Annotated in this window: 40 protein-coding genes and 1 riboswitch; of the genes, 25 read left to right on the top strand and 15 right to left on the bottom strand. The window is 66.6% G+C overall.

Annotation, left to right across the window (positions count from 1 at the left end; genetic code table 11):
- Window positions 1-39: 39 nt before the first annotated feature.
- The 8 genes from UUA_RS13145 to ntrC all read left to right on the top strand — a co-directional run bounded on the left by UUA_RS13145 (window position 40) and on the right by ntrC (window position 7,496).
- On the top strand, window positions 40-351 hold the full coding sequence (locus UUA_RS13145; protein WP_008437657.1) for a hypothetical protein: 312 nt from the start codon (window positions 40-42) through the stop codon (window positions 349-351).
- A 303-nt stretch (window positions 352-654) separates the two neighbouring features.
- Complete coding sequence (locus tag UUA_RS18945) at window positions 655-1,341, top strand: DsbA family protein (RefSeq protein ID WP_008437658.1); 687 nt, start codon at window positions 655-657, stop codon at window positions 1,339-1,341.
- A gap of 101 nt (window positions 1,342-1,442) precedes the next feature.
- Entirely contained in the window at window positions 1,443-1,586 is a 144-nt protein-coding gene (locus UUA_RS19400; protein ID WP_155943274.1) for a hypothetical protein, read from the top strand.
- 85 nt (window positions 1,587-1,671) lie between these two features.
- The gene (locus tag UUA_RS18950; RefSeq protein WP_039954046.1) at window positions 1,672-2,970 is read left to right on the top strand and encodes an ABC transporter permease; all 1,299 of its coding nucleotides are present in this window, start codon (window positions 1,672-1,674) and stop codon (window positions 2,968-2,970) included.
- A 9-nt stretch (window positions 2,971-2,979) separates the two neighbouring features.
- Window positions 2,980-4,194: an ABC transporter permease gene (locus UUA_RS13160; RefSeq protein WP_153022816.1), complete on the top strand. Its 1,215-nt coding sequence runs from the start codon at window positions 2,980-2,982 to the stop codon at window positions 4,192-4,194.
- 333 nt (window positions 4,195-4,527) lie between these two features.
- Complete coding sequence (locus UUA_RS20070; RefSeq protein WP_238533025.1) at window positions 4,528-4,812, top strand: hypothetical protein; 285 nt, start codon at window positions 4,528-4,530, stop codon at window positions 4,810-4,812.
- 116 nt (window positions 4,813-4,928) lie between these two features.
- On the top strand, window positions 4,929-5,939 hold the full coding sequence (locus tag UUA_RS13165) for a two-component system sensor histidine kinase NtrB (protein WP_008437666.1): 1,011 nt from the start codon (window positions 4,929-4,931) through the stop codon (window positions 5,937-5,939).
- Window positions 5,940-6,116: 177 nt separating this feature from the next.
- A complete protein-coding gene (ntrC, locus tag UUA_RS13170) occupies window positions 6,117-7,496 on the top strand; it encodes a nitrogen regulation protein NR(I) (protein ID WP_008437668.1) in 1,380 nt (459 codons plus the stop codon).
- Between the two features lie 102 nt (window positions 7,497-7,598).
- Here the strand turns inward: ntrC and UUA_RS13175 are convergent, their stop codons facing one another.
- Complete coding sequence (locus UUA_RS13175) at window positions 7,599-11,462, bottom strand: GH36-type glycosyl hydrolase domain-containing protein (RefSeq protein WP_008437670.1); 3,864 nt, start codon at window positions 11,460-11,462, stop codon at window positions 7,599-7,601.
- Window positions 11,463-11,650: 188 nt separating this feature from the next.
- Here UUA_RS13175 and UUA_RS13180 point away from each other — a divergent pair, with 188 nt between their 5' ends.
- From UUA_RS13180 to UUA_RS13190, 3 genes are all read left to right on the top strand, one after another.
- The gene (locus tag UUA_RS13180) at window positions 11,651-12,985 is read left to right on the top strand and encodes a glucoamylase family protein (protein WP_008437675.1); all 1,335 of its coding nucleotides are present in this window, start codon (window positions 11,651-11,653) and stop codon (window positions 12,983-12,985) included.
- Window positions 12,986-13,019: 34 nt separating this feature from the next.
- A complete protein-coding gene (gene gnd / locus UUA_RS13185) occupies window positions 13,020-13,925 on the top strand; it encodes a phosphogluconate dehydrogenase (NAD(+)-dependent, decarboxylating) (protein ID WP_008437677.1) in 906 nt (301 codons plus the stop codon).
- Window positions 13,926-14,202: 277 nt separating this feature from the next.
- Window positions 14,203-14,670, top strand: coding sequence for a hypothetical protein (locus UUA_RS13190; RefSeq protein ID WP_008437678.1), 468 nt, complete (start codon window positions 14,203-14,205; stop codon window positions 14,668-14,670).
- A gap of 9 nt (window positions 14,671-14,679) precedes the next feature.
- Here UUA_RS13190 and UUA_RS13195 read toward each other — a convergent pair whose 3' ends face one another.
- The 7 genes from UUA_RS13195 to UUA_RS13220 all read right to left on the bottom strand — a co-directional run bounded on the left by UUA_RS13195 (window position 14,680) and on the right by UUA_RS13220 (window position 20,252).
- Window positions 14,680-15,225, bottom strand: a complete 546-nt coding sequence (locus UUA_RS13195) for a DUF488 domain-containing protein (protein ID WP_008437679.1) — start codon at window positions 15,223-15,225, stop codon at window positions 14,680-14,682.
- Between the two features lies 1 nt (window position 15,226).
- Window positions 15,227-15,439 (bottom strand): hypervirulence associated TUDOR domain-containing protein, encoded by a 213-nt coding sequence (locus tag UUA_RS13200; RefSeq protein ID WP_008437680.1) that lies wholly within the window; start codon window positions 15,437-15,439, stop codon window positions 15,227-15,229.
- A 461-nt stretch (window positions 15,440-15,900) separates the two neighbouring features.
- Window positions 15,901-17,091 carry a GYF domain-containing protein gene (locus UUA_RS18955; protein ID WP_008437682.1) on the bottom strand — a complete coding sequence of 397 codons (1,191 nt, stop codon included), beginning with the start codon at window positions 17,089-17,091 and terminating at the stop codon, window positions 15,901-15,903.
- 18 nt (window positions 17,092-17,109) lie between these two features.
- Window positions 17,110-17,481, bottom strand: coding sequence for a hypothetical protein (locus UUA_RS13205; RefSeq protein WP_008437684.1), 372 nt, complete (start codon window positions 17,479-17,481; stop codon window positions 17,110-17,112).
- A 321-nt stretch (window positions 17,482-17,802) separates the two neighbouring features.
- On the bottom strand, window positions 17,803-18,507 hold the full coding sequence (locus tag UUA_RS13210) for a LytR/AlgR family response regulator transcription factor (RefSeq protein ID WP_008437687.1): 705 nt from the start codon (window positions 18,505-18,507) through the stop codon (window positions 17,803-17,805).
- Window positions 18,507-19,559, bottom strand: a complete 1,053-nt coding sequence (locus UUA_RS13215) for a sensor histidine kinase (protein WP_008437688.1) — start codon at window positions 19,557-19,559, stop codon at window positions 18,507-18,509. The genes UUA_RS13210 and UUA_RS13215 overlap by 1 nt, the downstream gene beginning before the upstream one ends.
- Before the next feature lie 30 nt (window positions 19,560-19,589).
- Complete coding sequence (locus UUA_RS13220; RefSeq protein WP_008437690.1) at window positions 19,590-20,252, bottom strand: alpha/beta hydrolase; 663 nt, start codon at window positions 20,250-20,252, stop codon at window positions 19,590-19,592.
- Between the two features lie 167 nt (window positions 20,253-20,419).
- On the opposite strand from UUA_RS13220, the gene UUA_RS13225 reads away from it, so the two are divergent.
- Window positions 20,420-20,956: an REP-associated tyrosine transposase gene (locus UUA_RS13225; protein ID WP_337999131.1), complete on the top strand. Its 537-nt coding sequence runs from the start codon at window positions 20,420-20,422 to the stop codon at window positions 20,954-20,956.
- A gap of 86 nt (window positions 20,957-21,042) precedes the next feature.
- Here UUA_RS13225 and UUA_RS13230 read toward each other — a convergent pair whose 3' ends face one another.
- Entirely contained in the window at window positions 21,043-23,202 is a 2,160-nt protein-coding gene (locus UUA_RS13230) for a prolyl oligopeptidase family serine peptidase (RefSeq protein ID WP_008437693.1), read from the bottom strand.
- A 148-nt stretch (window positions 23,203-23,350) separates the two neighbouring features.
- Between UUA_RS13230 and UUA_RS13235 the strand changes: the two genes are divergently transcribed.
- Both UUA_RS13235 and UUA_RS13240 read left to right on the top strand, forming a co-directional pair.
- Window positions 23,351-25,795: a S9 family peptidase gene (locus tag UUA_RS13235; protein ID WP_039954049.1), complete on the top strand. Its 2,445-nt coding sequence runs from the start codon at window positions 23,351-23,353 to the stop codon at window positions 25,793-25,795.
- A 92-nt stretch (window positions 25,796-25,887) separates the two neighbouring features.
- On the top strand, window positions 25,888-26,697 hold the full coding sequence (locus UUA_RS13240) for an SPFH domain-containing protein (RefSeq protein WP_008437704.1): 810 nt from the start codon (window positions 25,888-25,890) through the stop codon (window positions 26,695-26,697).
- 116 nt (window positions 26,698-26,813) lie between these two features.
- Here the strand turns inward: UUA_RS13240 and UUA_RS13245 are convergent, their stop codons facing one another.
- Entirely contained in the window at window positions 26,814-27,449 is a 636-nt protein-coding gene (locus tag UUA_RS13245; protein ID WP_008437705.1) for a hypothetical protein, read from the bottom strand.
- Between the two features lie 173 nt (window positions 27,450-27,622).
- On the opposite strand from UUA_RS13245, the gene folE reads away from it, so the two are divergent.
- Complete coding sequence (gene folE, locus UUA_RS13250) at window positions 27,623-28,246, top strand: GTP cyclohydrolase I FolE (protein ID WP_008437706.1); 624 nt, start codon at window positions 27,623-27,625, stop codon at window positions 28,244-28,246.
- A 207-nt stretch (window positions 28,247-28,453) separates the two neighbouring features.
- Complete coding sequence (locus tag UUA_RS13255) at window positions 28,454-29,158, top strand: RNA polymerase sigma factor (protein ID WP_008437707.1); 705 nt, start codon at window positions 28,454-28,456, stop codon at window positions 29,156-29,158.
- Between the two features lie 110 nt (window positions 29,159-29,268).
- On the opposite strand, the gene UUA_RS13260 is transcribed toward UUA_RS13255, so the two are convergent.
- The 5 genes from UUA_RS13260 to zwf form a co-directional block, all read right to left on the bottom strand.
- Window positions 29,269-30,090 (bottom strand): TlpA disulfide reductase family protein, encoded by an 822-nt coding sequence (locus UUA_RS13260; RefSeq protein WP_008437708.1) that lies wholly within the window; start codon window positions 30,088-30,090, stop codon window positions 29,269-29,271.
- A gap of 101 nt (window positions 30,091-30,191) precedes the next feature.
- Complete coding sequence (eda, locus tag UUA_RS13265) at window positions 30,192-30,848, bottom strand: bifunctional 4-hydroxy-2-oxoglutarate aldolase/2-dehydro-3-deoxy-phosphogluconate aldolase (protein ID WP_008437709.1); 657 nt, start codon at window positions 30,846-30,848, stop codon at window positions 30,192-30,194.
- Between the two features lie 137 nt (window positions 30,849-30,985).
- Window positions 30,986-32,803, bottom strand: a complete 1,818-nt coding sequence (edd, locus tag UUA_RS13270; RefSeq protein WP_008437711.1) for a phosphogluconate dehydratase — start codon at window positions 32,801-32,803, stop codon at window positions 30,986-30,988.
- 208 nt (window positions 32,804-33,011) lie between these two features.
- The gene (gene pgl / locus UUA_RS13275; protein ID WP_039954052.1) at window positions 33,012-33,725 is read right to left on the bottom strand and encodes a 6-phosphogluconolactonase; all 714 of its coding nucleotides are present in this window, start codon (window positions 33,723-33,725) and stop codon (window positions 33,012-33,014) included.
- A 109-nt stretch (window positions 33,726-33,834) separates the two neighbouring features.
- Window positions 33,835-35,298, bottom strand: a complete 1,464-nt coding sequence (gene zwf, locus UUA_RS13280) for a glucose-6-phosphate dehydrogenase (protein ID WP_008437715.1) — start codon at window positions 35,296-35,298, stop codon at window positions 33,835-33,837.
- 347 nt (window positions 35,299-35,645) lie between these two features.
- Here zwf and UUA_RS13285 point away from each other — a divergent pair, with 347 nt between their 5' ends.
- The 9 genes from UUA_RS13285 (at window position 35,646) to UUA_RS13320 (ending at window position 55,166) form a co-directional block, all read left to right on the top strand.
- Window positions 35,646-36,398: a GntR family transcriptional regulator gene (locus tag UUA_RS13285; RefSeq protein WP_008437717.1), complete on the top strand. Its 753-nt coding sequence runs from the start codon at window positions 35,646-35,648 to the stop codon at window positions 36,396-36,398.
- A gap of 9 nt (window positions 36,399-36,407) precedes the next feature.
- Window positions 36,408-37,439: an SIS domain-containing protein gene (locus UUA_RS13290; RefSeq protein ID WP_008437719.1), complete on the top strand. Its 1,032-nt coding sequence runs from the start codon at window positions 36,408-36,410 to the stop codon at window positions 37,437-37,439.
- A 128-nt stretch (window positions 37,440-37,567) separates the two neighbouring features.
- Window positions 37,568-38,704, top strand: a complete 1,137-nt coding sequence (gene nagA / locus UUA_RS13295) for an N-acetylglucosamine-6-phosphate deacetylase (RefSeq protein WP_008437720.1) — start codon at window positions 37,568-37,570, stop codon at window positions 38,702-38,704.
- A gap of 93 nt (window positions 38,705-38,797) precedes the next feature.
- Window positions 38,798-39,028, top strand: a riboswitch (cobalamin riboswitch).
- A gap of 134 nt (window positions 39,029-39,162) precedes the next feature.
- A complete protein-coding gene (btuB, locus tag UUA_RS13300; protein WP_008437722.1) occupies window positions 39,163-41,013 on the top strand; it encodes a TonB-dependent vitamin B12 receptor in 1,851 nt (616 codons plus the stop codon).
- Window positions 41,014-41,186: 173 nt separating this feature from the next.
- Entirely contained in the window at window positions 41,187-44,363 is a 3,177-nt protein-coding gene (locus tag UUA_RS13305; RefSeq protein ID WP_008437724.1) for an efflux RND transporter permease subunit, read from the top strand.
- 248 nt (window positions 44,364-44,611) lie between these two features.
- The gene (locus UUA_RS13310; protein WP_008437730.1) at window positions 44,612-47,779 is read left to right on the top strand and encodes an efflux RND transporter permease subunit; all 3,168 of its coding nucleotides are present in this window, start codon (window positions 44,612-44,614) and stop codon (window positions 47,777-47,779) included.
- Window positions 47,780-47,978: 199 nt separating this feature from the next.
- Complete coding sequence (locus tag UUA_RS13315) at window positions 47,979-53,825, top strand: hypothetical protein (protein WP_081491573.1); 5,847 nt, start codon at window positions 47,979-47,981, stop codon at window positions 53,823-53,825.
- A 15-nt stretch (window positions 53,826-53,840) separates the two neighbouring features.
- Window positions 53,841-54,833, top strand: coding sequence for an RHS repeat-associated core domain-containing protein (locus UUA_RS18960; protein WP_081491574.1), 993 nt, complete (start codon window positions 53,841-53,843; stop codon window positions 54,831-54,833).
- Window positions 54,834-54,884: 51 nt separating this feature from the next.
- Window positions 54,885-55,166, top strand: coding sequence for a hypothetical protein (locus UUA_RS13320; protein WP_039954058.1), 282 nt, complete (start codon window positions 54,885-54,887; stop codon window positions 55,164-55,166).
- The last annotated feature ends 189 nt before the right edge of the window (window positions 55,167-55,355 follow it).

A 55,355-nucleotide genomic window follows, 5' to 3' on the forward strand; every position in this document is an offset into this window, starting at 1 on the left:
CTTCGGAGTTGAATCCGCCTGCTTCGGCTGAAGCACGCAGTGGATCTGACTGACCGGGAGATTCGCCTGATGAAGTTCACCAGTTCCCTGCGCTTCGACGGTAACGATGTGCAACTGGCTGCAAGTCGCAGCCTGGCGCTTTTCGGGCGTGTTGTCATAGTCTTTCTGGGCCTGCAGTTGGCGTATGCATGGGATCTCGCCAGGCATTCACCAATACCCGCACCGATGCTGGCGTTGAAGCTCTTCGGCGTGGTGGGGATGCTGCTGGTTATGGGCTGGTGCGCTCATCAGGTCTACATTCGCCCATGGGTTATCCAGCAGCGCACGCAGCTATCTCGTGCAGCCAAGTGACCACGGCCAAGGTTCAGCGCAAGAGCGTTACCGCAAAGCTTATGGGTTGACAATGAAATCGTCTCGCCGCATATGAGCTTTCGCCGATGAACGCGCTCGTTGTGATAGGTGCATATCCCGGCCTTGTCCGATCCGTAGCGGGTCGCTAGGAGCCGGCTCGACGCTCATGCCTACTATGTGCCACAAGTCGCAAATGCATACCGACCTACTTGACAACGCCGCCTGATGGCGGCTAGGTTCGATTTAGCCACATGCGGAAACGTTGCTTGTGCCGGGGAAGTAGGGACAGACTTGGGGAAGGTCATGGATGCTCGCAGGGTGACGTCGGCATTGATTGCTGTCGCGATGGCTGTAACGCTAGTAACGGCCTGCTCGCACAAGGCGCCTAGTAAATACGACGTGGAGGGGCAGTACGAACTTTTCAACAATGTTCGTGCCCACTCGCTGGATACCGTCCGCCTTGATGTTTACGAGGACTTTACCTGTCCCGCCTGTCAACAGTTCGCAAATGACTTCATGCCGTCGCTGCAGTCCGCGTACGGTGAGCGCGTGACTCTTCACATGCACTACCTCGTTGGCAGCAAGTCGCCCGTGTCCGCCCAAGTACTTTATCAAGTGGCCGAACGCCATGGGCTGGGCGACGTCGCCGCGCAGCATCTGTTTGCAGCACGACTCGATCATCACAGTGAAGATAAAAACGCACCGGTCGTTGCAAAAATTGCGTCGGATCTAAATTTGTCGTCTGAGTACGATGCGGCACTGCGTGATCCCTTAACTACACGAATGATACGCGCCGCATGGAACGAAGAAGGGGCGAAAATTACCTTCTTTCCGAGCATCGTTGTTGAACGTGTCTTATTGACGAACTCCAACCCTGAGAACCTCAATACCATCATCAACAGTCTGTTGAAGAAACCGATGGTGCAGGTATCAACCAAGGCACTTCCGGATGGGAAAGTGCGCGTCAGTACCGACCAAGCCGCTGATTAGGACCTGTAGCCGTCAGTCATTTCTCTGGCGCTGCGCTGACGCGCACGGGACATCGTTGAAGAATTCGACGCAATGGTGCGTCGAGTGGCAAGGAGAGCAACATGAAGACGAAAGCGATGAAGATCATCTTCGGCCTCGCCCTGACCATGGCCGCGGGTTCGGCGCTCGCGTACAAAGTGGTTTGTACCGGTTGCGTGCCGGATGGCAATGGCGGTCACACCTGCGCCGAGTGCCACGTAGAGTAACAGCTCCTATGGACCCTTTCTTGTGCACGAGGAAGGGTTCCTTTGTAGCTGGATTCCAAAAAACGAGGCCGATGCAAGAGGGCATGTGAACTACTACTTGAAACTTGCAATCAATGGGTTCAGGCGGCAGTGGACGTTTTCGGTTGTGATCGTTGTCATCATCTCGATTGGCATTGCGGCGAGCACATCAATGATGATGGTTCTCCACACGCTGAATGCTGATCCTCTTCCAAGCGCCAGCGACCGAGTGTTTCATCCGCAGTTGGAGCCGAGTGTCGCAGGCAGATCAGCATCCGGGGATGAACTCCCCGATGCCTTGATGTGGGATGACGCGATGAATCTCCTGCGTGCACAGGCAGGTAAGCGCAAGGCCACCCTCCTTGAAGGGCAAGTCACAGTGGTGCCGCGGGCGGGAGCTTCTTATTCGTATTTCGCCAAGGCCCTGTTCACTCAGGCGGCGTTTTTCCAAATGTTTCGTGTTCCATTTGCGTCCGGTGGAAGCTGGACGAGGAGTGATGATACCGACGGAGCCCACGTTGTCGTGGTTTCAAATGATCTTGCGCAGCGTACTTTCGGATCCGTCGATGCCGTAGGGCATACCCTGCGCCTAGGCGATGTGGATTTTCGGATTGTTGGTGTTATTGGCAATTGGAACCCCCGTCCGCGTTTTTACGATCTTGCGAACGGCCCCTTCGCACCGGGAGAGCAAATTTTCATGCCGCTGAATACATCGCGAGCGCTTTCCATCGCGCCGAGATCTTCACCCGCCTGTTGGGGCGATGGAATGCCAGACATGGCCCACCTCGACCGCGCGCCCTGTACATGGGTGGCTTTCTGGGTGGAGCTGGAGACAGCAAAGGATCGCGATAGTTACCTAAAATTTCTTGCAAATTACTCGAATCAACAGAAAGCTGCCGGCCGCTTCTATGGCGCACCCAACGTGCGGCTTTCCAATGTCTCCGAATGGCTCACCGCCAACCGGGTCGTACCTAGCGCGGCACGTCTTCAATCGTTCATCGCCTACAGTTTCCTTCTCATCTGCATTTTCAACGCAGCGGGCCTGCTGATGGTCATGTTCTTGAGGCGGCGACGCGAGCTTGGTTTGCGCCGGGCGCTCGGCGCGACCAAGCGGCAAGTGTTTTTGCATCTGCTTGCGGAGACTTCCGGTCTAGCGCTGGCGTCTGCTGTCGGCGGAAGCTTGTTGACTTGGGCAGCACTTGCAATTCTCCGGACCCGGCCGGAAGCGTACTACGCCGATATTCAAGTAAATGCATGGATGATCTTAATGGGTCTTCTCATGGCCATCATTGCCACATTGGCTGCGACGTTTTTGCCCGCTTGGCAGGTCATACGTGGCAATCCCTATCTCATGCTCAAGTCTTAGGAGCACGCAGTGCATCCCCTGATTCGAGCCTTGGTCAAGCATAGACTTCCGGTGTTCCTAATCATTATGGAAGTCGCTTTGGCCAGTAGCGTCGTCATTAATACGTTGCACCTACTTAGCGAGTATATTGACCACGTCAGTATCCAGACGGGGATTGAGACGAATGAAGTAGCGTGGTTGCAAAGCAGTGGTATAGCTTCTGGCACAACACCCGCCGCCGCCGCCGATGCTGACCTAGCTGCTTTGCGGAGGGCTCCAAGTGTAATTCACGCGGCTATGGTCAGCGCACTGCCGCTGACGAACACTTCTGCCTACAGCTTCAAGGTGGCGCCGGCAGGACAAGATCTCGCGTCGGGGGCCACGTCTTCAGGCATGTATTTTTGGGGGCGAGGTGCCATGTCGGCGCTAGGCGTCCGACTGGTATCCGGGCGGGACTTTGTCGATCAAGAGTACGTCGAGTACTCCTTCTTCGGGACAACGCCCCCACCAGCGTCGGTGCTGATTACCAGAGCCCTGGCCACCAGGCTCTTTGGGGCAGACAACGCCGTCGGAAAACGCATCCGCTTGCAACTAAATGGTGATCCGACAGCGATCGTCGTGGGAGTGATTGATCGGCTCGTGTCCCCCTCTTTGCACTATCAAGCTAAAGATGGATTCAACGTCGTCTTTCCGGTGCAGCATGTGCCCGGCGGAATATTTATCGTTCGAGCGAGAGTCGATCAAGGAGATGCAGCCTTGTCTTCTGCTAAGGCTGCGCTTTACGCGATTAACCCGTCTCGCATCCTGACCCATGCAGAACAGTTTAAGGTAACCGAGAGCGACTATTTCCGGGGCGACCGCAGCATGGTTTGGACCTTGTCGCTCCTTACCGGATGTCTGGCACTTCTAACGGCAGTGGGCATCGTTTCGATCTCCAACTACTGGGTGGTCCAGCGACGTAGATCCATCGGCATACGGCGGGCACTCGGCGCACGACGGAGTGAAATCGTTCAATATTTCCTGGTCGAAAATCTGGTCATCGTTCTTGCAGGCACGCTACTCGGTCTCATGGGTGCAGCCGGCCTCAATGTTGCGATGATGCATTGGTTCGAAGTGAGCCGGCTTCCGGTTTCGTGGCTTCCGATAGGGCTGATCCTGCTTCTAGCCATCGGTCAGATCGCCGTACTCATGCCCGCACTGCAGGCGAGCAAGATCTGTCCGTCGGTGATATCTGGCGGCGAGTAACCTTACATTAGCCAAGTCCATCCGCATCATGGTTGGGTGACTGCTCGGCGTGCATTGCACCGCCATCACAATGGGCATTTTGCTCAGAATTCCGCGAACCGAGGATGTCGCGGAGAGCTAAGCCCTGTAATAGAATCCACGGAGCAAATGGTTCCACGGCAACTAGTTGACCACAGCCGGCACTGGACTGCTCGCTGGTCAGATAGCTGGCGATGCAGGTCAATTCATCTGCCGAAACTGGTCAGCGATGATGGCAATGGATGGTCAGCTCGATGGCAATACGCGCATGCATCGCAAACAGTCGCTCAGGCCGAAGCCCTGATCACCGCCCAAATGTCGCGTCTGAAAATGGGCAACAAGAAAGTGGCCGGTTTCGAAACCCGTAAAGGTCGTCACCTCGCCATCCAACGGGATGTCCAAGGCATCAATGTCTGGACGGAAGATTTGGAGCCACCGCGCAGCATTGCACCGTTCGAGCGCTACCCGGTGAATCGACGACGCCACTCCAATCTGGACGCGCAAGCACCGCGCGTGGGTAATGAACGCGATGCTCGCTTGTGGAGGATTGCCAGCACTGAAGACTTGGTAGCCTTGCTCTACTGGTATAACCAAGCTTGAGGACGCCAAGCTGTTGCCCCAGACCGTTCGGTCCGGGTGCGACCTCTCGGGCCAAAACTTTCCGGCCGACTGAAGCCCGATTTGCACCAAGACGAGACATTGCCCATGATGGTGCAATGAACGATCTAGCGTGGCGAACGTGGGCGGAGCAGACGGCGACCGGGCTGGCCCTGGTCGACGCGAACCTGCGCCTGCGCTGGCTCAACCCCGCGTTGGTCGAAGGCCTGGGACTGGGTTTCCGCCATGCGCCGGGGCAGCCGCTCGGCTTGCTGCTGGACGATGCCGACGAGGGCATGGCGCGGGCGGCGAAGGTGCTGGCGCAGCAGCGGCCGGTGCAGTGGCGCAGCGTAGCGCTGGCCGGTGCCGACGACCGCGAGCTCAGCGCGGACATCGCGCTGCAGCCGTTCGGCGACGGCCTGCTGCTGGAAGTGCACGTGCTGGCCGAACCCTCGCCGGCAACCTCGCCGCTGTCGGCCACCCTGCGCGGCTTCGCGCACGAGGTGAAGAATCCGCTGGCCGGCCTGCGCGGCGCGGCGCAGCTGCTGCAGCGGCGGGTTGAGGGCGAGGACCTGCAGGCGCTGGCCGGCATGATCATCGGCGAGGCCGACCGCCTCGGCGCGCTGGCCAACCGCCTGCTGCATCACGACGGCGCGGCGCAGCTCGGCCCGGTCAACATCCATCGCCTGCTGGAACGGCTCGCCGACCTGCTGCTGGCCGAACCCGTGCCGCCGCAACTGCGCCACGACTACGACCCCAGCGTGCCCGACCTGCACGGCGACGCCGACCGCCTGCAGCAGATCCTGCTCAACCTTGCGCGCAACGCGCTGGAAGCCGGCGCACGCACGCTCACCCTGCGCACGCGGATCGAGCACGGCGTGCGCGTGGGCGAGCGGATGCTGCGCATGGCGCTGCGGGTGGACGTGATCGACGACGGCCCCGGCGTGCCCGTCGCGTTGCGCGACACCTTGTTCCAGCCGCTGGTCTCCGGCCGCGCCGACGGCACCGGCCTGGGCCTCGCGTTGTCGCGCGAGATCGCCCACGAACACGACGGCGAACTGCGCTACGCCAGCCGCCCCGGCCACACGGTGTTCTCTTTGTACCTGCCCATGGAGCGCCCGCATGACTGACACTCGCCCGCACGCCGTACTCCCTCCCCGGAAGTCCCTTTGGGACGTAGCAGGGGAGGGCTGGGGTGGGGTGCGCTCTTGATCTTCCCCGCCATCCAGCGCTACCCCCTCACCTGAAGGACTCCCTACGGTCGCCAACCTTCTGCAGGCAGGGGGAGAAGCGAAGCGAGGCAAGCGATGACTGACGAAATCTGGATACTCGACGACGACCGCGGCGTGCGCTTCGTGCTGGCCGAGGCGCTGCGCGACGCCGGGCTCGCGGTGCGCGAGTTCGACGCGGTGGGCGCCGTGCGCGCGGCGCTGCGCGAGGCGCGCCCCGCGCTGCTGCTCACCGACGTGCGCATGCCGGGCGAGGACGGCCTGGGCCTGCTCGGCGAACTGCAGGCGCAGGGCATCGGCCCGGTGATCGTGATGAGCGCGTACACCGACGTGGCCACCACGGCGGCGGCGTATCGTGCCGGCGCGGTGGATTACCTGGCCAAGCCGTTCGACCTCGACCAGGCGGTGGCGGCGGTGCAGCGCGCACTGGCCAGCGTGGCCACGCCGACAGTGCCCGCCGGCCCGGCGCTCGCACCGAACCATGCGCTGCTCGGCGAAAGTGCGCCAATGCGCGAGGTGTTCCGCCTGATCGGCCGCGTCGCCGCCAGTGACCTCAACGTGCTGGTCACCGGTGAGACCGGCACCGGCAAGGAACTGGTGGCGCGCGCGCTGCACGAGGAAAGCGCGCGCCGCGACAAGCCTTTCGTGGCGCTGAACACCGCGGCGATTCCCAGCGAGCTGCTGGAGAGCGAACTGTTCGGCCACGAGGCTGGCGCATTCACCGGCGCCACCCGCCGCGTGGCCGGGCGCTTCGAGCAGGCCGAGGGCGGCACGCTGTTCCTCGACGAGATCGGCGACATGCCGCTGATCCTGCAGACGCGGCTGCTGCGCGTGCTGGCCGGCGGCGAGTTCTATCGCGTGGGCGGGCGTGAGCTGATCCGCTGCAACGTGCGCATCGTCGCCGCCACCCACCAGGACCTCGCCGCGCGCGTCGTCGCCGGAGCGTTCCGCGCCGACCTGATGCATCGCCTCGATGTGGTGCGCATCCATCTCCCCGCGCTGCGCGAGCGCCGCAGCGACATCCCGCTGCTGGCCCGCCACTTCCTCGCCGCCACCGCGCAGGAGCTGAAGCTGCCGCCGAAGCGCTACTCGAAGGCCGCGCTGAAACTGGTCGCCCAGCGCGACTACCCCGGCAACGTGCGTGAACTGGAAAACCTGTGCCGGCGGCTGGCGGTGATCGCGCCGGGTAGCGAGATCCTGCCGGCCGACCTCGGCAGCAACACCGACGCGGCGCGCGGCGGCGAGTGGACCGACGCACTGCGCGAATGGGCCGCGCAGGCGCTGGCCGACGGCGAGGCGGACATCCATGCGCGCGCCCGCGCGGCGCTCGACCAGACCTTGCTGCAGGCCGCGCTGCAGGTGCACCAGGGACACCGACAGAATGCGGCGCTGGCGCTGGGCGTGGGCCGCAATACGCTGACCCGCAAGCTCGGCGCCTCGCGCACCCGGCGCGGGTGACGCTCGCGACGCCTTCTCCTTGTGTCGTCCTCCCGCGTAGGGCGAGCACTGCCCGCCGCTTCCGCGCGGGGGTTGCATGGCGAATGGCGGGCGGTGCCCGTCCTACGGTCCAAGGGTGATGTGCAGGCGGTGTGTGCCGCCGTCATCGGCCAGCGGCACCTCCGCGCTGGCAACTAGCGTTTGGCCGTCCAGTTCAATCTGCGCCACACCACGGCAAACCCGCTGCGGGTTCTCCACCTCGATCTCGTAGCAGGTGACATGCCGTTCGCCGTGGCGGCGGTAGCTGAGCCGGAAGCCTGGCCAGTCCTTCGGCATGCACGGCTCGATGCGCAGCCGGTTGCCATGCAAATGGAAGCCGAGCAACGCCTCCAGCCCGGCGCGGTACAGCCAGCCGGCGGAGCCGGTGTACCAGGTCCAGCCGCCGCGGCCGACGTGCGGCGCCACCGAATAGACATCCGCGCAGGCGACATACGGTTCCACCTTGTAGCGCTCGATCGCGGCCGGACTGTCGCCGTGGCGGATCGGGTTGAGCAGGTCGAACAGGGCGCCGGCGCGATCGCCGTCGCCGAGGCCGGCCCAGGCAAAGATCGACCAGATCGCGCCGTGCGTGTACTGGCCACCGTTCTCGCGCACGCCGGGCGGGTAGCCCTTGATATAGCCGGGGTTCTCGCGGCTGTGGTCGAACGGCGGGGTGAACAGGCGATGGAGCCGGTCCGGATGATCGACCAGCAGGCGATCGACTGAGTCCATCGCCTGCATCGCATGCGCGCGATCGCTGATGCCGGCCAGCACGCTCCACGATTGCGCGATGGTGTCGATGCGGCACTCGTCGCTTTCGTGCGAGCCCAGCGGTGCGCCGTCGTCGTAGTAGCCGCGGCGGTACCACGCGCCGTCCCACGCCCGCTCCAGTGCGACACGCAACTCGTCGGCATGGCCGCGCCAGCGCTGCGCACGCTCCTTCTCGCCGCGTCGTTCGGCATGCGGCGCCAGCGCGGCGATCGTGGCGAGCAGGAACCAGCCGAGCCAGCTGCTCTCGCCGCGCCCCTCGGCGCCGACCGCGTTCATGCCGTCGTTCCAGTCGCCGGTGCCGATCAGCGGCAGTCCGTGCGCGCCGCGGCTGAGGCTGCTGTCGATCGCGAGCGCGCAGTGCTCGTACACGCTGGCTTGCCGGTCGGAGCGCCCGGGCTGGAAGAACGCGTCGGTGGCGCCGTCGGGTATCGGCGGCCCGGCGAGGAATGGCAGCGCTTCGTCCAGCACGGCCGCGTCGCCGCTCACCTCGACGTAATGCATGGCCACGTACGCCAGCCACAGACGATCATCGCTGACTTTCGTGCGGATGCCCTGGCCGCGCGGCGGCAGCCACCAGTGCTGCACGTCGCCTTCGGCGAACTCGCGGCCGGCGGCGCGCAGCAGGTGCTCGCGGGCGAGATCGGGGCGGCTCACGCACAGCGCCATCACGTCCTGCAGCTGGTCGCGGAAACCGTAGGCGCCGCTGGCCTGGTAGTAGGCGGTACGCGCCCACAGCCGGCAACCGGCGACCTGATACGGCAGCCAGTCGTTGAGCAGGATGTCCAGCGCACGATCGGGCGTGCGCACCTGCACGGTATCGAGCAGGCGATTCCACTGCGCGGCGATATCGGCGAGCACGTCGTCGACGTCGATCGCGCGATATTTCTCGACCAGCGCCTGCGCGGCGGCCTCGTCGTCGGCCTCGCCGAGCAGAAGCCGCAGGTCGAGCTGCGTGCCCGGCGGCAGTTCGATGCGCACCTGCAGTGCGCCGCAGGGCTCCAGTCCGGCACCGAGGCGGCCGGACAGCGGCGCGCCGTCGCGCAGCGCGAGCGGCAGCGCGGCCGTGCCGAGTGGCCCCAGGAATTCATGGCGGTCACCGCTCATCGAATGCGCGGGCCCGGCCAGGTCGATGAACGCCACGCGGTCGCCGAAGTCGGGCCGCCAGCGGTTGCGCGCGAACAAGGCGCCAGTTTTTTCGTCACGCGACGTGACCACGAACGGTGCCGGCGTGCTGCCGTTCGCGCCAAGCGCCCATGCGACGTAGCCAGTCACCGACAGCCGCCGCACGCGCGGCGAGCGATTGCACAGGCGCAAGCGCGACAGCCTGAGCGGCTCGTCCGTCGGCACGCACGCCAGCAACTCCAGCTCGATGCCGTGCGCGTCGTTCTCGAAGCGCGTCCAGCCCTTGCCGTGGGTGGCCGCGTAGCGCGCGCTGGTCACGCGGATCGGCAGCGCGGTGGCGCTCCACAGCACGCCGGTGTCTTCGTCGCGCAGGTACAGCACGTCGTGCGGGCTGTCGCTGACCGGGTCGTTCGGCCACGGCGTCAGCGGATTCTGCTGGCTGTTGAGCGACCACGCATAACCGCCGCCTTCGGCCGACAGCATGCAGCCGAACACGGGATTGGCGATCACGTTCACCCACGGCGCGGGCGTCGGGTGCTGCTCGTCGAGTTCGATCCGGTAGGCGCGGCCGCCATCGACGAAGCCGCCGTGGCCGTTGGCGAATTCCGGCGCATCGGAGCGGGCGGTGACGACGGCCGCGGTGGCGGTCGCGCGGATCGCCGCTGGCGCGGCGGGCGCGGGCGTCGACCCGGGCGCGGCCGGCGCGGGTTGCGCGCCATCCAGCACCACGCGCGCCACCGTCAACAGGCCGTTGCGCAGGTCCTCGCCGATCGCGTCGTTGCGCAACGCGAACAGTTCGGCCTTGGGCAACCGGTCACCGGTTTTCAGGCGCGCCTGCTGCGCACTCACCAGCGGATCGAGCGCGGCTTGCCACGCGTCGCCGGCGCCGTGCAGCAACACCACGTCGACGGCGAGTTGCTGGCTGCGCCAATACTGCTGTGCCTGCAGCACCTCGTTCACGCGCGCCAGCTCGTCGGCTTCGCCGAGGCGCAACAGGATGATCGGCCGGTCGCCGGAGATGCCGGCGGACCACAGCACCGGCGCCCCGCCGCGGCCGCGCGCCAGCGCGTCGGATGCCGCGCGCTGGTGCGGATCGTTGTACAGCAGCGCGCTCATCCAGTGGGCGAACTGCGCCGCCTGCGCGGCGCCGATGCCGAGCAGCGCACACTCGGCTTCGGCATGTTGCGCCGCGCCGTCGAACAGCCTCGCGGCGGCGGCCGGATCGCCGAGTGGCGTGGCCAGCGCCATGGCGCCGTCGCGCGAATCGGCCAGTTGCGTCCACAGCAGCAGGGTCACGCTGCTGTCCGGCGCCAGCGTGAAGTGCCGGCGCAGACTGAATACCGGATCGAGCACGCAGCCGACCGTGTTCGACAACGCGGCGCCCGGCTGCATCGCCTGTGCATCACGCAGCGTGCGCAGGCGGCCGAGGAAGCGCGCGCGGTCGGTTTCGCATTCGCCGGCATCGTTGCCATCCTCATCGGCGATCCGCAGTGCCTGTGCGGCCCACACCTCGGCCTCGCTGCTGTCGCGCCGCCGTCGCGTGGCCAGCAGCATGCCGTGCGCGGCGTCCCATGCGGTCTGCACGAACATCTTGGAGAACGCCGGGTGCGCGTCGTCGGCACCGACCGGGCCGAGCACCAGCTCTGCGTACGAAGTCAGCGACAGCTTGCGCCTGCGATCACCATGGTTGCTCAAGGTGAGCCGGCGCAGCTCGATGTCGGCGTCGGCGGCCACTGCTACCTCCAGCACGCTATGCACGCTGTGGTGGCGCCGGCTGAAACGGGCGCACCCGGCGTCGAACGCGACCGCGTCGTCCGGCGTGCGATTGCCGTACGGCTGCTGGCTGGCCGACCACGTTTCGCCGCCGTCCTCGTCGCGCAGCAACAGGTAGCTGCCCCAGCCGTCACCGACCGGATCCTCGCGCCAGCGCGTCACCGCCAGGCCGCGCCAGCGGCTGAAGCCGGCGCCGTTCGCGCCCAGCATCACGCTGTAGCGGCCGTTGGACAGCAGGCAGCGCTGCTCCGCATCGATGCTGCGCGAGGAAGGCGATGGCATGGCGACTCCGTCGATGGCGACGAAAGTTCCAGCGTGCGCCGCGCGAAGCATAGGCGGCGTCAATCCGCACTTCACCCTGCCGCGGAGTAGGATGCATGCAGCATCCATCGAGCATGCGGGTCCGGCGCCGACGGCGCGGCGTCTAGCGCGCCCGGATGCCCTCACTGCGACAGGTCACGACGAGATCCATGCGTTCCCACCCGCCCAGCCATCCGCTCGGATCCGATACGCGGCTGCAGCACCTGCAGAACAAGGCGTTCGCGTACTTCCAGTACGAGACGAACCTGCAGAACGGCCTGGTCTCCGACAAGACCGCGCCGGACTGGCCGGCCAGCATCGCCGCGACCGGGCTGGCGCTGAGCTGTTACCCGGTGGCAGTCGAACGCGGGCTGATGAGCCGGCACGAAGCGATCAAGCGCACGCTCGCCGCGCTGCGCTTCTTCCGCGACAGCCCGCAGGGCAGCGAGCCCGACGCCAGCGGCTACCGCGGCTTCTATTACCACTTCCTCGACATGCAGACCGGCCGGCGCGTGTGGCAGTGCGAACTGTCCACCGTGGACAGCGCCTTCCTGTTCGCCGGCATGCTGACCGCCGCCGCGTACTTCGACGACGACAGCGCCGAGCAGAAGGAGATCCGCGACACGGCGAACTTCCTCTATCAGCGCGCCGACTGGCCGTGGGCGCAGGCCGCGGACGGCACCATCGGCCACGGCTGGCACCCGGAAAGCGGCTTCATCCCGCATCGCTGGCAGGGCTACGACGAGGGCCTGCTGCTGTACGTGCTGGCGCTCGGCTCGCCGACACATCCGCTGCCGCCCGCAGCCTATGCGGCCTGGTCGTCCACCTACGAGTGGAAGCGCTGCTACGACATCGACTACCTGTACTGCGGCCCACTGTTCACCCACCAGCTGTCGCAGGTGTGGATCGACTTTCGCGGCATCCGCGACGCGTTCATGCGCGGCAAGGGCATCGACTATTTCGAGAACAGCCGCCGCGCCACCCTGGTCCAGCAGCGCTATGCGAGCGACAACCCGCTGGGCTTCAAGGGCTACGGCGAGCACTGCTGGGGCATCACCGCCAGCGACGGGCCCGGCCCGGCGACACTGAAGATCGACGGCATCGAGCGCCAGTTCTACGACTACGTCGGCCGCGGCGCGCCGTACGGCATCGACGATGGCACGCTGGCGCCGTGGGCGGTAGTGGCGTCGCTGCCGTTCGCGCCGGAGATCGTGCTGCCGACGGTGCACTACTTCATCCACACGCTGCAGCTGCACGACGCGCATCCCTACGGCTTCAAGGCCAGCTTCAACCAGACCTGGGTCGACAAGCCCGGCCAGCCGCTGGACGGCTGGGTATCGCCATACTGTTTCGGTGTCAACCTCGGCCCGATCATGCTGATGGTGGAGAACCATCGCAGCGGCATGCCGTGGCAGCTGATGCGCGGCTGCCGCTGGATCGTCGACGGGCTGCGCCGCGCCGGCTTCGACGGCGGCTGGCTGGATGCCGGCAAACGGCACGCATGAACACGACAACCTTTCCCGTTACGGAGTGAGCACGATGGAACTTGGCATGGTGGGTCTCGGGCGCATGGGCGCGAACATGGCAGAACGCCTGGTGAAGGGCGGCCACAAGGTCACCGGTTTCGACCCCAGCGCCGACGCGCGCCAGGCCGCGGCGGCGAATGGCATCGCGCCGGTCGCCTCGCTGGCCGCGCTGGTCGCCGCGTTGCCCGCGCCGCGCGTGATCTGGCTGATGGTGCCCGCCGGCAAGGTCACCGACGACACCGTCAGCGCGCTGCTGCCGCTGCTGGCCAAGGGCGACACGCTGATCGACGGCGGCAATTCCAACTACAAGGACACCCTGCGCCGAGCGCAGCGCTACGCCGAGCGCGAGCTGGGCTACGTCGACTGCGGCACCAGCGGCGGCGTGTGGGGGTTGAAGGAGGGCTACAGCATGATGATCGGCGGCGACAAGACCACCGTCGAATCGCTGCGGCCGATCTTCGAGACGCTGGCGCCGGCGAAGGACCAGGGCTGGGGTCACGTCGGTCCGGTCGGCTCGGGCCACTTCACCAAGATGGTCCACAACGGCATCGAGTACGGCATGATGCAGGCCTACGCCGAAGGCTTCGCGATCCTCAAGCACAAGCAGGAGTTCGCCCTGGACCTGCACCAGGTCGGCGAGATCTGGCGCACCGGCAGCGTGGTGCGCTCGTGGCTGCTCGACCTGGCCACCGACGCGCTCGGCAAGAACCCGAACATGGACGGCATCGCACCCTACGTGGTCGACTCGGGCGAGGGCCGCTGGACCGTGGATGCGGCGATGGAACTGAGCGTGTCGGCCCCGGTAATCACCCTGTCGCTGATGGAACGCTACCGCTCGCGCGACAGCGATTCGTTCGCCGACAAGCTGCTGGCGTCGTTGCGCAACGAGTTCGGCGGGCATGCGATCAAGAAGGAGTAGGTGTCGGCACGCCGCGCAGGCGCTGAGCGCTCTTGGCCGGCGATGCGGGCGCCCCGCGCCCCGTGGTGTTTCGCACGATGCCGGGACAGACCATGCGGACCTTCGTCCGTCATCGTTGACGCCATGCCATGCCAACCAGGCCGGTCCGGACGATGTGTGACGCATGCCGGCAAGGCGTCCGGAAGCTCCCTGCTAGACTCGCCCGGCCGATCCGCGGCGCGTCGCCGCGAAGCTGGATCACCCGGGGTTTTCGACGGTCTTGCAGGAGGTGGACACGATGGCCGTGCCATTGTCATGGAAGGTGGGAGGCGTCGTGGCCGGTCTGGTCGCCGTGGTGCTTGCCGGGCATGGACTCTCCCTGTACCTGGCCGCGCGTCATGCTGACGAGCTCACGCGCGAGGTCGCGCAGCATGCCGAGTTGCAGGCGCAACAGGCCAGGGCCCAGGCCGAGCTGCGCAGCGCCCGCCTGACGGCGACGCTCGAACGCCGGCGCGAGGAGCTGGCCACGACCTATCGGCAGGTCGGTGAGGAAGCCGCGCAGTATCAGGCAGCGCAGGCCAGGCGCGCGGAACGGCAGCGGCAGGAAGCGCTGCGGGTGCAGGCCAGCTACCGCTTGGGCCCCGATCAGCAGTGCGCCGGTGGCCTGGTCATCGACCGCAGCGGTTCGAGTTTCAGCCAGGCGCTCGGCAAGAGCGGCCAGCCCATCCATTGCAGCGGCGACATCGCGACCGAGCCGCTGCGCTGATCCGCCTGCCTACAGCAGTGCGTCCTGTGCCGGTGCATAACTCAGGCGCCCATCCACGACGCGCGCCGCGGACGTGTACGGATGCACGGTCGTGTGCGCGGCGTCGATGATGTGGACCACCTCGATCCCGCGCAGCTTCAGCACGTCGGCGATGATCGAGCGGTGGCAACGCCACCACACCGCCTCGGCGCACATCATCGAGGTGCGCTTGCCGGCGGCCAGCGTCAGCAGTTCGGCCAGGCCCGCGGCGAACTCCGCGGTGGCGGTGTAGTCGGCGTAGCCCTGGAACGAGGCGTTGCGCCACGCCGTGTTCGGCGAACCCGGCAGCACCTTGCGGCGACCGCCGAGCCGGGGCATCCACTGGTAGGCAATGCCGTGAGCGGGCAGCGTGGCGGCCAGCGCGTCGCTGGCGAAGTACGGGTAGCGGCGCGAACCGGGAAAACGGCGCACGTCGGCGATCGCCTCGATGCGGTATTCGCCCAGCAACCCAAGGAACTCCTGCAGCGTGCGGGTGGAGTGGCCGATCGTCCAGATCGTGGCGGGGTCGTCGGGCATCTCAGTCGATCTTGTGCAGCGCCGCGCCCTTGTGCATGGCGACGTGGTCGGTCTTGTCGCTCTGGATCTCGTACTGCGGATCGGCCTCGCTGCAGTGGCGCAGGTGGCCCTTGTACTCGGTGTCGCGCGTATGCACCGAGATGATCCGGCCGCTCACGTAGCCCGCTTCCGAATTCCAGCGCACGTGATCGCCGATTTTGAAGGGGTGGTTCATGGTGGCTCCTCGTTCGCTTCTGTCGGCCATTGAGCCATATGTAGCGTCCACGGCGAGTGGAGGGGGCGGCGTGGCTGCGGAACATCCACGCTCGGCTAGCCCGTGCCGACGTCCCTGCCGAAGATGCCGTGGTAAGTGAACCTGACCTCGATCTTGACCCCGATCTTGTGTCCACGCCGGGTAGAGAAGAGGCGGCGCGGCAACGGAACATCTACGTTCCATTAATGATGCTCGACGGCAAAGGGGACGGAGGCAATTATCTTCGGAGCCAAAGGGAGTTAATTGCCTCCGTCCCCTTTGATCATTGCCGGTGGGCGGCTGGGTTAGGGTGCCCGTGATCCTGGCTTAAGTAGAGTGTTTCCCCCCGCTCTTACAACCGGCCTAGACCCAAAGGGAACGGAGGCAATTATCTTGGTTTAATTACCTCCGTCCCCTTTGGTCGACCGAATTGTTGAGCGGCACTATGGATCGCTGCAGATGCCGTCAAAGACAGCGTTTTCCTCTCCAACAGTACAAATCGCAAGCACCTGGCTTTGCTTTTTCCACAGGAACTTACAATTTGCGAGGCCAGTGCCCGCGCATGACTCCATCTCCGGCCTTCCCTCGCACCGAGGGTCACCGCTTTCGCAAGTATCGGCGTCGTTTGCGTGGAACGGTTGCCACCCTGCAGCTAACAATTTGGTGCGAACGTCGCCGTAGGGTTCATCCTTTTGAAACTGTGGTACGCCCGATGCTGCCGAGTCGCCGGATGCGCCATATGCCCCGGTGGGGTTAGCTGAGCCCGCAGTATCTGGTACGTCCGATGTTACGAATGCAATTTTGGCATTTTCGTCGGCATCAACCAAAATCTTCCACGAAGTGGGATTGAACTGCTCCTGACTTACCTCGAAAACATCCGCATCGGTTACCTGTATCCCGGGGTTTAGATCGCTCAATACTTTCGTGTTGGTGTTCAACTCGGTGGCGTACGACCCCGATGCCCCCAGATCAGGATCGTACTTGGTGCCGTCTGGTGCTATGAGGTGCAGGGTTGGCAGGTCAAAAGAGCCTACCGGCTTTTTTGAGATGTTTTTGTAGCGCCATTGGATAGCTACATAGACACCGCCCTGGCTCGCTTTCGATCCGAACATCGAATCGCCGACGGATTGCCTAAGCTGCGCCGAGGCGATTTGCATTTGAAATGTTGGTGTTTCAAAGGTGTCGCCCACTTTCAAAGCTGGTGGTGCCGGCGTTGATGCGGGGGCGGCGGATGTGGTCTCCAACTTATTTGAAGTGCTTGATGTTACTTGCGCGAAACTTGGGCTTTTGGTGTCATTGGAACCGAAGATTGCCACAATAACTATGAGAACGACCAAAGCTCCAACAACCCACAACACCGCCTTCAGTGCCCCATGCATCTTTCGCCTTGGAGCGGGTGCTGCTTGATCGGAGCCGACTTGCGTGGCTGGCAATGGCGGCGGCGCTCCAGTACCGCCACTGGGGAATAGTCCGGCTACTGACGAAGCCGGCACCCAATTGGCCAACCCTTCCTTCCACACCATGTCGGTTGCCGCGATTTGTCCGCTAGCAACAAGCGCCTTTAACTCAGCTGCTGTGTATGGGCCTTGGCGTTGGTCGCCTTTGGCGTACCACCAAATTTTGTCGGATGACATAGAACGCTCCCCGTATGCTCAGTCAATTGAAATGGTGGCCGGTGGAGGCGCAGGCGGCAGAACTTTCTTTGCGCCAACGACCGCCAAAATTCCGCCCACCAAAGACAAGACCATAAACACAGCTACCAATGTGCCACCGAGGATCGCTCCAGCGATGGAGCTGATGATGAGAAGGACGCCTGGCACCTTGCTTTTTGAGGCGATCGCGACAGCCCCAAGGACGATCACGATGAAGGAAAACCCGACACCGCCCCAGCCAAGGCCAACCACCGTACTTGCCCCGTCGGCTTGGAAAGCGCCGCCGATTCCACCAATGAATAACGTTGCTCCGGCCGCGAATATTCCGAAGATGCCCGCGATAAGCGCGATGATTCCGCCTGCCTTTTTCATACGTTCCCCCCTTGTCGAAAGTTACGGTGCGTCTCTGGACGCGTCAGCCCAATCACACCGACGCACGAATTGTGCCGCCCAATGATTAGCAGACCCCAAATCGATGTATATGCACCGGATGTTCAGCTTTCGGCTGACTTTGGTCAAGCAAGCAAACTCAATGTCCAAACAAGGGGTTGCCAGATTGCGACTCCCGTCGTGTGTGCTCGACACCATCGCTGCATATCTCGCGAACCGTGGCGCTATATCTTATTCCCCGCGATACGCGGCGATGAAAATCGTTGTTCCGGCTTGCTTGCAGGATTTGGCAGCGGCAGGCGTTCATCCAAGCCGCAACAACCTCCGTACCGCCGGCAAATTGCGCCGGCTGATCTCGGGGTTGAGCTCGCTGCCGTCGAGGCGGGCCAGCACGCGGCCGTCGGCGAGGGTCTTGAGGCCGAGCAGGCGCGGTGGGGGGACGAGGCAGTTGCGGTGCAGGCGGATCAACTGGTCGGGGTAGGTTTCTTCCAGCTGGCGCAGCGATTCCTCGATCAGCAGTTCGCCGCGGCGGTGTTGCACCACTACATATTTCTCGTCGGCGAGCAGGCAGATCACTTCGTCCAGCGCGATGCGCACCTGTTCGCCACGCAGCCGGCCGCTCAGGTACGCGGCCGGTTCGCGCGGCGTGTCGGCGAGGCGGCGTTGCGCGCGCTGCAGCGCGTCGCGCAGGCGGTCGAGCCGCACCGGCTTGAGCAGGTAGTCGACTGCGCCCAGTTCGAACGCCTTCAGCGCGTGCGTCTCGTAGGCAGTGCAGAAGATCACCTGCGGCCGCGCGCGGCTGGCCAGGCGCTGGGCCAGCGCCACGCCGTCGGTACCGGGCATGTTGATGTCCAGCAGCAGCGCGTCCGGCTGCAGTTCGTCCAGCGCGGCCAGCGCGGCCTCGCCGTCGCTGACGCTGCCGACCACCTCCGCCTCCACACATTCGGCCAGCAGGGCGGCCAGGCGCGCGCGCGCCAGCGGTTCGTCGTCGACCACCAGTACACGCATCAGCCTTTTCCTCCCGGCAGCTGCAGCCGCACCACGAAGCGCTCGCCCTCCGCGCCGGCCTGCACGCTCGCCTGCGGGCCGTAGCGGTAGGCCACGCGCTGGCGCACGCTGTCCAGGCCATGGCCGTTGCCGGCGGCGGGTGGAGTGGCCGGCAGCGGGTTGCCGATCTCGATGCGCACGTCACGGCCATCGCGCCAGCCACGCAAGGTCACCTCGCCGCCCTCGCGCAGCGGCTGGATGCCGTGGCGCACCGCATTCTCCACCAGCGGCTGCAGCAGCAGGCGCGGCAGCGGGAAATCGCGCGGCAGTTCGTCCAGTTCGCGCCGCACGCGCAGGCGCTCGCCCAGGCGCAGCTGCTCGATTGCCAGATAGCGTTCGACCAGCGCCAGCTCCTCGCCCAGCGTGCCGTCGGCGCTGTCGTGCTGGCCCAGCGCGGCGCGGAACAGTTCGGAGAGATCCTCCACCGTGCGCTCGGCGGCGGCGGGATCGACCCGGATCAGCGCCGCCACCGTATTCATGCTGTTGAACAGGAAATGCGGACGGATGCGCGCCTGCAGTGCCTCGACCTGCGCTCGGGTGACCGCCGCCAGCCGTGCCTGCCACTGCGCCAGCACATAGAAATAGCGCAGCATCGCGCCGCCAAGCAGGGCGGCGATCAGCAGGTTGTCGCGCACGAACACGGGCAGGCTGCCGCGCACCAGGTGCATCTGCAGCGCGCCGTCGAACCAGTGCGCCGCGAGGCTGCCGAGCAGCACGATCAGCAGCAGCAGCAGCCACACGCCCGCATACGGCAGGTGCCCGGGCAGGCGCTGCAGCCATGGCCGCAGCGCGCACAGCACTACCGCCGCCACCATGCCCAGCAGGGTTGCGAACAGCATGCCGACGCTGTAGGCCGACCAGTCGCGCGGGTCGTCGCGAGCCAGCCACATCACGGTGACCGTGAGCGCACCGACCACCAGCAGCGCGAACAGCGCCGGCAGCTGACAGAAGTCCGGCAGCGGACTTTGTTCGGTGCGGCCGCGTGCGGCGCGGCGGGAGGTGGGTTCGCGCATGCGGGCAAGTATGCCGCAGCGCGGTCGCGCTTACGCCAGCCGCTGGCCCAGCCAGTGACGCAGGTTGTCGATCTCCTCGGCGCAGACCGCGTGGGCCATCGGGTAGGTGTGCCAGTCCACCGCGTAACCCAGCGCCCGCAGCGCATCGCGCGAAGCGCTGCCGCGCGGTAGCGCCACCACAGGGTCGGCGGTGCCGTGGCCCCAGAAGATAGGCGTGGCCAGGTTCGCTGCGCTGCGCTCGGCGGCGAGCGTGCTGGCGATCGGCAGGTAGGTGGACAGCGCGACGATGCCGGCCAGCTTTTCCGTATGGCGCAGCCCCGCGGCCAGCGCGATCGCACCGCCCTGCGAGAAGCCGGCAAGGAAGATCCGCCTACTCGGCACGCCACACTCGTGCTCACGTTCGATCAGGGCCTCGATCGCGGCGATCGAGGCCCGGATGCCGGCTTCGTCCTGCTGCGCATGCGCGTCGAAGCCGATGATGTCGTACCACGCGCGCATCGACATGCCGTTGTTGATCGTCACCGGCCGCACCGGCGCATGCGGAAACACGAAGCGCAGCGCCGGCCACGCCGGATCGACCAACTCCGGCACGATCGGCGCGAAGTCGTTGCCGTCCGCGCCGAGGCCGTGTAGCCAGAGAATGCTGTAGCGTGGGCTGGCGCCGGTTTCGTGTTCGACGGTGGGGAGTGGCATGGCATGAGTCGACAGCGGAGACGGGGTGCCATCGTAGCAGTCTCAGTCCCCCGCCTCGACGCGTAGGAGCCCGCTGGCGGGCGATGCTCTTGTTTCATCAACGCAGCAAGAGCATCGCCCGCCAGCGGGCTCCTACAAGGGGCGGTGGATCAGACGGACAGGGGTTGATGCTGACGCTTGATGTGTTTTGCCGATGTCCGCGGCAGTCTGCACGCATGCCTGCTTTCCCGCCTGTTGGCCGTCGCGCCTTGCGTCAGGGCCGCGTGTCCATTCCGGGCCAGATGTATTTGCTGACCACGGTGACACGCCATCGTGAGCCGATCTTTGCGGATACGGACCGCGCACGTGTAACCAGTCAGGTCATCCACGCGGCATCGACCTGGGCGGATTCCCGTCTGCTCGCATGGGTGCTGATGCCCGACCACTGGCATGGCCCGTTGCAACTCGGCGACGAGTCGCTGGGCCGGGTCATGAATCGGTTCAAGGCATGCGCATCGCGTGCGCTGCACGAATCGGGCGGGCCGGATGGGTCGCCGTGGGAGCGCAGTTTTCATGACCATGCGTTGCGAGTCGAGGAAGACATCAGGACGGTGGCGCGATACATCATCGCCAATCCGGTGCGCGCCGGCCTGGTCGACAGCGTCTTTGTCTACCCTTACTGGGACGCCGTCTGGCTAGACCGCGACGCATCGCTGACCTTGTAGGAGCCCGCTGGCGGGCGATGCTTCTTCTTCGGACATCCAGAACAAGAGCATCGCCCGCCAGCGGGCTCCTACAGCGGGGAGGTGATTTATTTTTCGACGCCCAGCCCCAGCTCGTGCGCGAAGAAGGTCAGGCCGATCGCGGTATCACCGACGCGCTGGCTGAACGGGGCGCCGACGCCGTGGCCAGCGTTCATGCGGGTCAGCAGCAGGATCGGCCGCGGCGATGCGGTGGCATTCTGCAGCGCGGCGGCGAACTTGCGCGATTGCCACGGCGCCACGCGCGGGTCGTTCTCGCCGGTGGTGAGCAGCACCGCCGGGTAGGCGGTGTTCGCCTGCACGTGCTGCAGCGGCGAGTAGGCCAGGGTGGCCTTGAACTGGGCCGGGTCCGCGATGCTGCCGTACTCGGGGATGTTGTACGGACCGTTGGCGAAGTCGGTCTCGTGGCGCAGCATGTCGTAGATGCCCACGCGCGCCACCACGGCGCGGTAGTCGCCGGGGTGCTGCACGATCTGCGTGCCCATCAGCAGGCCGCCGTTGCTGCCGCCGAGGATGCCGAGGTGGGCGCGGTTGGTCCAGCGCGCGTCGATCAGCGCCAGCGCGGCGGCGTGGAAGTCGTCGAACACGTTCTGCTTGTGCAGTTGTTGGCCCTGCGCGTGCCAGAGCTGGCCGTTCTCGTTGCCGCCGCGGATGTTGGCGTAGGCGAGCACGCCGCCGTGCTCCAGCCAGGCCAGGTTCGGGCCGATGAAGCCGGGCTTCACCGGCAGGTCGAAGCCGCCGTAGCTGTACAGGATGGCGGGCCGCTTGCCGTTCGCCGTGGTGCCGGGCAGCGACAGCACGGTCACCGGGATTTTCGTACCGTCCTTCGAGGTGCCATCGATGCGGCGCGCGACCACCTTCGAATAGTCGGCGGCAGGCTTGACCTCGAATACGGTTTTCAGCGTGCCGGTGTTGCCGTCGTACTCGGCCCAGCGCGCGGGCGTGGTCCAGCCGCTGTAGCTGATCAGCGCCTTCGGCTGGCCGGATTCGGAGGCGATCTCGCCAATGCCGATGCCGTGTTCCGGCAGCGGCAGCCGACGCACGAACTTGGCGCCGGCGCCGTACTGCTCGACCCACCAGTCCGGCCCCCAGCTGCGCACCACCAGGAAACCGTCGCCGAGCGGGGCGATCTGCTGGATCGCACCTTCGCGTTCGGCCAGCACCGGCACGGCCTTGCCGTCGTCGCCGATGGCCACGATCCGGCCGCGCGGCGCATCGCGGAACGCGGCGGCGTATAGACGTCCATTCGCCCAGGCGGCGGTGCGCACGTTGGCGCCGCGGTCGAGCACGCGAGTGAAGCGGTCGCCGTGCTGCAGGAACACCTCGGCCGGGCCGCCGTCGCCGTCGTAAGCGAGCACCGCGGCCTGCGCGCTGGCCGGCGCGTTCACCAGCACGTACTCGGCGGTTTTCGAATAGCCCTGGCCGAACACCACGCGGTCCGCCGCGGCGGCCTGGCCCAGCGCGTGGTGCACCAGCGTGGCGTGGAACTGTTCCACTTCCTGGCCCGGCGCTGGTGGCGCGAAGCGCACGTAGCTGAAGCCGCGCTCGTCGGCGTCCCAGGCCAGCCCCTGCGGGGTGGTGCCGCCGCCGGCCCAGGGCAGGGTGTCGGGCAAGGTCTTGCCGCTGACCACGTCGAGCACGCGGATGGTGGTCAGTTCGCTACCGCCCTCGGCGGTGCCGTAGGCGAGGTAGCGCCCGCGGGGCGACGGCCAGTAGGCGGTGATCGCAGTGCCACCGTGATCGGTGTTCGGATCCACCAGCACCTTCGCCGCGCCGTCCGGCCAGGCCTTCGCCATCAGTACTGGCTGCGGTTGCGGCGGGGTCTGCTGCAGGTAGAACAGGGTGCCGCCGGCCAGCATCGGGCCGGTGCGCGCGGTCGAGGTGATCGCCAGCTGCCGCACCCGTGCGGTGAGCGCCTTGCCCTGCGGCATCGCGGCCAGGGCCGCCTCGGTATACGCATTCTGTGCAGCGATCCATTGCCGCACCGCCGGGTCGTCCGGGTTTTCCAGCCAGCGGTACGGATCGGCCACGCTGACGCCGTGGAGCTCGCTGGACGCGGCCTGCTGCGGCGTGGGCGGCGGCAGCGGTTGCGATTCGCCGATCAGCGCGACCTCGCGCGGCGGCTTCGCCGACGGACTCACAGGCGGCAGCTGGGCCGCGGCGGCGGCGCCGGCGAACAGCAGGGTGGCGGCGAGGGGCGCGAGACGCATGGCGAGGGTTCCATGGAAAGACGTGAAGGCGAGCAGAGTAGCAACGCGCCGCCGCCGCTGCAGCCAGCGGCCACTGACTTTCGGCAGGGGCGGCCGCAGAACGCCTGGGTGCTCGGTTATGCTGGCCTCTTTGCCCCTGGGAAAATCCATGCGTCGATTGCTGCTGGCTGCCCTTGTCGCCTTCACCACCGCGCCGCTGGCAGCACTCGCCGCGCCGGCATCGACGCCGCTCGACCTGGAAACGGTGATGGCCAATCCGGACTGGATCGGCCAGGCGGTGGAGTCGCCGTACTGGAGCGTGGACGGGCGCAGCCTGTACTACTCGCTGAAGCGCGACGGGAGTCCGCTGCGCGACCTGTACCGGGTCGACCCGGTCACCCGACAGGGCACGAAGCTCGACCCGGCCGCGCTGGCGCAGGCCGACGGCCCGGCGGTCCTCGACCGCGCGCACCGGCATGCCGCCTTCATCCTGCACGGCGACGTATTCGTGGTGGATCTGCAAAGCGGCCGGCGCAGCCAGCTCACCCGCACGCCGCAGGACGAATCCGCGCCGCGCTTTTCCGCCGACGGCCGCGCGCTGCAGTTCCGCGACGGCAACGACTGGTACAGCCACGACCTGGCCAGCGGCGTAACCGCGCCCGCGGCGGTGCTGAAGTTCGCCGACGACCCGCAGGCGAAGCAGCCCGACGCGCTGGGCGAGCGGCAGCTGGAATTGTTCAAGACGCTGCGCCGGATCAAGGCCGACAAGCAGGCGAAGCGCGACGAGGACCAGGCGCTGGCCGCTGCCGACCCGGGCCGTGCGCCGCTGCCGTTCTTCCTCGGCGACAAGATCACGCCGATCGACAGCGAGCTGTCGCCGGACGGCCGCTGGCTGTTGCTGGTCACCGCACCGAAAGGCTACGAGGCCGGCAAGGCGCCGGAAGTCACCCACTACGTCACCGACTCCGGCTACGCCGAGCAGAAGGAGACCCGCGTGTACGTGGGCCGCAAGGACCCGGCGCCGCAGTCGTTGCTGCTGCTCGACCTGGTCAACCACCAGACGCACCCGCTGGCCACCGACACCCTGCCCGGCATCAAGGACGATCCGCTGAAAGACTTGCGTGCGCGTGCTGTCGCCGCGCTGCAGAAGGCCGGCAAGGCCGAGCAGGCCAAGGCGCTGAAGGCGCCCGAACAGCGTGCCGTGCGCATCGTCGGCAGCGCCGACGACGGCGGTGGCGGCGGCATCGCGTGGAGCGACGACGGCCGCAACCTCGCCATCCAGCTGCGCGCGATCGACAACAAGGACCGCTGGATCGCCAGCGTGGATTTCAGCAAGCACGTGTTGGTGCCGCAGCAGCGGCTCACCGACAAAGCCTGGATCAACTGGAACTTCAACGATTTCGGCTGGCTGAAGGACGGCCGCACGCTGTGGTACCTGTCCGAGGGAACCGGTTGGTCGCAGCTCTACACCAAGCCGCTGGACGGCAAGGCGATGGCGCTGACCACCGGCCGGTTCGAGGTGAGCCACCCGCAGCTCAGCGACGACGGCCAGTGGTTCTACCTGCGCACCAACAAGGTCGCGCCGTACAGTTACGACGTCTACCGCGTGCCCAGCGCCGGCGGCGAGCTGGCGCGCGTGACGAACTACCAGGGCATGGACGACTTCGCGCTGTCGCCCGACGGCACGCAACTCGCCGTGCTGCATTCCTCGCCGTACGTGCTGCCGCAACTGGCCGTCCAGCCGTCCGCCGGCGGCACGCCGCGCGAGCTGACCAACACGATGAAGGCGGCATTCAGCGCGCACGACTGGATCGCGCCGAAGATCGTCGAGGTGAAGTCCAGCCACGGCGCCGGCACCATCTACGCGAAGTACTACGGCCCGGCGAGCGAGGATGCGTCGCCGAAGCCCGCGGTGATCTTCGTGCACGGCGCGGGCTACCTGCAGAACGTCACGCTGTCGTGGTCGCACTACTTCCGCGAGCAGCTGTTCCACAACCTGCTGGTGCAGCAGGGTTACGTGGTGCTGGACATGGACTACCGCGCCTCGGAAGGCTACGGCCGCGCCTGGCGCACCGCGATCTACCGCCAGATGGGTCACCCGGAACTGGAGGACCTGCTCGACGGCAAGGCCTGGCTGGTGCAGAACCATCACGTCGACCCGCGGCGCGTGGGCATCTACGGCGGCAGCTACGGCGGCTTCATGACCGAGATGGCGCTGCTGCGCGCGCCCGGCGAATTCGCCGCAGGCGCCGCGCTGCGCCCGGTCAGCGACTGGACGCTGTACAACCACGAATACACCTCGGACATCCTCAACGATCCGCAGCTCGATCCGGAAGCGTTCAAGGCCAGCTCGCCGATCGAGTACGCCGACGCCCTGCGCGATCCGCTGCTGATCCAGCACGGCCTGATCGACGACAACGTGCTGGCCGAGGATTCGATCCGCCTGTACCAGCGCTTCATCGAACTGCACAAGAAGAACTTCTGGATGTCGCTGTACCCGCTGGAACGCCACGGCTTCGTGCACGCCGACTCGTGGTACGACGAATACCGGCGTATCGATGAGTTGTTCGAGACGTATGTGAAGCCGGTGAGGGACACTCCCGCCGCGCACTGATCGGCGTGATGCGGCAGGCCGTCGACATTCCCGTGTCAACGGCCTTGCGGCATGATGGCGAAGGAGCGGGCCACAATGGGACGGGGGAAGACATGAAGAAGTCGGGTTTCGCCGCGATGGCGGCGTCGTTGCTGCTGGCGTGCACAGGCTGCACCGTGGTGTCGCCGGATGCCGGCCAGCAGGCCGTGCTGATCGACAAGCCGATCCTGTTCGGGCACGGCGGCGTGCGCGACCAGCCGGTGACCACCGGACTGAGCTATGCGTGGTTTTCCACGCGACGGATCTACGTCAACATGTTTCCGCAGCAGTACGACGGCAACTTCACCGACCTGATGTCGAGCGACGGCGTGCCGCTGGATTTCCACGCGATCATCCGCCTGCAGGTGGTCGATCCGGTGGCGCTGGTGAAGAACTTCGGCCAGGACTGGTACAAGAACAACGTGGAGCAGGAGTTCTTCAACCGGGTGCGTTCGGCGGTCAAGAAGCACGGCATGAACGAGACCGCGATCCAGACTACCGCCATCGACGAGATCGACAGCGAAGTCAGTCGCGAGATGACCGCCTACCTCAACGACAACAAGCTGCCGATCCGCCTGATCAAGATCACCGTGGGCAAGGCCAATCCGCCGGACGCGGTGCGCAACCAGCGCGTGGAAACCGCGCAACAGGAGCAGCGCGTGCTGACCGAGCAGAAGCGCAACCTGGCCGAACAATCGCGCAAGGCGGCGGAACAGAGCCGCGCCGAGGCGGACAACGCCTATCGCCTGGCGATGAATCTCAGCCCGGCCCAGTTCGTCGAGATGGAACGCATCAAGATGCAGACCGAGGTGTGCGCGGTGAAGGATGCGAAGTGCACCTTCATCATCGGCAGCGCAGTCGATCCGGTGGTGAGCGTGAAATAGCCGATTCCCGCGCGTCGTCAGTGAAGGCGACGCCGCCGTGGACTTGACCGCCAAACAACGATGAGCACACCGCGCCGGATGCGCGCGGTGTGCTCATTGTCAGGCTACGGGACTGCTTAGTGCAGCGCGGCCAGCCTTACGTCCTTCACCTTCAGCGCCTGCGCCACGTCATACATCGCCTGGTTGAGGAGCTTGTGGGTGTTTTCGTCGGCGCCGTGGCCGAATTTCGCGTCGACGTCCTGCATCACCTGCACGTGGATGTCGTGCGACAGGGCCTTGTCGAACAGATAGCCCGACCACCAGGTACCGTCAGGCGTGGTGCCTGCCGTCACCAGCGTGCTGGCCAGCTTGGTGCCCTTCAGGTCCGCCGGCGCGGCTGGCAGCTTCACGCCCGCTTCGGTGGCGCGCTTCAGGCCGTCGTTGACGGCGAAGGTCATGCCTGCGATGAAGTTGTCGGTGGCGGTCTTGCCGTACTGCTTGGTGAGCTTGGCCACTTCGGCGTTGACGGTGTCCTGGCCCAGCATCGAAACCAGCGCCGTGGCGAAGTCGAAGTGGCTGGCGCCACCACCGGCTTCGACCAGGGCAGCGGTGACGTCCAGCGCCGGCGCGCCGCTGTAGGTGACGCCGCCGAACCAGTTCATCTGCGAGGCGTACATGCTGTGCGCGGGTGTGGCCGGGGCTTGCTGCGCCTGCACGGCGGTGATGCCGCCAAAGGCGAGCGCGAGGGCGAGGGCGAAGACGGTCTTGTTCATGGTGATCACTCCTTCAGATGGGTAGCGCCAGCGAGCGAATGCACGCTGTAAACGTACCAGTGCACATGGGATGCGATCAGCCCGCGAGAGGTTCCGGTGAACCGTCGACAAGTGCGGGAACCTCCTGCGCAGCTGGCTCATCCGATGGTTGAATCCGCCAGAGAACACCTTCCATGCTCGATTTCGCCCCGGCTGCCACCCAACCCGCCGTGCTGCCTGAAGCAGTCACCACCCCGCATCCGACCCGCGCCGAGGCGGAAGCCGCGGTGCGCACGCTGATCCGCTGGGCCGGCGACGACCCCGCGCGCGAAGGCCTGCTGGCCACCCCGGCGCGGGTGGTGCGTGCGTACGAGGAATGGTTTGCCGGCTACCGGCAGGATCCGGCCAGCCTGCTCAGCCGCACCTTCGGCGAAGTCGGTGGCTACGACGAGCTGGTCGTGCTGCGCGACATTCCGCTGCAGTCGACCTGCGAGCACCACCTGGCGGCGATCCGCGGTGTGGTGCACATCGCCTACCTGCCGAACCAGCGCGTCGTGGGCATCTCCAAGCTGGCGCGGCTGGTCGAGGCGTTCGGCCGGCGCCTGCAGATCCAGGAGCGACTCACCGCGGAGATCGCCGACACGCTGGCCAAGGTGCTGCAGCCGTGCGGCGTGGCGGTGATCGTCGAGGCCAGCCACGAATGCCTGTCCTCGCGCGGGGTGCGCCTGCACGGGATATCGATGCAGACCCGACGTCTGCTCGGCGAATTCGCGCATGAACCGCGGCGTGGCGAGATCCTGGCCATGCTGGCCGGCTGAGAGGTTGTGGCTATTCAACCTCTCAGGCCGGCCAGGGGTGGCCGGTCGCGGATCGGGCACGCAAGTGCCTGATTCGCGCGAGCGAGTCCGGGCGTGTACCGGACTCGCGATAGAAGAAAACCACAGGACGTGGTTTTCTTCACAGGCTCTGACCCGGGAACCTCAAGTCGCCCGAATGCATCGGATCAGGTGTAAAAGGAGAAAGCCATGTCAGCCCATGCCCATGCTGTACCCGTCGACTACGCCGCGCTGGACGACCACGCGCTGGTGACGCTGGTCCGCGCCGGCCATCGCGAGGCATTCCGCCACATCATGCAGCGCTGCAACCAGCGGCTGTACCGCGTGGCGCGTGCGGTGATCGGCGAGGACTCGGAAGCAGAAGACGTGCTGCAGGAATCGTATATGCGTGCCTATGACAAGCTGGATTCATTCCGTGGCGATTCGACCCTGTTGACCTGGCTGACCAGCATCGTGCTGAACGAGGCGCGCGGCCGGTTGCGCAAGCGCCACACCATGGTCGGGCTGGAGCAGGTCGACGCCGCGCCGGACGACACCCACCAGATCGTGCAGTTTCCCTCGAAGTTCGGCAGCGAGGATCCGGCGGCCGCGGCCGCGCGCATGCAGATTCGCCACCTGCTGGAAGATGCGATCGACGAACTGCCGCGGGCGTTCCGCACCGTCTACATGATGCGCGAGGTGGAGGAATGCTCGGTGGAGGAAACCGCCAGCCTGCTGACGATCAAGCCGGAGACGGTGAAGACCCGCCTGCATCGCGCGCGCCGGCTGCTGCGCACGTCGCTGCAGGGCAGCCTGGCCGGAACCATGGGCGAGGTGTTCCCGTTCATGGGCCAGCGCTGCGCGCGCGTCGCCGACGCGGTGATGGCGCGACTGGAGGCCGAACAATCGACCTGACTCGTGCGGTTGGGCAGGGCGGGCACCGCCCGCCGGCGTTTTGCTGCCGGGACGCGAGACCCAGAGCGGCGGGCAGTGCCCGCCCTACGCTGCTGCCCGTGGCGATGTGATCAGCGCGGCGTCGGCGTGGCCGGCGGGGCGATCCGCTGCAGCCGCTCGGCCAGTGTGGCGCGCGACAGTTCACCCATGTGCATGTCGCGCAGGCGGCCGTCGGCATCGAGGAACAAGGTGGTCGGGTAGCCGCGGGCGTTGTAGTGGTTCGACAACTGCAGGTTGCCGTCGATCAGCACGTTCTCCAGTGCCAGCCGCTGCACCTGCATGAAGTGCTGCACCGCCGCCGCCGATTCGCCCTGGTCGGCGAATACGAAACGGATTCGCGGCATCGCCCGCTGCGCCTCGGCCAGCACCGGCATCTCGCGCCGACACGGGCCGCACCAGGTGGCCCACAGGTTGATCACGGTGGGTTGGCCGCGCAGCGTTTCCAGCGGCACCTCGTGACCGTCCAGGTCGCTCACCACGAGGGCCGGCAAGCCGGGATGGGTGGTCGCGGCCAGCTTGTACGCGACCAGTCCGGCGAAGGCCCATGCCGCGATGCCGACGGTCACGCCGGCGGCCAGCGGTCGGCGCAGCGGCGGCCGACGCCAGCCGATCAGCAGTGCCGCGACCACCAGGCCGAGCGCTCCGGCGATCGGATCGAAGCCGCTGTCGCGGATGTTCAGCACGCTGGCCGGTTGCTGCACGTACTGCGGCCACCAGCTGGCCACGTAGGCGACGCGTGCGCTGAGCAGGCCGATGCCGAGCGCCAGGTACAACGCATTGCCAGCGTCGCCGTAGCCACGCTTGGCCAGGAAGCCGGCGACGGCGAGCGCGGCGATGACGCCGAACAGCAGCGCCAGCAGGGCTGACGAGAGGGCCAGTGGTCCGATGTTCAAGTGCTTCCATCCTTGCCGGTGAAGGCTCGCGCCGATGGCGGCGAGCAGGAGCAAGGGGGAACCTTACCCGGTATCGCGCGGCCGGGCATCGCGGGCAGTCGTCAGTCCCCCCGGCGCAGGCCGGCCGCCTCGCGCGCCAGCAATTCGATGCCGGCCCAGTCGCCGCTGGCGAGTTTGTCGGCGGGAGTGAGCCAGGAGCCACCCACGCAGAGCACGTTCGGCAGGGCGAGGAAGTCGGGCGCAATGCTCAGGCTGATGCCGCCGGTGGGACAGAAGCGGATCTGCGGCAGCGGGCTGGCCCAGGCGCCGAGCAGCTTGTGGCCGCCGGCCGGCACCGCCGGAAAGAACTTCAGATGCCGGTAGCCGCGTTCGAGCAGGGCCATCGCCTCGCTGGCGGTGGCCACGCCGGGCAGCAGCGGCAGTGCGCTGTCGTCGGCGGCGTCGAGCAGGCGCGGCGAGGTGCCGGGCGACACGGCGAAGCGTGCGCCGGCCTGCTGCGCGGCTGCCAGGTCGCGCGCGGTCAGCGCGGTGCCGCAGCCGACCATCGCGCCTTCCACCTCGGCGGCGATCGCGCGGATCGCGTCCAGCGCCGCGTGCGTGCGCAGGGTGACCTCGATCGTCGGGATGCCGCCGGCGACCAGCGCGCGCGCCATCGGCACCGCGGCCTTCGCGTCGTCGATGATCACCACTGGAATCACCGGCGCCAGCCGCATCAGGGCCTCGACTTGCTGCTGCTTTGCTTCGATGGCGTTGGTCACGTAAGGCTCCGTCTTCTTGGCTCCTCCCCCTGCAAGGCAGGGGGAGGTTGGGAGGGGGTTGCTCAGGGTTGCGAGGAAGGTCAAGAGCGACCCCACCCCAGTTGTGTAGGGCGGGCAGTGGCCGCCCTACGGGTGTTTCACAGCACGCCGGCGCCGAGGTCGGCGTTGGCGGCGGCCTGGCGGAACAGGCCGAACAGTTCGCGGCCCATACCGCTGTGCTCGCCGGAAAGGTCGGCGACGTGCGGCAGGCGCGCGTCCAGTTCGTGCGCTTCCATCAGGACGTCCAGACGTCCGTTCGCCGCGTCCAGCCGGATGATGTCGCCGTCGCGGATCTTGGCGATGTTGCCGCCGGCCACTGCCTCGGGGGTCACGTGGATCGCCGCCGGCACGCGGCCGGAGGCGCCGGACATGCGCCCGTCGGTGAGCAGGGCGATGCGGTGGCCGCGGTCCTGCAGCAGCGCCAGCGTGGGGGTGAGCTTGTGCAGCTCGGGCATGCCGTTCGCGCGCGGCCCCTGGAAGCGCACCACCGCCACGAAGTCGCGGTTGAGTTCGCCGCGCTTGAACGCGCCGGCCACCTCGTCCTGGTCGTTGAACACGATCGCCGGCGCCTCGATCAGCAGGCGGTCGTCCGGCACCGAGGAGACCTTGATCACCGCACGGCCGAGGTTGCCGTCGAGCATGCGCAGGCCGCCGTCGGCGCGGAACGGTTCGTCCATGCCGCGCAGCACGCCGCGGTTGCCGCTCTGCTTCGCCACCGTCACCCAGGCGATGTCGCCGGCCTCGTCCAGCTGCGGCACGCGCGTGTAGCCTTCCAGGCCGGTGCCGAAGATGGTCTGCACGTCGCCATGCAGCAGGCCGGCGCCGAGCAGCTGGTCGATCAGGAACGCCATGCCGCCGGCGTCGTGGAACTGGTTCACGTCGGCGTAGCCATTCGGGTACACGCGCGCCAGCAGCGGGATCACACCGGACAGCGCGTCGAAATCGTCCCAGCGCAGCTGGATGCCGGCGGCGTGCGCGATCGCCACCAGGTGCAGCAGGTGGTTGGTGGAACCGCCGGTGGCGTGCAGGCCGATCACGCCGTTGATGATCGCGCGCTCGTCGATGATGTGGCCCAGCGGCAGGTAATGGCCGCCCAACGCGGTGAGGCCGGCGACGCGGCGCACCACCTCGGCGGTGAGCGCGTCGCGCAGCGGCGTGTCCGGCGCGGTGAAGCTGGCGCCGGGCAGGTGCAGGCCCATGATCTCCATCAGCATCTGGTTGGAGTTCGCGGTGCCGTAGAAGGTGCAGGTGCCAGGCGCGTGGTACGAAGCGGCTTCGGCTTCCAGCAGTTCGGCCTTGCTCGCCTTGCCATCGGCGAAGGCCTGGCGCACCTTCGATTTCTGTTCGTTCGGGATGCCACTGGGCATCGGCCCCGAGGGCACGAACGCGCCGGCCAGGTGGCCGAAGCTCAGCGCGGCGATCAGCAGGCCCGGCACGATCTTGTCGCAGATGCCGAGGTACAGCGCGCCGTCGAACATGTCGTGCGACAGCGCCACCGCGGTGGCCAGCGCGATCACGTCGCGCGAGAACAGCGACAGCTGCATGCCGGCGCGGCCCTGGGTGATGCCGTCGCACATTGCCGGCACACCGCCGGCGACCTGCGCGGTAACGCCGGCGTCGCGGGCGATCTGGCGGATCAGCGCGGGGTAGCGCTCGTACGGCTGGTGCGCCGAGAGCATGTCGTTGTAGGCGGTGACGATGGCGAGGTTGGAGCGCTCGCCGTTGCGCAGCGCCGCCTTGTCCTCCGTGCCGCAGGCGGCGAAGCCATGCGCGAGGTTGCCGCAGGACAGGTGCCCGCGCCGCGGTCCGCTGCGGTCCACCGCGTCGATCCGCCTGAGGTAGGCCGCGCGCGTCTCGCGGCTGCGCTCGCGCAGGCGTTCGGTGACTTCGGCGACGACGGGGTGCAGCGTGGTCATGACAGGCTCCGGCAGCGACTCATTTTTTTCGTTCCTCGACGATGCATTTCGGTCTCAGGTGCATACAGCGTTCACTCAAGCGCGGACTTCACTTTTTGTCATTCCCGCGAAAGCGGGAATCCAGTGACTTCAGCGGTTCCCAGGTCGTGCAAGGCGCTGGATCCCCGCTTTCGCGGGGATGACGGCGCTGAAGCAAGTACGATTCGTCTCAGGGGCACCAGTACACCGCCACCGGCACGCGCTGCTGGGCCAGCACCGCACGCACCGGGTAATGCTGCGCGGCGCCGAGACCGAGCCGCGCGTCGGCCAGCAGGTCGCGCTTTTTCTCGCCGGCGACCAGCAGGTACAGCGCGCGCGTTTCCAGCAGTGTCGGCAGGGTCAGCGTGATCCGCGGTTCGCCGGCGCCGGGCGCGCGCATCGGCAGCACGCGGGCATGGCCGTCCGGGTCCAGCGCCTCGGCCAGGTGGTCGCCGCCGGGGAAGAACGAGGCGGCATGGCCGTCGTCGCCCATGCCCAGCACCACCGCGTCGAACGGCAGCGGCAGCGCCTCGATGCGCGCCGTGGCGGCGGCCAGCCCGGCTTCGGGAGTGGCATCGCCGGTATACAGCGGCACGAACGGGGCGGCCGCGGCAGCGTGCTGCAGCAGGCGCGCCTTCACCAGCCGCGCATTCGAGCGCTCGTCGGTATCAGGCACCCAGCGCTCGTCGACCAGGGTCACCTGCACCCGGGCCCAGTCGAGCTGCTCGCGTGAGAGGCGGTCGAAGAAATCCTTCGGCGTGCTGCCGCCGGAAACTGCCAGCACGGCGTGGCCGCGTTCGACCAGGCCGTGGCGCAAGCGCTCGGCGACGCGTTCGGCCAGCGCCGTGGCCTGCGCCTTGCAGTCGGTGAAGCTGTGTGTGGTGACGTTCAAGTGGGTAGTCATGGCAGGTGTCGCGACGGACGCTCAGGCGTGGCCGCGCACATCGTGGGGAGGGGATGAGCAGTCTGCCGCACGCATTGGGGTTGTCGGATGAAGCGCCGGTAAACGCGGCCTACTCACTGTCTTCGTTCCAGGTGCGGCCGTCGCGCTCGATCAGCGCCACCGCGGCGCTCGGCCCCCAGCTGCCCGCGGTATACGGTCGCGGCGCCTCGCCGCTGTCGGCCCAGGCGGCGAGGATCGGACCGGCCCAGCGCCACGCCGCTTCCACTTCGTCGCGGCGCATGAACAGGGTGGGGTTGCCGCGCACCACGTCGAGCAGCAGGCGTTCGTACGCATCGGGCTGCTGCACGCCGAACGCCTCGGCGAAGCTCATGTCCAGCGGCACGTGGCGCAGGCGCAGGCCGCCGGGACCCGGATGCTTGATGGTCAGCCACAGCTTGACGCCCTCGTCCGGCTGCAGTCGCAGCACCAGCCGGTTCTGCGACAGCGTGCCGGAGTCGGGACTGAAGATCGAATGCGGCACCGGCTTGAAGGTCACGACGATTTCCGACACCCGGCTCGGCAGCCGCTTGCCGGTCCGCAGGTAGAACGGCACGCCGGCCCAGCGCCAGTTGGCGATCTCCGCCTTCAGCGCGACGAAGGTTTCGGTGTTCGACTTGCTGTTGCCCAGCTCCTCCGGGTAACCCGGCACGCTGGCGCCTTCGGCCACGCCAGCGCGGTACTGGCCACGCACGGTGAGCTGGGCGGCGTTGCTGTCGTCGATGGGCTTGAGCGAATGCAGCACCTTCAGCTTCTCGTCGCGCACCGCATCGGGCGCCAGCGAGGACGGTGGCTCCATCGCCACCATGCACAGCAGCTGCAGCATGTGGTTCTGCACCATGTCGCGCAGCGCGCCGGCGCGGTCGTAGTAGGCGCCGCGGTGGCCCACGCCGAGGGTTTCGGCCACCGTGATCTGCACATGGTCGATGTGCCCGGCGTTCCACAGCGGCTCGAACAGCGCGTTGCCGAAGCGCAGCACCAGCAGGTTCTGCACCGTCTCCTTGCCGAGGTAGTGGTCGATGCGGAAGGTCTGCGATTCGCTGAACACCTTGCCGACCGCGTCGTTGATCTGGTTCGCGCTGGCCAGGTCGCGGCCGATCGGTTTCTCCAGCACCACGCGCGAAGCGCCCTGGTTGAGCTGGTAGTGGCCCAGCCGGGTGCAGATGTCGACAAAAAGTTCGGGCGAGGTGGACAGGTAGAACACGCGCACGTGCCCGGGCTGTTTGCCCATGAACGCGGCGAAGTCGTCCCAGCCCTCGTCCTTGCGCGCATCCAGCGGGCGGTAGAACACCTGCTGCAGGAACACGTCGAGCTGAGCCGCCGCGCACACCCCGATCATCGCCTCGCGCAGGTGCGCACGGTAGCCGGCGTCGTCCAGCGCCTCGCGGGCGACGCCGACGATGCGGCTGCTGCCGGGGATCTGGCCGTCGAGGAAGCGGTGGAACAGCGCGGGCAGCAGCTTGCGCACGGCGAGGTCGCCGGTGCCGCCGAAGATCACCAGGTCGAACGGTTCGACCGTTTGGGAGGAAGCAGTCACGCGATTACCTCGACTCGATGCCGGATGGTGGGCAGGGCGGCCGGTGGCGCGCTTGCCCGGGTTGGCTTTGATCGTACCAGTGAAATACCAGATCGACTACCGCATTGCATACGAATTCATGCAGAGGCTCGATCGGGCACCCGCGGGCGCGCTTGCCATCCCGTTCGTCCCGAGTGCAGGCTACGGGCCGCAGTCGCTGGGATTGGCCAGGTCCGCGGGGTACTCCGGGTTCGCTCGCCGACGCGAGCCAGGCTCATGCGAACGGATTCGGGCCGCCGGGCACTCCAGGGTCGAGAGACGCGCCGGACAGCTTGCGGCCAGTGGTTCGCTATTGGTATCGTTCGCGCATGGAAGCCGCCCTCGCCCACGAATACCGCCGGATCTGCCACGACCCGGCCACGCACCAGCCGCTGGCCTACCTGCGGCTGCGCCAGGCGATCCGCAACATCATCGGGCACCGCGACATCGAGCCGGGCCAGGCGCTGCCCAGCGAGCGCGACCTGTCGCAGACACTGAAGCTGTCGCGGGTGACCGTGCGCAAGGCGATCGCCGGCCTGGTCGAGGAGGGTCTGCTGACCCAGCGCCACGGCGCCGGCACCTTCATCGCCGAGCGCATCGTCAAGCCGATGTCGCGGCTGACCAGCTTCACCGAGGACCTGCGCGAGCGCGGCCTGTCGCCGCGTTCGGAATTCTTCGAGCGCGGCATCGGCGAGGTGACGCCGGAGGAGTCGATGGCGTTGAACCTGTCGCCCGGCTCGCTGGTGGTGCGCCTGCACCGCTTGCGCTACGGCCAGGACGAGCCGCTGGCGATCGAGCGCAGCGTGGTGCCGGCCAGCGTGCTGCCCGACCCGCTGCTGGTGCACGACTCGCTGTACGAGGCGCTGGAAAAACTCAACGCGCGCCCGCGCCGCGCGCTGCAGCGGCTGCGCGCGGTGTCGCTGAACGCGCAGCAGGCGCGGCTGCTGCACGTCGGCGTGGGCAGTGCCGGGCTGAACATCGAGCGGCGCAGCTTCCTCGACGACGGCCGCGTGGTCGAGTTCACCTGCTCCTGGTACCGCGGCGACATCTACGATTTTGTCGCCGAACTGCAGACCGACTGAAGGAACGCCATGGACGCCCACAACACCCTGATGTTCCAGGAGGCGCACGAGTCGGCCGCGGTGCTGGCGCGCCAGTTTGCCGCGAACGAGGCGGTGGTGGCGGCGCTGGCGCGCGAGCTGCGCGAGCAGCCGCCGCGCTTCATCGTCACCTGCGCGCGCGGCAGCTCCGACCATGCAGCGGCCTACGCCAAGTACGTGTTCGAGACCCAGCTGGGCATCGTCACCGCGTCGGCCTCGCCGTCGGTCACTTCGGTGTACGCGGCCGAGCAGCGCTGGCAGGGCGCGCTGTTCATCGCGATCTCGCAGTCGGGCAAGAGCCCCGACCTATTGCGCAATGCGCAGGCCGCGAAGGTCGCCGGCGCGCGCGTGGTGGCGCTGGTGAACGTGGCCGATTCGCCGCTGGCGGCACTGGCTGACACAGTGATCCCGCTGCACGCCGGCCCCGAGCGCAGCGTGGCGGCCACCAAGAGTTATATCGCCGCCCTGGCCGCGGTGCTGCATCTGTGCGCGCGCTGGCGCGGCGACGCCGAACTCGGCACCGCCCTGCAGGCGCTGCCGGATGCGTTGCGCGCCGGCTGGGACGCGGACTGGTCGGCACTGGTCGATGGCCTGGTCGGGGCGCATAACCTGTTCGTGGTCGGTCGCGGCTACGGCCTCGGCATCGCGCTGGAGGCGGCGCTGAAGTTCAAGGAAACCTGCGGCCTGCACGCCGAGGCGTTCAGCGCCGCCGAGGTAAAGCATGGCCCGATGGCGCTGGTCGGCCCGGATTTTCCGGTGCTGTGCTTCGCCCAGGACGACGACACGCTGGACAGCACGCTGGCGGTGGCGCGCGAATTCCGCAGCCGCGGTGCGCAGGTGTTCGTGGCCGCGCCCGGGCTGCACGGCGCTGGCAGTTTGCCGGTGGCCGGCGGCCTGCCGGCGCTGTGCACGCCGCTGCTGACCATCCAGAGCTTCTACCGCGCCGCCAGCACCCTGGCGCTGCGCCGCGGCTTCAACCCCGACGTGCCGCCGCATCTCAACAAGGTGACGGAGACGGTTTGACCCATGGCAGGGGTAGGAGCCCGCTCGCGGGCGATGCTCTTGCGTTGTTCTCCCGTTCCACTCCCGTCGAGAAGCATCGCCCGCGAGCGGGCTCCTACGCGAGGTTTCGCATCCATGGTCGATTACGCATGAAGTCGCTCACCCGCGCCCGCGTCCTCACCGCCCACGGCTGGCGCGACGATCTCGCCGTGCTCATCGAGGGCGAACGCATCGCCGCGCTGCTGCCGCACGACCACGAGGCCGTGCGTGCCGCGCGGGCCGAGGACCTGGCCGGCGCGTACCTCGTACCCGGCTTCATCGACGTGCAGGTGAACGGCGGCGGCGGCGCGCTGTTCAACGCCGCGCCCACGGTGGAGACGATCCGCACCATCGGCGGCGCGCATCGCCGCTTCGGCACCACCGGCTTCCTGCCCACGCTGATCAGCGACAGTGTCGATACCATGCGCGCCGCGCTGGCCGCGGTGGAGCAGGCGTTCGACGAAGGCGTGCCGGGCCTGCTCGGCATCCATCTGGAAGGCCCGTACCTCGCCCCCGGGCGCAAGGGCGTGCACGACCCGAAGTGGTTCCACGTGCCCGGCGAGGAAGAACTCGCCCTGCTCTGTGCGCCGCACCGCGGCGTGCGGCTGCTGACGCTGGCACCCGAGCGCGTGCCGCACGAATTCATTGCGCGGCTCGCTGCTGCCGGTGTGCTGGTCAACGCCGGCCACACCGCCGCCGACCACGCCACCATCCGTGCCGCGCTCGCCGCGGGTGTGCGCGGCTTCACCCACCTGTTCAACGCGATGACTCCGCTGGGCAGCCGCGAACCCGGCGTGGTGGGCGCGGCGCTGGACGACCCCGGCAGCTGGTGCGGCCTCATCGTCGATGGCCACCACGTGCATCCGGCCAGCCTGCGCGTGGCGATCGCCGCCAAGCCGCGCGGCAAGATGCTGCTGGTCACCGACGCGATGCCGCCGGTCGGCGCGGACCGCCCCGACTATGTGTTGAACGGCGAAACCATCATCGTGAAGGACGGTATCTGCCAGACCGCCGGCGGCGTGCTCGCCGGTTCCGCGCTCGACATGGCCAGCGCCGTGCGCAACACCGTGCAGATGCTCGGCCTGCCGCTGGACGAGGCGGTGCGCATGGCCAGCACCTGGCCGGCCGAGTTCCTCGGCTTGGGCGACAGCCACGGCCGCATCGCCCCCGGCTGTCGCGCCGACCTGGTGGCGCTGGGCGACGAATACCGCGTGGAGCGGAGCTGGATTGGCGGTGTGGCCGCGTAGAAGCCCGTTCGTGGGCGATGCTTCTGCGCAACATGACGAACATCGCTCGCCGGCGAGTTCCTGCACCTGCATTGCCGAAATAGCTGTCCGAGACTAAAGTGGCGCAGTTCAGGTGTCCCGACGGTGCATTGCCGGAGGGATGAAACGGGAAGCCGGTGCGTGGCGTGCGAACACGCTGCAAGGCCGGCGCTGCCCCCGCAACGGTAAGCGAGATCGCGAACGGCAAAAGCCACTGTGCGCGGCACGGGAAGGCGTCGTTCGAGGCAGGCGGGTCACCGCGTGCCACTCGCCAGCCCGGAGACCGGCCCGAACGATTCCTGGTGGCTCGCGGTGGGCGAGGCCGAACCACGTGTCGGTCGTTGCTGCCTGCCCGTCGTTCCGTCTTCCTTCCCCGTGTGCCGTCAGCTCATTGAACACGTGAGCCGTGCGCGGGTGCGCGGCGTAGAGGAACGAACATGATGAAGAAGTCCCTGCTGGCAGCGACGCTGCTCGGCTGCACGATGGCGGCACAGGCTGCCGACCAGAACGACGCCTCGTCGCTGAGCCCGGTGATCGTTACCGCCACGCGCACCGCGATCACCGCCGACGAGGCGCTGTCGTCGGTGACGGTGATCACCCGCGCCGACATCGAGCGGCTGCAGCCGCTGTCGGTGCCGGACCTGCTGGCCGGTCTGCCCGGCCTGAGCTTCGCCAACACGGGCGGTTACGGCGAACAGACTTCGCTGTTCATGCGCGGCACCAACTCCACCCATACCCTGCTGCTGGTCGACGGTGTGCGGGTGGCCTCGGTCAGCGCCGGGCTGGCGGCGTTCGAGCAGATCCCGGTGGAGCAGATCGAGCGCATCGAGGTGGTGCGCGGCCCGCGTTCGAGCCTGTACGGCGCCGACGCGATCGGTGGCGTGATCCAGATCTTCACCCGCCGGGGTAGCCGCGACGGTGGCCTGCTGCCCACGTTCAGCGTGACCACCGGCAGCAACAACCTGCTGCGCGGCCAGGCCGGCCTGTCCGGCGGCAGCGAGCATGCCTGGTACAACCTCGGCGTCGGCGCCCAATACACCCGCGGCATCAACGCCTGCCGCGTTGGCGCGGCCGAGGCGTTCGCCGGCTGCTTCACCGACGAGCCGGACCGCGACGCCTTCCGCAACAAGAACCTCAGCGCCAGCGGCGGCTATCGCTGGGACAACGGTGCCGAACTCACCGGCGCCTGGCTGCGCAGCCTCGGCGAGATCCATTTCGACGGCAGCTACCAGAACCGCAGCCGCACCCTGCAGCAGGTTGCCGGCAGCAGCTTCAGCTTCAATCCGCTGGAGGCGTGGAAGACCACGTTGAGCGTCGGCCAGAACCTGGACCGCTACGACAACTACGAGAACGAGAACTTCGTCGGCTACATCTATTCGCGGCGCAACCAGGCGTCGTGGCAGAACGACCTCAGCGTGGCCAGCAACCAGTTGCTGACCCTGGGCGTCGACTGGCAGGGCGAGCACATCGACAGCGACACCGGCTTCCTCGCCAGCCGCCGCAACAATACCGGCGGTTACGTGCAGTATCAGGGCACGTTCGGCCGCAACGAAGTGCAGCTGTCGGCGCGGCGCGACCACAACGGCCAGTTCGGCAACCACAACACCGGCGCCGCGGCGTGGGGCTACCGTTTCGACGACGGCTTGAAGCTCTCCGCCAGCTACGGCAGCGCGTTCCATGCGCCGACCTTCAATGACCTGTACTACCCCTACGGCAGCGGCAACCCCAACCTGAAGCCGGAAAAATCGCGCAGCGCCGAGCTGGGCCTGAGCCGGCAGCAGGGCGCGTGGAACTGGGCGCTGAACGCCTACCAGACCCGCATCGACCAGCTGATCGCGCTGGACAGCAACTGGGTGCCGCAGAACGTGAGCAAGGCACGCATCCGCGGCGTGGAAGGCCAGCTCGGCGTGAACCTCGCCGGCTGGCAGCTGCAGGGCTACCTGGGCTGGCTGCAGCCGCGCAACGAGGACGGCGGCGCCAACGACGGCAAGCTGCTGCCGCGCCGACGCGAGCGCACCGCGCGGGTGGACCTGGACCGGCGCTTCGGTGCCTTCGGCCTCGGCGCCACCGTCTTCGCCGCCGGGCGCGGTTTCGACGATGCGGCCAACCGGCACCGGCTCGGTGGCTACGCCACCACCGACTTGCGCGCCAGCTGGCACTTTGCGCCGGAATGGCAGCTCGAGGCGCGGCTGGCCAACGTGTTCGACCACCGCTACGAGACCGTGTGGTACTTCAACCAGCCCGGTCGCGGCGCGTTCCTGACCCTGCGCTACAGCCCCGCGGCACGCTGAGCCGTGCCGTGCATGCAGGAAGCCCGGCCGCGGGTTTCCTGCAGGCGGGTGGACTTCAGGCACATACACAAGGGAGGCGGCAGCTGGCATAAAGCCGACATGAAGGGAACTCTCGCCAAGCCTCGGGCCGTGCTCACGGCCCATTCGCCACGCCCATGGACCGGGGTGGCTGCATGAACGTCTTCGCACCGCTGGTGCGCCGCCCGGTGGGTACTTCGCTGCTTGCCATCGGCCTGCTGCTGGGCGGCCTGTGGGCCTACCTGCTGCTCGGCGTGGCGGCGTTCCCGTCGATCGAATTCCCCGGCGTGGCGGTGTTCGCGCAGATGCCCGGCGCCAGCGCGCAGACCATGGTCACCACCGTGGTCGCACCGCTGGAGCGGCATCTGGGGCGCATTCCCGGGGTGCGCATGATGGCCTCCAGCGCCAGTGAAGGCGCCGCGCAGATCCAGGTCATCTTCAACATGGACCGCGGCGCCGACAAGGCCGCGCGCGACGTGCAGGCGGCAATCAACGCGGCGGCGGCGGACCTGCCGGCCGGCATGCCCAGCCCGCCCGGCTACTTCAAGTTCGACACCTCGCAGATTCCGGTGCTGCTGGTCTCGCTGACCTCCACCAGCCTGCCGCCGGACCAGCTGTTCGACCTCACCGATACCCTGCTGAAGCCGGCGGTGGCGCAGATTCCCGGAGTGGCCCAGGTGCAGGTGAGCGGCAGCACGCCGCACGCGGTGCGCATCGTGCTGGACACCCGCGCGCTGGTGGGCATGGGCGTCACCGCCAACGACGTGGCCAATGCGCTGCGCGCCGCCAACGTCACTTCGCCGCAGGGCACGCTCAGCAACGGCGCCACGCGCATGACGGTGAGCGCCAACGACGCGCTGCACACGGCGCGGGATTTCGCCGCGCTGGTGGTCGCCAGCCACAACGGCGTGCCGGTGCGGCTGGCCGACGTGGCGACGATCAGCGGCGGCCAGGAAGACAAGTACGCCGCGGCGTGGTTCAACGGTCAGCGCGCGGTGGTGATGCAGATCAACAAGCGGCCGGAGGCGAACGCGGTGGCCACCGTGCAGGCGATCCGCGCGCGCCTGCCCGAGCTGCGCGGGGTGTTGCCGGCCGACGCCACCATCACCCCGATCTTCGACTTCACGCCGACCACGGTGTCGGCGCTGCACGAGGTGGAGGTGGCGCTGCTGATGGGCGTCGTGATGGTGGCGCTGGTGATGCTGGTGTTCCTGCGCCGGCTGCGGCCTACCGTGATCGCGATGTTCAGCGTGCCGCTGTCGCTGGCCGGTGCGTTCGTGGCGATGTGGATGCTCGGCTTCACCCTGAACATCTTCTCGCTGATCGCGCTCGTGCTGTGCGTGGGCTTCGTGGTGGACGACGCGATCGTGGTGATCGAGAACATCGTGCGCCACATGGAACGCGGCGAGCCGCCGCTGCAGGCCGCGCTGGCCGGCGTGCGCGAGATCGGCTTCACCGTGCTCTCGATCACCCTGTCGCTGATCGCCGTGTTCGGTCCGATGGTGTTCGGCAACAACATGTTCACCATGCTGATACGCGAGTTCTCGGTGACCCTGATCGCCACCATCGTGATCTCCGCGCTGGTCTCGCTCACGCTGACCCCGGCGCTGTGCGGCGCCTGGCTGGTGCACGAGCCGGCGGGCGCACGCGTGCCGGGGCGGCTGGAGCGCCTGGCCGAACGCTTCGACAGCGGCATGCTGCGCGGCTACGAGCGCGCGCTGGACTGGGCGATGCGCCATCGCCGGATCATGCGCTGGCAGCCGCTGATCCTGCTGGCGCTCACCATCGGCCTGGCGGTGGCGGTGGCGATGACCGCCGGCGGCGGCCTGATGCCGAAGGAGGACACCGGTCTGATGCAGGCCAGCATCACCGCCGACGCCAACGTCTCGCCGCTGCTGCTGGCGCGGCGCACGCAGGAGGTGGCGGCAAAGGTCAAGGCCGACCCGGCGGTGCGCGACGTCTCCGCCTTCCTGGGCAGCAACAACGGCGGTGGCGCGGTCGGCAACCAGGCCAGCCTGTTCGTCGACCTGAAGCCGCCAGGCGACCGGCCGGGCGACCGCCAGGTCAGCTCGCAGGCGGTGGTCGACCGGCTGGACAAATACTTCAAGAACGTGCCGGACCTGGACGTGTCGCTCTCGGTCAACCAATTCATCGGCGGCGGTGGTGGCGGTGGTGGCGGCCGCGGGCAGTACGCGTTCCAGCTCGACAGCGTGGACGGCGTGCCGCTGCAGCAGCCCACCCTGAAGCTGGCGCAGGTGATGCGCGGGATGAAGCAGTTCCGCAACGTCAGCACCAGCTTCGACAGCATCGGCAAGCAGCAGATGCTGCAGGTGGACCGCAATGCCGCGGCGCGATTGCACGTGAGCGTGGCACAGGTGGACACCGCGCTGGCCAACGCGTTCGGGCAGACCCCGGTCTCCACCATCTACTCGGACATCAACCAGTACCGGGTGGTGATTACCGCCGAGAGCGCCGAGTCGCTGAGCCCGGCCGCCCTGCTCAATACCTATGTGCGCAACACGCAGGGGCGGATGATTCCGCTATCCGCGCTGGCGCAGATCCGGCCGCACATCGCGCCGGTCACCATCAGCCATTTCGACCAGCTCGAATCGGCCGCGATCAACTACAACCTGGCCAAGGGCGTCACCCAGGCCGATGGCCTGAAGCTGGTCGAGCAGGCGATGTTCGCCGCGCAGCTGCCGCCGGGCGTGCACAACAAGTACAGCGGCGACAACAAGAACCTGGTCGACGCGATGAACAATGCGCTGATCATGCTGCTGGCGGTGATCCTGGTGATGTACGTGGTGCTGGGCATCCTGTATGAAAGCCTGATCCACCCGTTGACCATCCTCTCCACCTTGCCCGCGGCCGGCATGGGCGCGTTCCTGGCGATGCTGGTCACGCATACCCAGCTGACCCTGATGTCGGTGATCGCGATCCTGATGCTGATCGGCATCGTCAAGAAGAACGCGATCCTGATGGTCGACTTCGCCCTGGTCGCCGAGCGCGACCACGGCATGTCGCCGCCGGCGGCGATCCGCGAGGCGGCGCTGGTGCGCTTTCGCCCGATCACCATGACCACCCTGGTGGCGATGGGCGCGGCGCTGCCGCTGGCGATCGGCTTTGGCTACGGCTCGGAAATGCGCCAGCCGCTGGGCATCGCCATCCTCGGCGGCCTGTTGGTGTCGCAGCTGCTGACCCTGCTGAGCACCCCGGCGATCTACCTGTGGCAGCACGACCACCGCGAACGCAAGGCGGCGCGGCGGCGGCTGCGCGCCGAGATCAAGCGCCAGCGCTTGGTGCAGCAGCAGATGCCAGCGCTGCCGAGGTAGGAGCCCGCTGGCGGGCGATGCTTTTGGAGCCGGGATTCGGGATTCGGGATTCGGGATTCGCAAAAGCTAGAGCATCGCCCGCCAGCGGGCTCCTACCCTTCCCCAAGAGGCTACCCCTGCCTTCCGGCACGGTGTGGACTTCAGGCACATACACCGGAACGTGCCAAAGGGCATAAAGTGGGCATGCACGGACTGCCCGCCACTTCCCCGACCTCCCCACGCCCGCCGCGCGCGCGGGCGGAAGCGCCATGAACATCTTCGCTCCGTTGATCCGCCGCCCGGTCGGCACCTCGCTGCTCGCGCTCGGCCTGATGCTGGCCGGCTTGTGGGCCTACCTGCTGCTCGGCGTGGCCGCGCTGCCGTCGCTGGATTTCCCCGGCGTGTACGTGGTGGCCAGCCAGCCCGGCGCCAGCGCGCAGACCATGGCGAACACCGTGCTGGCGCCGCTGGAGCGGCACCTGGGGCGCATTCCCGGCGTCGACGAGATGTACGGCAACGCCAGCGAGGGCCAGGCCTCGGTGATGGTGCGCTTTACCTTCGACCGCACCGCCGACAGCGCCGCGCGCGACGTGCAGGCGGCGATCAATGCGGCCGCGGTCGACCTGCCGACCGGCATGCCGTCGCTGCCGCAGTACTTCAAGTTCGACACCTCGCAGATCCCGATCCTGTTCCTCACCCTCACCTCGACCGGCGTGCCGCAGGACCAGCTGTTCGATCTGGCCGACACCATGCTGAAGCCGGCGGTGGCGCAGATCGACGGCGTGGCGCAGGTGCAGGTGTTCGGCGGTACCCCGCATGCGGTGCGGATCGAGCTGGACAACGGCGCGCTGGCGGCCAAGGGCCTCACCACCAACGACGTGGCCAACGCGCTGCGCGCGGCCAACGTCACCTCGCCGCAGGGCACGCTGAGCGACGGCCACACGCAGATGACGGTGAGCGCCAGCGACAGCCTGCAGACGCCGGCGGAGTTCGCCCGCCTGCTGATCTCGGTGAAGAATGGCACGCCGGTGCGGCTGTCCGACGTGGCGCGGGTCTACAGCGGCCAGCAGGACGAATACCAGGCGGCGTGGTTCAACGACGCGCGCGCGGTCGGCCTGCAGATCAGCAAGCGGCCGGAGGCGAACGCGGTGGCCACGGTGGAGGCGATCCGCGCGCGCCTGCCGCAGCTGCGCGCCTCGCTGCCGTCCAGCGTGACGATGACGCCGGTGTTCGACCTCACCCAGACCACCAAGTCGGCGCTGCACGAGGTGCAGGTGGCGCTGCTGATCTCGATCGCGATGGTGGTGCTGGTGATGCTGGTGTTCTTGCGCCGGCTGCGGCCCACGCTGATCGCCACGCTCAGCGTGCCGCTGTCGCTCGCCGGCGCGTTCGTGGTGATGTGGACGCTCGGCTACACGCTCAACACCTTGTCGCTGGTGGCGCTGGTGCTGTGCATCGGCTTCGTGGTGGACGACGCCATCGTGGTGATCGAGAACATCGTGCGCCACATGGAGCGCGGCGAGCCACCGATGGAGGCAGCGCTGGCCGGCGTGCGCGAGATCGGCTTCACGGTGGTCTCGATCACCCTGTCGCTGGTGGCGGTGTTCGCGCCGCTGTTGTTCGGCAACAACATGCTGATCATGCTGCTGCGCGAGTTCTCGGTGACGCTGACCGCGGCGGTGGTGATCTCGGCGCTGGTCTCGCTCACGCTCACCCCGGCGTTGTGCGCGTGGATGCTCACCCATGAGCCGGAGCACGCCAGGTCGCCCGGGCGGATCGAACGGGCGGTAGAGAACTTCGACCGCAAGCTGCTGCACGTCTACGAGCGTGCGCTGGACTGGGCCATGCATCATCGCCGGATCATGCGCTGGCAGCCGCTGACCCTGCTGATCCTGACCTTCGTGCTCGGCTTCGCGGTGGCCAAGACCGCCGGCGGCACTTTCATGCCCGATGAGGACACCGGCCAGCTGCAGGTGGACATCAGCGCCGACGCCAACATCTCGCCGGCCGAGCTGACCGCGCGCGCCCTGGCGGTGGCGAAGATCATGCAGGCCGACCCGGCCGTGCTCGACCAGCTCACCATGCTCGGCCGCAACGGCGGCGACGGCGGCGCGGTGGGCAACAACGCGCAGATGTTCGTCGACCTGAAGCCGCGCGGCAGCGCTCCAGGCGAGCGTCGCGAGGGCATCAAGCAGGTGGTCGAGCGATTGTCGAAGCAGTACGACAAGCTGGCCAACGTAAAGGTCTCGGTCAGCGCCGCGCAGTTCCTCAGCGGCGGCGGCAGCGGCGACAAGGGCGGCCAGTACGAATTCCAGCTGGTCAGCAGCAATGGTGGCGACCTGCAGCCGTGGGTGCTGAAGATGGTGCGCCAGCTGCGCACCATGAAGGAGTTCCGCGACGTCAGCAGCAACTTCGACCAGGTCGGCAAGCAGCAGCTGCTGAAGATCGACCGCGAGGCGGCCGCGCGCCTGCACGTGGGCGTCGGCACCATCGACTCGGCGCTGTACAACGCGTTCGGCCAGCGCCAGGTGTCGCAGATCTACTCCGACATCAACCAGTACGCGGTGGTGCTCAGCACCGGCGCGTCCGAGCGCGTGAGCCCCGAATCGCTGCTGAACGTGCGCGTGCGCAACGAGCAGGGACGGATGATCCCGCTGTCCGCGCTGGCGACCATCAAGCCGAACATGAGTCCGCTGCGCATACGCCACCACAACCAGCTGGAAGCAGCCACGATCGGCTACAACCTGGCCAAGGACGTCACCCAGGACGTGGGCGTGAAGCTGGTCGAGCAGGCCGCCTACGCCGCGCGCCTGCCGGCCGGCATGCGGGTGGATTTCACCGGTGCCAACCAGCGTCTGAAGCAGGCCCAGTCCAACGGCATGGTGCTGCTGCTCGGCTCGATCCTGGCGATGTACATCGTGCTGGGTATTCTCTACGAAAGCCTCGGCCACCCGCTGACCATCCTGTCCACCCTGCCGGCCGCCGGCGCCGGCGCGTTCCTGGCGATGCTGGTGACCCAGACGCAGATCTCGCTGATGGCGATCATCGCGGTGCTGATGCTGATCGGCATCGTGAAGAAGAACGCGATCCTGATGGTGGACTTTGCCTTGGTCGCCGAACGCGAGCGAGGGCTGCCCGCGCCGGAGGCGATCCGCGAGGCGGCGCTGGTGCGCTTCCGCCCGATCACCATGACCACCCTGGTGGCGATGGGCGCGGCGCTGCCGCTGGCGATCGGCTTCGGCATCGGCTCGGAAATGCGCCAGCCGCTGGGCATCGCCATCGTCGGCGGCCTGCTGGTGTCGCAGCTGCTGACCCTGCTCAGCACGCCGGCGATCTACCTGTGGAATTACGACCGCAAGATCCGCAAGGCGGCGCGCAAGGAGCGCAAGGCGCAAAAGAAGCGGTTCAAGGCGCTCGGGGTGCAGGCGGCGAGTTGAACGGAGCGTGCAGGGATGACGGGCATTGATGTCCGTGCGCTTCAACCATCCGCTCACCAGCTGACAGACCGGTAAGTGGAGAAGAAAAACGTGACGTTCATCACGTTGTGTGCGGATATCTACGGTTGACACCGTAATTACTTGCGGATCAACCTTGGCCCCGCTGCCCGCGCGCAATGCCGGGTACCAAGGGGAAAACATGCGCGTTCGTTGGCAAGGGATCTGCCTGTGGGCAGTGGCAATGGCGTTGTTGGCTTCGCTGGGCCACGCGCAATCGGTGGTCAAGCCCGAAGACGAATACAAGAAGCTGATCCGCGTCAGCGAGGATATCCAGCCACTGGGCGAGAACCCGTTCGGCGAGCAGATCAGCGTGTACAACGGCAGCCTGTCGTTCGAGCAAACCGACGTCAGCCTGGTGGGCAACGGTCCCTTGCTGCAGCTTTCGCGTTCTTACCATCTGAGGGAAGCGAAGGAGTCCGAGTCGATCGATGGCGCCTTCTCCGACTGGGACATCGAGATTCCCCGCATCACCACGATGACGGCCAACCAGGCCAACGTCACCGGATGGCAAATCAACCAGTCCAACAGCAACGCCCGTTGCACACTGTTCGGGCCACCTCCCACGGTCGCCGCGCAGCAGGGTGGTGCCGATTGGGAGCCGATGACTTGGTGGACCGGTTACCAACTTGTCATACCCGGCAGCGGCAGCCAAGACCTGCTCAAGCGGACGGGCGAAAACACCCTTTCGCCGAATATGGGCGGGGTGGCGTTTCCCATCGTTACCCGGCAGAACTGGATGATCAGTTGTGGCGTGCAGACGGACGATGGCGTCAGTGGCGAAGGGTTTGTTGCCGTCGCCCCGGACGGCACTAAATACACATTCAACCATCTCGTTTACCGCTGGGCTCCCAACATGAACCGGCCCATTGGTTCTGGGCCGATGACCTTGCAATCGTTCAGCGTGCAGCCGATGGCGGCCATTGACGATTTCCTGCGCCGCCGACAGGCGTCGATGCTGGTAACCCGAGTCGAGGATCGGTTTGGCAACTTCCTGACCTACAGCTATGACGGCGCGAACCTTATCGCTATTACCGCCAGCGATGGTCGTGCGCTGAATCTCGCCTACGTGCCGGGCACGTCGCGTATCAGTACGGCTACCCTGCAATCCTCAAGCGGCGCTCGAACCTGGTCCTACCAGTACGGTACGGACATTTATCACGTACTGAACAGAGTCACGCTTCCTGACAACACATCGTGGTCCTTCGCCATGGCCGATTTCCTCGCCTCGGATATGGACCCTGCAGGCGGTACCTGTTCCACGGCAGCGCTGTTGTCCACGAATACCTGGACCGGCAGCATCACGCACCCTTCAGGGCTGGTGGGCAGTTTCCAAGTCAAGGGCATGATTCATGGGCGGTCGTATGTACCTCGCTCATGCATGGGCACCGGCAACGACACTCCTGACAGTACGGCACTGATTCCCCGTGTGTACTATCAGTTGACACTGATGCAGAAGACCTTCAGCGGCGCCGGTGTTCCCGCCGAAACGTGGAGCTACAGTTATTCGCCAGCCAACGAAAGCTGGTTGCAGGACTGTGCCGGCGGCTGCGTGGCCACTGTCTGGACGGATGTCGTGAACCCGATAGGGCAGGCGACCCGCTACACCTTCAGCAATCGCTTCGACGCCACGGAAGGGCAGCTGGTTTCCACGGATTTCTACAGCGGTGCCGTAGGTACGGCGCTGCTTCGGTCGGAAGACAGCAACTACGCGGGGATTCCACCGGCGACCGAAGCGTGGCCGTGGCCATGGCCCAAGCGCTATGGCAACGTCCTCCAATCCCGCATGAACCAGGCACAGGTCGAGCTGTATGCACCGCAGACCTTGCGCACGATCACCCAGGATGGCGATAGCTACACCTGGCAGGCGGAGTCGTTCAACGAGTTTGCGCAAGTGACGCAAACCAAGCGCTTTAGCAGCATCACCGGGCAGGGAGCGGTGCAGGAGCAGACCAGCTACCTCAATGACCTGCCGCACTGGGCACTGGGGCTGCCGCTGCAGACGGACAACCTCACCACTGGCGAGACGGTGAGCCAGAACGTCTACGACCTGACCAACGTGACCCTGGCCGAGCGTTGGCGCTTCGGTCAGAAGCTGACGAGCTACACGTTCAACGGCGCCGGGCAGCTGGCCAGCTTCACCGACGGCAACGCCAAGACGACCAGCCTGGGCAACTACAAGCGTGGCATCCCGCAGACAATCGGCTACCCGGACGGCACCAGCCAGAGCCTGGTGGTGGACGACTTCGGCCAGATCGCCTCGATCACTGACCAGGCCGGCCATACCACCAGCTACGGCTACGACGCGGTCGGCCGGCTCACCGGCATCACCTACCCAGCCGGCGACGAGGTGACCTGGCTGGCGAAGACCTTCGCCTACGACTTTGTCACCGCCTCAGAACGCGGCCTGTCCGCCAACCACTGGCGACGCACCACGACCACCGGCAGCGCGAAAGCGGTGACGTACTTCGATGCGCTGCTGCGCCCCGTGCTGGGCGACAGCGCCATCGGCGGCGCGGTGCAGGCGAGTACGCTGACCACCTACGACCCGAAGGGCCAGAAGACCTTCGTCTCGTACCCCAGCGCCACCGCGCTGAGCTTCACCATGACCCCGGGCACGGCCGGCATCACGGGCAGCGCCAGCAGCTATGACGCGCTGGGCCGGCTGACCCAGACCCGGCAGGACAGCGAGCTGGGCGTATTGACCACAGGCACCGCGTACCTGTCCGGGGCCAGGCAGCAGGTCACCGATTCCAAGGGCAACGTCACCACCAGCAGCTACCAGGTGTTCGATCAGCCCTCATACGAGGCGGTGATCAAAGTGCAGGCGCCGGCGGGCATTACCCAGTCCATCGCCCGCGACCTCTACGGCAATCCATTGTCGATCACGCAATCGGGCCTCTACGGCACCGAGAGCAACAGCGTCACCAAGACGCTGACCTACGACAGCTATCACCGCCTGTGCCGCACCACCGAGCCGGAGAGCGGCAGCGAGGTCATGGGCTATGACAGCGCGAACAATCTGGCGTGGAGCGTCTCCGGGGCGACGCTGAGCAATGATGGCAGCTGCCATCCGGAACTTGCCCAGTCGGCAGGCGTGATTAAGCGTACGTACGACGCGATGAACCGGTTGACGGCGATCCTGCCGCCATCTGGCACGCAGAGCACCAGCTACGGCTACGACGCCGTGGGCCGGATGACCTCGGCCAGCTCCGGTATCAGCGCCTGGAGCGCTACCTACAACTTCCGCGGCCTGCTCACCGGCGAGAGCCTGCAGCTGACCGGCCAGAATGCCTGGGGCATCGGCTACGCTCACGATGCCTACGGCAGCGTGAGCCTGATCCACTATCCCGACGGCGAGAACGTCAGCTATGCCCCCGATGCGCTGGGGCGGGCCACCCAGGTGGGCAGTTACGCCAGCGGCCTGACCTACTTTTCCGACGGCGAGGTGAAGGACTTCGTCTACGGCAATGGCGCGGTGTACGCGGCCGAGAAGAACACCCGCCAACTGGTGAGCAACTTCAGCTACGGCCAGGGCGCCACGCCGCTGATCAGCGAGGACTACGCCTACGACGCCAACGGCAACATCACCACGGTGGCCGACCTGGCCAACGGCCCGCGCAACAAATCGTTCGGCTATGACGCGCTGAACCGGTTGACCAGCGCCACGGCAGCCGGCCTGTGGGGCACCCAGAGCTACACCTACGACGCGCTCAACAACCTGCGCACGCTGCAGACCGGCAGCCAGGTTTCCACCTACCACTACGACACCACCAACAAGCTCACCAGCATCAGCAACGGCGCCACCACGCTGACCAGCTATCTCTACGACAACCGCGGCAACGTCACCGGCAAGAACGCGACCGCCCTGGTGTTCGACCAGAAGAACCAGCTGACCCGGGTCATGGGCATCGGCGACTACGCCTACGACGCGGCCGGGCGGCGGGTGATGAAGACGCCGGCCGGTGGCGGTGCTCCGGTTTACTACTTCTACAACCAGGCCGGGCAGCTGCTGTACCAGGCGAATCCCGGAACGGGCAAGGCCACCAACCTCGTCTACCTGGGCCGCAAGCTGATGGCTCGCAACGAGAGCCTGCATCTGGTTGCGCCGGGCGCAGTGAGCTTCGACGCCAACCCGAACAACGGCAGCTACACGGTGAGCTGGGGTGCGGTGCCGGGGGCGACCAGCTACCTGTTGCAGGAGAGCGCCAACGGCGGCGGCTGGACCACGGTATATAGCGGCACGGCCTCCAGCGTGGCGCTGAGCGGCCGCGCCGGCGGCAGCTACGTCTATCAGGTCGAGGGGTGCGTCGGCGCTACCTGCGGCGGCTGGACCAGCTCGGCCACGCTGGGTGTGCGTCCGGCCCTGCCGGCGGTCACCGTGCCCACGGGCACCATCAACGGCAGCTACACGGTGAGCTGGACGGCACCGGCCAGCGCCACCGGTTATGACGTGCAAGAGCAGGTCAACGGAGGTGGCTGGACCACGATCGCCAGCAGCACGGCGGCGACCGCGATCAGCCGCCCCGGCACCAGCAGCGGCAGCTACACCTACCAGGTCTCGGCAAAGAACGCCTATGGCAGCCGCGGCTGGGCGGCGTCCGGCGCGGTGACCGTGGACACGACCTATGGGGTAGTCCCGACGGCGCCGGCCAGTCTGACGGTCCCGGCCAGCAGCAGCACCGGCGGCGCCACGCTGAGCTGGAGCGCGTCCAGCCTCACCACGAGCTACACCCTTCAGCAGAGCAACACCGGCGGCGCCAGCTGGAGCGCGGCATATACCGGCAGCGGTACCAATGCGGCTCTCAGCGGGCTGGCCGACGGCAGCTATCTCTACCGGGTGCAGGCCTGCAATACCTACGGCTGCAGCACCTGGACCGCCGGCAGCGCCACCTTGGTGGTCACCCATCCGCCCACCACCGCACCAACGGTCAACACGCCGGCCAGCAGCGCCAGCGGCAGCTACACGGTGAGCTGGGGAGCGGTCGGCACGGCCACCAGCTACACCCTGCAGGAGCAGATCAACGGCGGCACCTGGACGACGATCCAGACCAGCAGCGCGACCAGCAAGGCGATCAGCGGCAAGGGCAACGGCACGTACGGCTACAAGGTGCAGGCGTGCAATGTGGGTGGCTGCGGGCCGTGGAGTGCCACCGGTAGCACCACCGTGCTGCTGCCGCCGGTGGCGCCGGCCAGCATCACCGTGCCGGCCACCAGCAGCGGCAGCATCGCGGTGAGCTGGACGGCCAGTGCCACGGCGACCAGCTACACGCTGCAGCAGCGCCTGGGTACGGGCAGCTGGGGCACCGTCTACACCGGAGCGGCCACCAGCAGCACGCGTACAGTAACGGTCAGCGGCAGCTACACCTACCAGGTGCAGGCGTGCAACGCGAGCGGCTGCAGTGCGTACAGGGCCAGCACCGCGGTGGCGGTGACGATCCCGCCGGCGACGGCGCCTGCCCTCAGCGTGCCGGCCACCAACAACACCGGCAGCTACGCGGTGAGCTGGGGCGGGGTGAGCGGGGCCACCAGCTATACACTGCAGGAGCAGGTGAACGGCGGCGGTTGGGCGACAATGCAGGCCAGCGGTGCCACGAGCTGGAATACCAGCGGCAAGGGCAGCGGCACCTACGGCTATCAAGTGCAGGCGTGCAACGCAGGCGGCTGCGGACCATGGAGCAGTACCAGCAGCATCACGGTCACGGTGATCCCGGCCACGCCGGGCACGCCCAGCACGAGTGTCAGCGGCCCGTCCTATAAGCCGGTGGTCAGCGTGAGTTGGGGAGCGGTGAGCGGCGCCACGAGCTATCAGCTGGAAGAAACGCATCCCCAGGATGGCGTGAGCATCGTCTACAACGGCTCGGCCACCTCATGGAGTCAGTTGATCTTTGCCACGGGGACGGTGCAGTTCCGGGTGAAGGCATGCAACAGCGCGGGCTGTTCGGCCTTCAGCAACTACAGCAGCGTCGTGCTGAATTCAGGCCTTTGAGCCAGGGATGTGGTCATGACTATGAAAAAGATCTCCTCATGGTTGATGCTGGCGAGCTTGTGGTTGTGTGCGGCGGCGACCCATGCCGGCACGGTGACCTACGTGTACACCGACCCGCAGGGCACGCCGCTGGCCGAGGCGGATGCCAGCGGCAACATCACAGCACGGTTCGAGTACACGCCGTATGGGGTGTCGGTGCCGAGCATGGGTGCAGCGCCGAACGGGGTGGGGTATACCGGGCATGTGAACGATCCGGAGAGTGGGTTCGTGTACATGCAGGCACGGTACTACGATGCGGCGATGGGGCGGTTTTTGAGTGTGGATCCAGTGAAGCCAGTGCCGGGGAAAGGGTTCAATTTCAATCGATATAATTACGCTAATAACAACCCATATCGCTTCATTGACCCAAATGGCCAAGCACCGCAAGAGCCACTCCTCGCGCAGTTAACGGTTGCACGTAACTACATTAGAAGCGGTTACGAGAAAATGATGATAACAGTTGGTCGACTGGTATTGAATCAATCTCGTAGGACGAGTGTAGCACTTAATGGAACTGCAGTGATGGGTACTGGCTTGGTTGCTTCCAAGGGAGTATACAATTCAAATGACAGCTTGGGATTTGCGTACGTGGCTGGTGTGGGCAAAGAGGTAAGTTTGGATGCAAAATACAGGCTATTTACATTTAATTTTGCATCCAATGCAAAAGATGCACCAATCGAAATGACGGCGCATGCATCTACCCATTTTGGTTATCTAGGATTTGGCGGCGAGGCGGTATATAACACAAGTGGGTCTTTGTCCGGTTATCTTAGTTTTGGGCCTGGTATCGGAGATGCTTTTTACGTCGGATCGGTCAATTATCTTATTGGCGGAGACGACAACGATTCGTCTGGGCAAAAGGGAGAGTCATATGTAGAAAGGAAACAGCGGGAGATGATGGATGAAGAATACTTGAGGCAGCAGCTGGGATTTGGGCGTGAAAATTATGACTACCTTCAACGAAAATAATGGCGCCGGCACCAATGCGTTGATCATGCGAACCCAATTGGTTATAGTAAAATGATTGCAATCGTGTTCTTTTTTGGATTTTTGACAAGTATAGCCTATCTTGTCTTGGCAAATATTTTCATTGAAAAATTAAGGCCTTTGGACCAGGACGTTAGTGAAGAAAATTTTTCCAGCAGGAATTCCGTTATTCTAATGAAATACATTCTTTCCATCAAAAGGAATGGATTGCTGACGGCCGGGGACAAGCTGTTGCTTTTGATGATGCGAGCGACCTTGGCGGTAGGGATGTCGCTGTACGTGGCCGTGTTGGTGCTTGTGTTTTCACAAAAATAGATCTGGGTCTCGTGGACGGAGATGATCGAACAAATCTCAGGGACGAAACAGGGGTCAGGTTAAATTAAAGGGGACGGAGGCAATTAAATCTCGCTCGTTGCGCTTGGCCGCCCCCGTGGGCGGCAGACAACAGGCCGTCCCAGCGTCTTTTCCACCATGCGCTGAAATCGCTCGTCACCCAGTGCACGT

The organism is Rhodanobacter thiooxydans LCS2, assembly GCF_000264375.1.
GTDB lineage: Bacteria > Pseudomonadota > Gammaproteobacteria > Xanthomonadales > Rhodanobacteraceae > Rhodanobacter > Rhodanobacter thiooxydans.

Coding starts and splice junctions, on each gene's coding strand:
- nagA (WP_008437720.1), top strand. CDS start 37,568: ATGAAGTCGCTCACCCGCGCCCGCGTCCTCACCGCCCACGGCTGGCGC.
- UUA_RS13285 (WP_008437717.1), top strand. CDS start 35,646: ATGGAAGCCGCCCTCGCCCACGAATACCGCCGGATCTGCCACGACCCG.
- pgl (WP_039954052.1), bottom strand. CDS start 33,725: ATGACTACCCACTTGAACGTCACCACACACAGCTTCACCGACTGCAAG.
- btuB (WP_008437722.1), top strand. CDS start 39,163: ATGAAGAAGTCCCTGCTGGCAGCGACGCTGCTCGGCTGCACGATGGCG.
- UUA_RS13180 (WP_008437675.1), top strand. CDS start 11,651: ATGCGTTCCCACCCGCCCAGCCATCCGCTCGGATCCGATACGCGGCTG.
- UUA_RS13310 (WP_008437730.1), top strand. CDS start 44,612: ATGAACATCTTCGCTCCGTTGATCCGCCGCCCGGTCGGCACCTCGCTG.
- UUA_RS13215 (WP_008437688.1), bottom strand. CDS start 19,559: ATGCGCGAACCCACCTCCCGCCGCGCCGCACGCGGCCGCACCGAACAA.
- UUA_RS19400 (WP_155943274.1), top strand. CDS start 1,443: ATGAAGACGAAAGCGATGAAGATCATCTTCGGCCTCGCCCTGACCATG.
- edd (WP_008437711.1), bottom strand. CDS start 32,803: ATGACCACGCTGCACCCCGTCGTCGCCGAAGTCACCGAACGCCTGCGC.
- UUA_RS13315 (WP_081491573.1), top strand. CDS start 47,979: ATGCGCGTTCGTTGGCAAGGGATCTGCCTGTGGGCAGTGGCAATGGCG.
- gnd (WP_008437677.1), top strand. CDS start 13,020: ATGGAACTTGGCATGGTGGGTCTCGGGCGCATGGGCGCGAACATGGCA.
- ntrC (WP_008437668.1), top strand. CDS start 6,117: ATGACTGACGAAATCTGGATACTCGACGACGACCGCGGCGTGCGCTTC.
- UUA_RS13225 (WP_337999131.1), top strand. CDS start 20,420: ATGCTGACGCTTGATGTGTTTTGCCGATGTCCGCGGCAGTCTGCACGC.
- UUA_RS13245 (WP_008437705.1), bottom strand. CDS start 27,449: ATGAACAAGACCGTCTTCGCCCTCGCCCTCGCGCTCGCCTTTGGCGGC.
- UUA_RS13165 (WP_008437666.1), top strand. CDS start 4,929: ATGAACGATCTAGCGTGGCGAACGTGGGCGGAGCAGACGGCGACCGGG.
- UUA_RS13235 (WP_039954049.1), top strand. CDS start 23,351: ATGCGTCGATTGCTGCTGGCTGCCCTTGTCGCCTTCACCACCGCGCCG.
- UUA_RS13210 (WP_008437687.1), bottom strand. CDS start 18,507: ATGCGTGTACTGGTGGTCGACGACGAACCGCTGGCGCGCGCGCGCCTG.
- UUA_RS18960 (WP_081491574.1), top strand. CDS start 53,841: ATGACTATGAAAAAGATCTCCTCATGGTTGATGCTGGCGAGCTTGTGG.
- UUA_RS13255 (WP_008437707.1), top strand. CDS start 28,454: ATGTCAGCCCATGCCCATGCTGTACCCGTCGACTACGCCGCGCTGGAC.
- UUA_RS13190 (WP_008437678.1), top strand. CDS start 14,203: ATGGCCGTGCCATTGTCATGGAAGGTGGGAGGCGTCGTGGCCGGTCTG.
- UUA_RS13320 (WP_039954058.1), top strand. CDS start 54,885: ATGATTGCAATCGTGTTCTTTTTTGGATTTTTGACAAGTATAGCCTAT.
- UUA_RS13230 (WP_008437693.1), bottom strand. CDS start 23,202: ATGCGTCTCGCGCCCCTCGCCGCCACCCTGCTGTTCGCCGGCGCCGCC.
- UUA_RS18955 (WP_008437682.1), bottom strand. CDS start 17,091: ATGTCATCCGACAAAATTTGGTGGTACGCCAAAGGCGACCAACGCCAA.
- UUA_RS13290 (WP_008437719.1), top strand. CDS start 36,408: ATGGACGCCCACAACACCCTGATGTTCCAGGAGGCGCACGAGTCGGCC.
- UUA_RS13205 (WP_008437684.1), bottom strand. CDS start 17,481: ATGAAAAAGGCAGGCGGAATCATCGCGCTTATCGCGGGCATCTTCGGA.
- UUA_RS13240 (WP_008437704.1), top strand. CDS start 25,888: ATGAAGAAGTCGGGTTTCGCCGCGATGGCGGCGTCGTTGCTGCTGGCG.
- UUA_RS13200 (WP_008437680.1), bottom strand. CDS start 15,439: ATGAACCACCCCTTCAAAATCGGCGATCACGTGCGCTGGAATTCGGAA.
- UUA_RS13175 (WP_008437670.1), bottom strand. CDS start 11,462: ATGCCATCGCCTTCCTCGCGCAGCATCGATGCGGAGCAGCGCTGCCTG.
- folE (WP_008437706.1), top strand. CDS start 27,623: ATGCTCGATTTCGCCCCGGCTGCCACCCAACCCGCCGTGCTGCCTGAA.
- UUA_RS20070 (WP_238533025.1), top strand. CDS start 4,528: ATGTCGCGTCTGAAAATGGGCAACAAGAAAGTGGCCGGTTTCGAAACC.
- UUA_RS18945 (WP_008437658.1), top strand. CDS start 655: ATGGATGCTCGCAGGGTGACGTCGGCATTGATTGCTGTCGCGATGGCT.
- UUA_RS13220 (WP_008437690.1), bottom strand. CDS start 20,252: ATGCCACTCCCCACCGTCGAACACGAAACCGGCGCCAGCCCACGCTAC.
- UUA_RS13195 (WP_008437679.1), bottom strand. CDS start 15,225: ATGCCCGACGACCCCGCCACGATCTGGACGATCGGCCACTCCACCCGC.
- UUA_RS13305 (WP_008437724.1), top strand. CDS start 41,187: ATGAACGTCTTCGCACCGCTGGTGCGCCGCCCGGTGGGTACTTCGCTG.